Below are 48377 nucleotides of genomic sequence, written 5' to 3'. Positions count from 1 at the left end.
CCACCGGGCGGGCCCCCGAAGGACGCCCCGGGATCGCTCCCGGGCCGCCGCGGACAGGTGCGGTCAGGAAGCACAAAATAGGAACATTGTCAAGGTAATTCGAGCCGCGCGCCGCTGTCGACGCGCCTCTCCGTCATCGCGAGCGCAGCGAAGCGACCCAGGGCGGCGCGACGTCATTGAGCGGGGCGCGACCCTGGCCCGCTCCGCTCCGCTCGCAAGGACGTCGGTGCCGAGAAACCATCGGCCGCAATTCCAGGGCTGGGGCTGGAAGACGGCCCCGTCCGGCGACATGCTGGCGCGGCGCCTCCCCCGCACGGACAGGGGGCGCCCGGACACTCGGAACAGGGACACCCGCATGGCCGCGCGCCTCGCCCTCCTCGGCCTCGGCGCGATGGGGCACCCCATCGCCCGCAACCTCGCGGCCAAGCGGGGCTCCGACGCCGAGACGCTCGTCGCGATCGACACCGACCCGGCCCGCCTCGCCGGCCTCGCCGCGCCGGGCCTCGTCGCCACCACCGATCCCGGCCAGGCCGCCGGCGCCGACGTGCTGTTCCTGTGCCTGCCGAACGGCGACGCCGTCGAGGCGGCCCTCCTCGGGGACGGCGCCCTGGCGGAGCGCCTCGCCCCGGGGGCGGTCGTGGTCGACCTCAGCACCGTCGCGCACGCCAAGGCCCTCACGGTCGGCCGCGCCGTGGCGGCGACCGGACGCGCCTTCGTCGACGCGCCCGTCTCCGGCGCGCCGGCCGGCGCCGAGGCCGGGACGCTCACCGTGATGTGCGGCGGCGCGACCGGGGCGGTCGCCCGGGTGCACCCGCTCCTGGAGCGGATCGGCACGACAATCCTGCACATGGGCCCGGCCGGGTCCGGCCAGCTCACCAAGACGATCAACAACGTGCTCTACGACATCAACATCGCGGCGCTGGCCGAGGTGCTGCCGATGGCCGTCGCCATGGGGCTCGACCCGGATCAGGTCGCCCAGGTGGTCACGACGGGCACGAGCCGGAGCTACGCGGCGCAGTACTTCGTGCCGCGCATCCTCCGGGGCCAGTTCGACGAGGGCTACCCGATGGGGGCGGCCTACAAGGACCTCGTCGCCGCCGCGGCGGTCGCGGCGGAGAACGGCTTCCCGATGCCGGTCACCGCGGCCGCCACCGCCACCTACCAGACCGCCCTGCGCCAGGGTCACGGCGACCGGGACAAGGGCGCCATGGTGCTGCCGTTCGAGGACCTGCTCGGGGTCCGGGTGCGGTCGCGCCCGTAGGGGCCGGCCGTAGGGGCCATCGGGCGGTCGATCCCCACCGCCCCGCCCGCGCCCTGGATCTCACGGCAGCCCGAGCACGTCCTTCAGCGGCACCACCGCCAGGACCTGACCCGACGCGTCGGCGATCTCGAAGGACTGGCCGGCCAGCACCGCGCCGTCGACCCGCTGGATCTCCAAGAGCGCCCGGGCGGAGCGCTCGGCCTCGGTGCGGGCGGCGTCGAGGTCGGGCAGGTCGGCGCCGTCGAGATCCTCGACCAGCCACTGACCGTCCCGGATGTGCAGGTAGAAGTGCGGCATAACCGCAGAACCGCGCTTACCGCCTCCGGTTGCGTCCCGGCCGCGTTGCGCGGACCGCGTGTGGCCTTTCGGTCACTCCGCGGCCTCGGTCTCCGGCACGGCGGCGTGGCCCGTCCGGGGCGGGAGCACCGGCGCGTCGGCGCGCTGGAGCACCTCCAGGGCGGCGTCGGCCTCCCGCTGGCGGTCCCAGAGCGCCGCGTAGACGCCCCCGGCCTCCAGCAACGCGGCGTGGGTGCCGCGCTCGACGATGCGGCCGTGGTCGAGGACCAGGATCGCGTCGGCGTTGACCACCGTCGACAGCCGGTGGGCGATCACCAGGGTGGTCCGGCCGCGGCTGACCCGGTCGAGCGCCGCCTGGATCTCGGCCTCCGTGAAGGAGTCGAGCGCCGAGGTCGCCTCGTCGAGGACCAGGATCGGCGGCGCCTTGAGGATCGTGCGGGCGATGGCGACCCGTTGCTTCTCGCCGCCCGAGAGCTTCAGGCCGCGCTCGCCCACCGGGGTGTCGTAGCCCTCCGGCAGCCCCGAGACGAAGCGGTCGATCTGGGCGAGGCGGGCCGCCTCCCGCAGCTCCGCGTCGGTGGCGTCGGCCCGGCCGTAGCGGATGTTGTAGCCGATCGTGTCGTTGAACAGCACCGTGTCCTGCGGGACCATGCCGATCGCCGCCCGGAGCGACGCCTGCGTCACCGCGGCGATGTCCTGCCCGTCGACGCTGATCCGGCCCCCTTGCGGCTCGTAGAACCGGAACAGCAGGCGCGAGAGCGTCGACTTGCCGGCGCCCGAGGGCCCCACCACCGCCACCGTCTGGCCCGCCGGGATCTCGAAGGTGACGCCGCGCAGGATCGGCCGCTCGGGATTGTAGGCGAAGCGCACGTCCTCGAACCGCACCGTGCCGCCCGCGACCGCGAGCGGGGCGGCGCCCGGCCGGTCGGCGATCTCGGGGTTCTGCCCGAGGATGCGGAACATGTCGTCGATGTCGATCAGCGCCTGTTTGATCTCGCGGTAGATCATGCCCATGAAGTTGAGCGGCATCGCGAGCTGCACCAGCATGGTGTTGGCGAGCACGAAGCCGCCGATCGTGGTGCGCCCGGCCAGGATGTCGCGCGCCGCGAGCCACATCACCACGGTCATGCCGAGCGTGAAGATCACCGCCTGCCCGGCATTGAGCACCGCCAGCGACACGTAGGTCTGCGTCGAGGCCTTCTCGTACTTGGCCATCGACTCGTCGTAGCGGCCGGCCTCCCGGGCTTCCGCGCCGAAATACTTCACCGTCTCGTAGTTGAGCAGCGAGTCGACCGCCTTGGTGTTGGCGTCGGTGTCGGAGGCGTTCATCCGGCGGCGGATCGCGATCCGCCACTCGGTCGCCTTGTAGGTGAAGGCCAGGTAGGCCGCGACCGTCAGGAACGCGGTCAGCGCGTAGGTCCAGTTGAACTCGTAGGCCAGCACGCCGAGTACCAGCACGAACTCGACGATGGTCGGCACCAGGGTCAGCACCATCAGGCGCGACAGCTCCTCGATGCCGGCGCGGCCGCGCTCCAGAACCCGGGTCAGGCCGCCGGTCTTGCGCTCCAGGTGGAAGCGCAGGGACAGGCGGTGCATGTGCTCGAAGGTCTGGAGCGCCAGCCGCCGCACCGCGTGCATCGCCACCTTGGCGAACAGCCCGTCGCGCACCTGCGTCAGCGCCGACATGGCGATCCGCGAGAGGCCGTAGAGGGCGATCAGCAGCATCGGCGCGGCGAGGAGGCCGGTGGGCACGGCCTCGTCCTTGCCGCCGACCGCGGCGACCAGCGCGTCGGTGATCCACTTGAAGGTGAACGGCGTCACCATGGTCACCAGCTTGGCGGCGAGCAGCAGGCCGAAGGCCAGGAAGACCCGGCGCTGCAGGTCGGGCCGGCCGTGGGGCCAGAGATGCGGCCAGAGCCGCCGGTAGGTGGCGATCAGGCCGGGGCGCTCGGCCGGGATCGGCGTCCCGGCCGCGGGCGCGGAGTTGTCGGTCATGAAGGGTTCTGCGGGGCGGGATGTCCTGGCCCCGCATATAGGCCCGCTGCCGCGCCGGAGCACCCGCGCTGCGTGCAGGCCCCCGCCTCACGCCCGCCAGAACGGCTTCGCGACCTCGGCGCGCAGGTCCCAGGGCTCGAGGCCGGCGTCCCGGGCCTGGTCGGGGTGGAGCGCCGCCAGGGCGCGGCGGGTGCGGATCCGCTGCAGCCACGTGCGGAGCAGGGACGGGCGCGCGGTCGGACGGGTGACGGCGGGCGAGGAGGACAGGGTGACGGCTTGCATCGCAGACGATCCGGTGGCGGGAAGGCAGTCCGGCCGGGATTGCTGGCGGAGCATTGATCCGATACAAATCTCGGATCAATCGAAACATTGACCTCGGAGCAATTATGCGCCCCGCGGATTACCGCACCGTCGCCGACGCGATCGCGGCCGACATCGCGGCGGGCCGGCTGCGCCCCGGCGCGCGGCTGCCGCCGCAGCGCGACTTCGCCTACGCGCGGGGCATCGCGGTCTCGACGGCGAGCCGGGTCTACGCCGAGCTGGCCCGCCGGGGGCTGGTGACCGGCGAGGTCGGGCGCGGGACCTACGTCCGCAGCGAGCCGGGGCGCGCCGGGTTGCTCCGCCCGGAGCCGCCCCCGGCCGCCCTCGACCTGCAGCGGACCCACTCGCGCCTGCCCGAGCAGGAGGCGGTCCTGGCCGAGACCCTGGCGGCGCTCGCCCGCGACGACGGCCAGATCGGCTTCACCCAGTACGGGCCCGCGGGCACGCCTCCGGCGCAGGCGATCGCCGCCGGGTTCCTGGAGCGGGCGGGCTACGCCCCCGATCCCGCCGACATCCTGTTCACCGGCAACGGCCGGCAGGCGCTGGCCGCCGCCCTGGCGGCCCTGGCGGCGCCCGGCGAGCGGATCGGCTGCGAGCCCCTGACCTATCCCGGGGTGAAGGGCATCGCGGCGCGGCTCGGGATCACGCTGATCCCGCTCGCCATGGACGCGGAGGGCGTCTGCCCCGAGGCGCTGCTCCAGGCCCACCGCGCGACCCCGCTGAGCGGCGTCTATCTCCAGCCGACCCTGCACAACCCCCTCGGCGCCACGATGGGGCCGGCGCGCCGGGCCGCCCTGGCGGAGGTGCTGGAGCGGACCGGGCTCACCGCCGTCGAGGACGCGGTCTACAGCTTCCTCGCCGAGGCACCGCCGCTCGCCGGCCTCGCGCCGGACCGGGTGATCTTCGTGGACAGCCTGTCGAAGCGGGTGATGCCGGCGCTGACCGTCGGCCTGATCGCCGCGCCGCCTGCCCTCACCGACCGGCTCGCCGCCTCCGTCCGCCAGGGCGCCTGGACGGTGCTCGGCCTGTCGCTCGCGGCCGGCATGCACTGGATGGCGGGGGGCTCGGCGGCGGCGCTGGCCGAGGCCAAGCGCCGGGACGCCGCGGCCCGGCAGGCCCTCGCCCGGGCGGCGCTCGCCGACCTGCGGGTCGTGGGCGATCCGCAGGCCTACCACCTCTGGCTGGAACTGCCCGAGACGTGGCGGGCCGAGGCCTACGCGGCCGCGGCCCTGCGCCAGGGCATCGCCCTCCTGCCGGCCTCGTCCTTCGCGGTCCATCCCGGCCACGCGCCGAACGCGGTGCGCCTCGCCCTGGCCTCGCCGTCGCGGGAGGAGCTCGACCGGGCGCTGCGCGGCCTGCGCCGGCTGGCTTTCGCGGGCGACGACCAAGTGGTGGAGTAGGCGGCGCCGCTCAGCCGCGCTTGTCTGTGGGCAGCACGAAGATCTGGCCCGGGTAGATCAGGTCCGGATCGCGGATCTGGTTCTGGTTGGCGTCGTAGATCACCGTGTAGCGCTCGCCGCGGCCGTAGGTGCGCTGGCTGATCCGCCAGAGGTTGTCGCCGCGGGTGATCCGGGCGGTGCTGATCTCCGGCACGAACACCGCGCCGACCCGGTCCGGCTCCGCCATGTCGGCCGCCTGGGGGTTCGAGACGGCGGCCGGCGGCGAGGCCGCGGCCGGCCGGTCCCGGTCGGCACCGTCGCGCGCGGCCTGATCGGGGCCGGCGCGATCCCGCGCGCCGCTCTGGGCGGGCGACGGTCCGGACTCGGCGGTCTCCCGGGCGGCGACCTGCGTCGGCTCCGGCACCGACAGGGGGACCGCGGCGCGGCTGGCGACCTTGCCGGTGGCCGGATCGACCTGGTCGATCCGCACCTGGTACTGCCCGGGCTTGATCCCGCGCCCGATCGTGAAGGTCGCCCGGCCGTCCGGCCCGATGCTGCCCGGGGCGATCATCGTGTCGTTGAGGTAGAGCTGGATCCGCGCCCCCGGCGTGCCGGTGGCCGTCACGAACAGGCGGCCGTTCCCCTGCACGTCCACGCTGGCGATCCGGGTCGGCCCCGCCCCGGACGCCGCGGCCTCGCGGGTCTCCCCGCTCCCGGCCGGCCGGCCGGCCCGCGCCGCGTCGGCGTCCCGGGTACCCGGCTCGGAAGCCGGACCGGAGGATCTGGCGCCGCCCTTCGCGTCGGCCGTCGCGCCCGGCGCGCCGGGCTGCGACAGCACGACGGTCGCGGCGTCCGGGGCGGTCAGGGCCACGAGGGGCTGGCGGTCCCGGCCGGGGGCCACGTCCACCGCGACGCTCTGCTGCGACTCGGACGCGCGCCCGTCCGCGCCGGTCATGCGCAGGCGGAGCGTGCTGGCGCCCGTCGGCAGGGCCGGCGGCACGATCGCGAACTGACCGTTGGAATCGGCCTTCGCCCGGGCCACGGGCTTGCCGTCGACCAGCATCTCGATCGCGGCGTCCGGCGCGCCGCGGCCGGCCACCACGGCGTCGCCGTTCGGCTCGACGCGGACGATGTCGAAGCGCGGCGCCTCAGCCGCATCCGGCAGGCGCGCGTCCTGGCCCGGACCGGCCTGCTGCGCCCCGGCGGTGCCGGCCTGCGGCGCCCCGGGGGTGCCGGCGCGGGGGGCCTGCGGGAGCGCCGCCACGGGGCCCTCCCCCGGCGCCGGGCTCGCCCGGCCCGGCTTGTCGTCGCGGAAGTCGATCGTCGGGTCGGCGCGGCCGGCCAGGGCGCCCGGATCGGCGAGGCTGCGCAGGCTGCCGCTCGGCGCCGACGACGCGGACGGTTCGGGACCACCGCGGCCGGTGAGCCGCCGCAAGGAGTCGCCGCCGAACAGCGCCAGCACGAGTCCCAGTCCGCCGAGAAGGCCGGCCAGCGCCAGGGCGAGACTGCGCCGCACCTGTCTCGACATCGCCACGAAGGCCTCCCCTCATCCTGCCGCCGCCCGGCGGGCGGCCGTCCGCCCGCGCGAAAAGCCGTCGACGGCGCCGCCCATAATACCGTACATGGTCCCCACACCAAGCCGTCCTGCCGCCCAGGCGGGTGAATCCCACGCGAATTCAGCAGTTTGGCACGTGGAGTGCTGGGCGCGGGGCGCGATCTGGACGGCTCGCAACGGACGCGCGAGGAGGACGCCGGATGGCTCCGGTGAGGACAGTCTGTGTCTATTGCGGCTCCGGCTTCGGCCGCGACCCGGCCTTCCGCGAGGCCGCCGAGACCCTCGGGACCGCGGTCGCGCAGGCCGGGATGGGCCTCGTCTACGGCGGCGGCGACGTCGGGCTGATGGGCACGGTCGCGCGGGCGGCGCTCGCCGCCGGCGGCCACGTCACCGGCATCATCCCGGACTTCCTCCAGGCGCGCGAGCACATGCTGGCGGACATCCAGGAGACCGTGGTGGTCTCCGACATGCACACCCGCAAGCGCCTGATGTTCGAGCGCTCGGACGCGTTCGTGACCCTGCCGGGCGGCATCGGCACCCTGGAGGAGCTGGTCGAGCAGCTGACCTGGGCGCAGCTCGGGCGCCACCGGAAGCCGGTGGTGCTGGTCTCGGTGGCGGAGTTCTGGGCGCCGCTGCTGGCCCTGTTCGAGCACATGCGCGGCCACGGCTTCATCCGCGAGGGGCTCGACCTGAGCTACCTCGTCGCGCGCGAGGCGGCCGAGGTGGTGCCGATGCTCCGCGCGGCCGGCCACGAGCCGGACCCCCAGGCCGAGAGCATCGTCCAGCAGCGCATGTAGGTGCGCGCGCCGCGCGGCGATGAGGATCACGAGGATGCGTGCGTCGATGCGTGCTTCACTGCTCGCGGCCCTGCCGCTCGCCGGCCTCGCCTCCGCGGCGGCGGCCGGCCCGTCGCCGGTCCTGCAGACCCTGGACTACGCCAACACCCGCTACTCGGCCCTCGACCAGATCGACGCCGGCAATGTCGGGCGCCTGAAGGTCGCCTGGACCTTCTCCACCGGCGTCCTGCGCGGCCACGAGGGTGCGCCGATCGTGGTCGGACACCTGATGTTCGTGCACACGCCGTTCCCCAACGTGGTCTACGCCCTCGACCTCGACCGGGGCGGGAGGATCCTGTGGCGCTACGCGCCGCGGCAGGACGCGAGCGTGATCGCGGTGATGTGCTGCGACACGGTCTCCCGTGGGCTCGCCTACGCGGACGGGCGGTTGTTCCTCCAGCAGGCCGACACCACCGTGGTGGCGCTCGACCCCGAGACCGGCCGGGTGCTGTGGTCGGTGAGGAACGGCGACCCGGGCCGGGGCGAGACCAACACCGCCACGGTCCTGCCGGTGCGCGGCAAGCTCATCGTCGGGCTCGCGGGCGGCGAGTACGGGGCGCGCTGCCACGTCACGGCCTACGACCAGGCGACGGGCCGGCGGCTCTGGCGCGCCTACGCCACCGGGCCGGACGCCGACATGCTGGTCGATCCGGAGACGACGACCGAGCTCGGGCGCCCGGTCGGCCGCGATTCCTCGCTCAAGAGCTGGGAGGGCGACCAGTGGCGGACCGGCGGCGCCTGCAGCTGGGGCTGGTTCTCCTACGATCCGGACCTGAACCTCGTCTATTACGGCACCGGCAATCCCTCGACCTGGAACCCGAACCAGCGCCCGGGCGACAACCGATGGGCGCAGGCGATCATCGCCCGCGACGCCGATACGGGCATCGCCCGCTGGGTCTACCAGATGACCCCCCACGACCAGTGGGACTACGACGGCGTCAACGAGATGATCCTCACCGAGCAGGTGATCGACGGCCGCGCCCGGAAGGTGCTGACTCATTTCGACCGCAACGGCTTCGGCTACACGCTGGACCGGGCCACCGGCGCGCTGCTGGTGGCGGAGAAGTTCGACCCCACGGTGAACTGGGCCAGCCGGATCAGCGTGGATCCCGCCGCGCCCGATTACGGAAAGCCGGTGGTCGACAAGCGCTACGCCCCCGGCGAGGCCGACGAGGACGAAGCAACCAAAAATATCTGTCCCGGGGCGCTCGGTGCCAAGAACCAGCAGCCGGCCGCCTACTCGGCCAAGACGCGGCTGTTCTACGTGCCGACCAACCACATGTGCATGGATTACGAGGCGTTCCGGGTCACCTACACGCCCGGCCAGCCCTATGTCGGCGCGACGCTCACCCTGCACCCGCCCGAGGGCTCGGACCGGACCGGGGCGTTCATCGCCTGGGACGGCGCGAAGGGCCGGATCGCCTGGACGATCCCGGAGCCGTTCTCGGTCTGGTCGGGGGCGCTCGCCACGGCGGGCAACGTGGTCTTCTACGGCACGCTGGAGGGCTACCTGAAGGCGGTCGACGCCCGGGACGGGCACGAGCTGTACCGGTTCAAGACCCCGTCCGGGATCGTCGGCAACGTCACCACCTACCTGCACGGCGGCAAGCAGTACGTCGCGGTGCTGTCCGGGGTCGGCGGCTGGGCCGGGATCGGCCTCGCGGCCGGGCTGACCGACCCCGCGGACGGTTCGGGGGCGGTGGGGGGCTACGCGGCCCTGTCGCAGTACACGGCGCCGGGCGGGCAGCTCACGGTGTTCGAACTGCCGCAGTGAGTCGCCCCCGGCGGCGTCCGCACGCGCCGCCGGGCGATTCGCACGGCATCTCCCTGACCTTCCGAGGCGCTCCCGCGCCGGGTCTGGCTGGACGCATCCCGCGCCGCCTCTCCTGTCCCGCATGACCCCGTCACCGGCGCCGGTGGCCGGCCTCGGGCGGGCCTATCCAGATGCGGCCGCGCCGCTCACGGCGATCGATGACCGGTCAGAAGTGCTGGCCGGGCAAATTCAGAAGTAAAAATTCCAATTATTCAAATATAGCTATAAGAAATAAGCCGCCTTACAGAGTGTTGCTCAGAGGATACGAATCGAAAATGCGTCCGATTTTGAACGAACTATGACGATCTGCCGTCGATGATCTTGGATATGGGGCGCGCGACCGGCCGGACGGGGCGGTGTCGGGGAGCGCGTCATGACACGAGGATATGGGGTCTCACTCGCCGCGCTGGCGGTCGTGCTGCTCGGTCCGGGCGCCCAGGCGCAGACGGCCGGCAACGGCGTCGACATCCTGTCGGGTTTCCGGCGGATCTGGATCCCCGGACGGACCTACGACACCGGATCGCCCACGGCCCTCGGGGCGCCCCTCCTGCTGCGCAACATCCAGATCGTCGCCGAGCGGGCGCGGGAGCGGACCGGCGCGCAGGAGATCGCCGCCTATTACGACGACCGCCGCAACCAGAGCTACAGCGTCATCGACGGCCTCGGACCGCTGACGCTGGCCTATCTGGCGGGATCGGGGGCGACCACCACGATCCCGGCCTTCGACGCGACCACGTCGCGCGTGCAGTACGTCGACCAGGGGACCGGTGCCGGCGTGACGACGTCGCCCCTCGGGAAGGTCGTGCAGCTGGTCAACGCGTTCCGGACCAACGCCTCCACCGGCCCGGCCAAGGACGCCTACAGCTATCCGCGCCCCTGGCGGCAGAGCCTGGACGGCCAGGGCCTCGGCCTCGTCGTGCCGCCCTCCCTTGGGCCGGAGAAGAGCCCGACCCCCGCGACGGATGGCGGCTTCCCGAGCGGCCACACCAACGCCGCCTACCTGTCGGCGCTGGCCCTGGCCTACGCGGTCCCGCAGCGGTTCCAGGAACTGCTCACCCGCGCGAGCGAGCTCGGCGACAACCGGATCGAGGCGGGCATGCACTCGCCCACCGACGTGATCGGCGGCCGCGTGCTGGCGACCTACTTCGCCATCCGGGCACTCAACGATCCCGCGAACGCGGCCCTGCTGGGCGAGGCCTTCGCGCAGGTGCAGAGCTACCTGAGCCAGGCCTGCGGCGGCCCGCTGGAGCGGTGCGCCCACGCGCCCGTGGATCCGGCCACCGACCGGTTCTCCGACTACGCGCGCAACAAGGCCGCCTACACGGCGCGCCTGACCTACGGCCTGCCACCGGTCGGGCCCACGGACCGTCCGCCGGTGGTCCCCGTGGGTGCCGAGGCGCTGCTCGCGACCCGCTTTCCCTACCTCACGGCGGCGCAGCGCCGCGACGTGATCGCGACCACGGAGCTGCCCTCCGGCGGCTTCCTCGACAACGGGCTGGGCTACGACCGCATCAACCTGTTCGCCGCCGCCGACGGCTACGGCGCCTTCAGCGGCACGGTCACCGTCACGATGGACGCGGCCAGGGGCGGGTTCTCGGCCTACGACGTCTGGCGCAACGACATCGGCGGCGCGGGCGGCCTCGTGAAGCTCGGCAGCGGGACGCTGGTCCTGACCGGCGCCAACACCTACGCGGGCGGCACGACGATCGGCGGCGGGACGCTCGTCGGCCATGCCGGCGCCTTCGGCACGGGCGCCATCGTCGACGACGCGGCGCTCGTCGTGGATCAATCGACCGACGGGACGCTGGCCAACGCCGTCTCGGGCTCCGGGACCCTGACCAAGACCGGGGCGGGCACCCTCACGCTCACGGGGCTCAGCACGCTGACGGGCGCCACCGCGGTGCAGGCCGGTCGGCTCGTCGTGAACGGCGGCCTCGCCCACTCGGTCGTGTCGGTGCTGCCGGGGGCCGAGCTCGGCGGCTCGGGCACGCTGGGCGGGATCGTCGCGCTCGCGGGCGCCACGGTGGCGCCGGGCAATTCCATCGGCACGCTCACGGTCGCCGGCAACGTCGGCTTGGCGCCGGGGTCGACCTACCGGGTCGAGGCCGACGCCGCCGGCCGGGCCGACCGGATCGCCGCCACCGGCACCGCCACCCTGTCGGGCGGCACCGTCCAGGTGCGCGCCGCCTCCGGCGCCTACAACCCGCGCACCACCTACACGATCCTCTCCGCCGCCGGCGGCGTCTCCGGCCGGTTCGCCGGCGTGACCGCGAACCTCGCCTTCCTCACCCCGGGCCTGCGCTACCGGACCGACGCGGTCGACCTGACGCTCACCCGCAACGACGTGCCCTTCGCCGCCAGCGCTACCTCGCGCAACGGCGCGGCCGCCGCCAACGCGATCCAGGCGATCGGCGCCGGCCGGCTCTACGACGCGGCGGTCGCCTTCACGGCCAACGAGGCCGGCAGCGGCTTCCGGGCGCTGGCCGGCGACATCCACGCCGGCACCGTGTCCACCGCCTACGAGACCGCCTTCTTCGTGCGCGAGGCGGTGCTCGACCGCCTGCGCTGGGGCGATCCCGGTGCCGGGCTCGACGCCGGCGCCCTGCCGGCCGCCGACGCGGCCGACCGACCCGGCTGGGCCCCGGTGGTGGCGACCGTGCCGGTGCGCACCCTCGACCCGCAGGTGTTTGGGCTCTGGGGCCAGGGCTTCGGCGCCCTCGGCACGGCCGATGGCGGCGGCAACGCGTTCGACCTCGCCCGGCAGATCGCCGGCTTCGCGGCCGGCGCGGACGTGCGGCTCCCCAGCGGGCTGCGCTTCGGCGCGGTCGGTGGCTACACGGAGGCCTTCCTCGACAGCGCCGGCCGGGCGGGCGGCGCGAGCCGGGCGGAGAGCGCGACGCTCAGGAGCGGGTTCGGCGGCCTGTACGGCGGCTACGAGCTCGGCCCGCTGTCGCTGCGGCTCGGCGCGCTCTACGCCGACACGGACGCGCGCACCCGCCGCGCGGTGCAGTACGGCCTGTCCGACACGCTGAGCGGCTACGGCGGCGGCTCCACGGTGCAGGGCTTCGGCGAGATCGGCTGGAGGATCGCGCTGGGCACGCCGGCGGCGCGCTTCGTCGAGCCGTTCGCGGGCGGGGCCTATGTCGGCATCCGGCGCGGCGCCTTCGCGGAGGCCGGGGGCGCGGCGGCGCTGGCGAGCTTCGCGCGGGACTACGACCTCGGCGCGGCGACGGTGGGCGTGCGGGCGCAGGCGCGCCTGGACCTGGGTCTCGGCCTGCCGGTGACGCTGCGGGGTCTCGTCGGCTACCGGCGCGCGTTCGGCGACGTCGTGCCGACGGCTCTGCTGGCCTTCGGGGCGGGCGGCCCCGCCTTCCTGAGCGCGGGCGTGCCGATCGCCCGGGACGCGCTGGTGGCGCAGGTGGGCCTGGACCTGGCGGTGGCGCCGGACGCGAGCCTGGGCGTGGCCTACACGGGCCAGACCGGAGCCCGCGCCCAGGACCAGGCCGTGACGGGCCGCTTCACCCTCCGGTTCTAGCGCGCGACGCCTGCGCGCCGACGAAGTCCACGAAGGCGCGCAGCGGCGCCGGCAGGTGCCGCCGGCCGGGATAGTAGAGGAACGGGCCGGAGAAGACCTGCCACCAGGGCTCCAGCACCGGCTCCAGGGCCCCGCTGTCGAGATGCGGCCGCAGCCAGTCCTCGAACAGGTGGACGATCCCGGTGCCGGCGATCGCGGCCTCCACCGCGAGGTCGCTGGCGGCGACCCGCACGATCAGCGGGCCGGACGGGTCCACCCGGACGATGTCGCCGTCGCGCTCGAACTCCCAGGGCGCCGTCAGGGCGCCGCTGGGGAAGCGCCCGAGCAGGCAGGCATGGCCCAGGAGATCCCGCGGGTGCTCCGGCCGGCCGCGCTTCTCGAGATAGGCGGGCGCCGCCGCGGTGGCGAAGCGCTGCCGCCGCGGGCCGATCGGCACGGCGATCATGTCCTGCTCCAGCCGCTCGTCGTAGCGGATGCCGGCGTCGCAGCCCGCCGCCAGCACGTCCACGAACCCGTCCTCGACCATCACTTCCAGGCGGATCTCCGGGTAGGCCGCCAGGAACGGCGGCACGAGGGCTGGCAGCACCAGCCGGGCAGCGCTCAGCGGCACGTTGAGCCGGAGCGTGCCCGCGGGACGGTCGCGGAACCCGTTCACCACGTCGAGGGCGGATTCCACCTCGGCGAGGGCCGGCCCGAGCCGCTCCAGCAGGCGGGCCCCCGCCTCGGTCGGCGCGACGCTGCGGGTGGTGCGGTTCAGAAGGCGCACCCCCAGGCCCGCCTCCAGCCGGCGCACCGCCTCGCTGAGGCTCGACGCGCTCCCGCCGCCGGCGCGGGCGCCCTCGCGGAAGCCGCCGGCCCGCGCCACGGTCACGAAGGCGGCGAGGTCCGTGATATCCTGGGTCATCGTTCGAGAATCCGCACGACCCGTGCCGATTGTCACGACTTATCGGCGCAAAGCGTGGCGTCTACATCCGGAGCGCCAACAGGAGATCCGTCATGACCGCCATCACCGCCGACATCGCGCAGGCCGGGACCTTCCCCCTCGGCGGCCGGAAAGTGAAGCGGCTCGGCTACGGGGCCATGCAGCTCGCCGGGCCCGGCGTGTTCGGACCGCCGAAGGACCGCGCCGCCGCGGTCGCGGTGCTGCGCGCGGCCGTGTCGGCGGGGGTCGACCACGTCGACACGAGCGACTTCTACGGGCCGCACGTCACCAACCAGATCATCCGCGAGGCGCTGCACCCCTACCCGGACGGGCTCGTGATCGTCACCAAGGTCGGCGCCGAGCGCGGGGCCGACGCCTCGTGGAACCCGGCCTTCTCGGCTGAGGACCTCACCCGGGCGGTCCACGACAACCTGCGCAACCTCGGCGTCGACGCCCTCGACGTGGTCAACCTGCGCCTGATGTTCGACGTCCACGGCCCCGCGGAAGGCTCGATCGAGGCGCCACTGACGGTGCTGGCGGATCTCCAACGCCAGGGGCTGATCCGCCGGATCGGCCTGAGCAACGCGACGCCCCGGCAGGTCGCGGACGGGCGGCGGATCACCGACATCGTCTGCGTGCAGAACCAGTACAATCTCGCCCATCGGGGCGACGACGCCTTCGTCGACGATCTGGCGGCGGCCGGGATCGCCTACGTGCCGTTCTTCCCCCTGGGCGGGTTCAGCCCGCTGCAGTCGGACACCCTGTCGGCGGTGGCGGCCGGGCTGGGCGCGACGCCCATGCAGGTGGCGCTGGCGTGGCTGCTGCGCCGGTCGCCCAACATCCTGCTGATCCCGGGGACGTCGTCCCTCGGCCACCTCCGCGAGAACCTCGCGGCGGCCACGCTCGCGCTCCCGGATGAGGCGATGGCGGCGCTGGATCGGATCGGGGCGGCGTGAACGGTTCCCGTCCGGACGCTTCGGTTGCGGTCTCCCTCACCGTCATCACGAGCGCAGCGACGTGACCCAGGGCAGCGCGACGACGGCGGGCGTCGCGCCGTCTGGTTCGCTTCGCTCCGCTCGCAAGGACGGCGGTGCGGAAAGGAGCGACCCGAGGCCTACTTCGCCGTCATGCCGGCCACCATCGGGCAGCCGCCCTCGCTCATCGGGCGGAAGGCCTGCTCGGCCGGGATCGTCTCCAGCACCTTGTAGAGATCCCACGCGCCCTTCGACTCGGAGGGCGCCTTGGCCTCGAACAGGTACATCGGGTGGATCTTGCGCCCGTCCGGCCGGATCGTGCCCTTGCCGAACAGCGGGTCGTCGGTCGGCATCTCCTTCATCTTGGCGACCACGGCGGCGCCGTCCTTGGCCGAGTGCAGGGCCGCCACCGCCTTCAGGTAGTGCAGCGTGCTGGCGTAGACGCCCGCCTGGTACGAGGTCGGCTTCTTGCCGGGCATGCGCTTCTCGAACCGCTCCGCGAAGGCCCGGGTGCCGTCGTTGAGGTCCCAGTAGAACGAGGCGGTGAAGGCGAGGCCCTGCGCCACGTCCAGGCCCAGCGAGTGGATGTCGGTGATGGCGATCAGCAGAGCGGCGAGCGTCTGGCCGCCCTGGCGGATGCCGAACTCGTGCGCCTGCTTGATGGCGTTGGCGGCGTCGAGCCCGGCATCGGCGAGCCCGATCACCTGCGCGCCCGAGGCCTGGGCCTGGAGCAGGAACGAGGAGAAGTCCGGGTTCGGGAACGGCGTGCGCACGCCGCCGACGACCTTGCCGCCGTTCTTCTCCACCACCGCCTTGGTGTCGCGCTCCAGAGCGAGGCCGAAGGCGTAGTCGGCGGTGATGAAGTACCAGGACTTGCCGCCGCGCTTGAGGATGGCCTTGCCGGTGCCGTTGGCCAGCGCCGCGGTGTCGTAGGTCCAGTGCACGGTGTTGGGCGTGCAGGCCGGGCCGGTGAGGTCGGCGGTGCCGCCGCCCGAGTTGATGAACGCCTTGTTCTTCTCCTTGGTGATCTGCGCGATGGCGAGCGCCACCGAGGAGGTCGGCACGTCGAACACCGCGTCGACGCCGTCGCGGTCGTACCATTGCCGGGTGATCGAGGCGCCGACATCGGGCTTGTTCTGGTGGTCGGCGGCGACGACCTCGACCTTCAGCCCGTGTTCCTCCGGCTTGAAGTCCTCGACCGCCATGCGGGCGGCCACCACCGAGCCCTCGCCGGTGGAGTCGAAGTAGACGCCGGAGCGGTCGTTCAGCACGCCGATCTTCACCGGCACGAGGTCGGCCGCGAGCGCCGCGCCGGCGCCGAGCGCGCACAAGCTCCCGAGCAGCGCCGCGGCGCGGTGGCGGAGCGTCATGTCTCTCTCCCTGTCGTGTCCACCCGGCGGCGTTGATCGCCGCTCGGGCTGTTTCCGAAGGCAGAGTATCCGTGGCGGTCCGCGGCTGAAACGGGTGCGCGTGAGGATGCCGGCGATCCGTCAGGGGCAGCCCTCCCCGCCCGAGACGGCACCGCCGTCTTTGCGAGCGGAGCGAAGCAATCCAGCAGCACCACGCTCGCCGAGGTCGCGCTGCCCTGGGTCACTTCGCTGCGCGCGCGATGACGGGGAGCGGCGGCGATCGGCCTCTCAACCGCCCCGCGACGTCAATCCAAAAATCGCCCGCGCCTGATCGGGCGTGGCCGGCTCCCGGTCGATGTGGGCCAGCAGGCTCACGGCCTTCTCCACCAGGGCGGCGTTGCTCGGCGCGAGCGTGCCCCGGGACAGGTACAGGTTGTCCTCCAGCCCGACGCGGACGTTGCCGCCCATGCCGGCGGCGACCGCGAGGATCGGGAACTCCTCCCGGCCGATGCCGAAGGCCGACCAGACCGCGTCCTCCGGCAGTCGGGCGCGCATCGCCACGAGGGCTTCCGGCGTCGCGGGCGCCCCCCAGGGGATGCCGAGGCAGATCTGGAACAGCGGCGGGCGCGCCAGATGCCCCTCGGCGATCAGGTGCCGGGCCAGCTCGATCTGGCCGAGGTCGAACACCTCGATCTCGGGCTTCACGCCCGCGTCGCGGATGTGGCCCGCCATCGCCCGCAGGTGGCCGGGGGTGTTGAGGAACAGGTGCTCGCCGAAATTCATCGTGGCGATGTCGAGGGTGCAGATCTCCGGCCGCAGCGCGCCGACATGCCGGGTGCGGGCCTCCGGTCCCACGAAGGTCGTGCCCGGGCCGGCGACCGACGGGTCGGGGTCGCCCGGCACGAACCGGCCGCCCGCCCCCGTGGTCAGGTTGAGGATCACGGCGTCGTTCTTCTCGCGGATCCGCTCCACCACCTCGCGGTAATGGGCGAGCTCCATGCTCGGCGCGGCCGTCTCGGGGTCGCGGACGTGGATGTGGACCACCGCGGCCCCGGCGGCGGCGGCCTCGAGGGCCGACCGGGCGATCGCCTCCGGGCTCACCGGCACGGCCGGGTTCTTCCGCGGCGTGTCGAAGGAGCCCGTGAGGGCGCAGGTGATGACGGTGGTGCTCGCCATGTGTGTGCTCCCCGCGCGTCAGATCGCTCCGCCGTCGACCGTGATGGTCTCGCCCGTGATGTAGGCCGCGCCCGCGCCCAGGAAGAAGATCGTCTCGGCGATGTCCTCCGGGCGGGCCATGCGGCCGAGCATGGTGCGCCCCACGGTCGAGGCCTTGCGCTCCTCCGACCAGGGCTCGGTCCAGGGCGTGGCGACGAGGCCGGGCGCCACCGCGTTGACGCGCACGTCCGGCGCCAGCGCCCGGGCGAGGCTGCGGGTCAGGTTGATCAGTCCGGCCTTGCTCGCCGAGTAGGCGACCGACGAGCCGCGCCGCCCGAGGCCGGCCACCGACGCGGTGTTGACGATGGCGCCGCGGCTCGCCTTGAGGGTCGCGGCCGCGGCCTTCGCGCAGCGGAACGGCCCGAGCAGGTTGGTCGCCAGGATCGTGGCCCAGAAATCCTCGGTCATCGCGTCGAGATCCTCGAAGGCGATGGGCGTGGTCGTGCCCGACGTGCCGGCATTGTTGACGAGCACGTCGAGGCCACCGAGCCGGTCGATGCCGGCCGCAACCATCGCCTCGGCCTCGCCCGCCCGCGACACGTCGCCGGGCAGCGCGATCACCGAGAATCCGGCTCCGGCGAGCCGGGCGGCCTCTTCGGGGCCGCGGGGATCGTCCGGCAGGTGGTTCAGCGCCACGGTGGCGCCGTTGCGGGCGAAGATCGCGACGGTCGCGAGCCCGATCCCCGACGAGGCTCCGGTGACGAGGACGCGCCGCCCGGACAGGTCCGCTCCGATCATGATCCCTCCATCCGGCCGATCCCGGCCATCGCCGCCTTGAGCGCCAGGAGCTTGCGGTCGCGCTCGCGGAACAGCTCTTCCGGCGGCCGCCCGCCCCAGTCGAAGTAGCCCTTGCCGGCCATCACCCCGGTCCGGCCGGCGACGCACAGGGCATCGAGGGTCTCGGAGCGGGTGCGCGGGGGCGGCGGCGCGTAGCTGCCGTTGGCCAGCGCCCGCTGCGTCAGCTCCAGCCCGGTGAAGTCGGCCTTGGCGAGGTGGCCGAGGATCGGGATGCGCAGGGCGAGCCCGTGGACGATCGCGTCGTCGATGTCCTTCGGCGCGGCGACGTCCTCGTCGAGGAGCCGGAACACCTCGGCGCTGATCGCCTGCTGGATGCGGTTGGCAATGTAGCCGGGGATGAACCGCTTCAGCACGATCGGGACCTGGCCCAGGCCGCGCACGAACTCGGCCATGGCGGCGACGACCGCCGGGTCCGTGCCGGGCCCCGGCACCACGTCGACGAGGTCGACGATGTAGGGCGGCGTGTACCAGTGCAGGATCAGCGCCCGCGCCTGCCGGCGCTCCGGGATCAGCGGGAAGACGTCGAGGTAGCTGGTGTTGCTGGCCAGGACCGCGTCGGCCGCGCAGAGCCGGTCGAGCTCGGAGAAGAGCGCGCGCTTGGCCTCCGGGTTCTCGGTGATCGCCTCGATCACGAGGCCCGCGCCCGAGACCGCCGCGTCGAGCGCCGCCTCGACCCGGACGGCCCGGGCCAGCCGCGCGGCATCCCAGCCCTCCGGGGCGGCGCCGGCCTCCCGCAGGGTCGCGAGGGCGGATTCCATCAGGCCGGGGATCCGCGCCCGGGTCTCGGGCCGCGTGTCGGTGATCCGCACGCCGTGGCCGGCGAGCGCCAGCACCAGGGCGATGCCGTGCCCCATCACGCCGCCGCCGACGATCGCGATCTCGCCCATGCCGCACGCTCCTGTCCCTGCCCCGGGCTCCTCTCGCGGGAATCCTCGGGTCGTCCGTCCGGCCTCAGCCGCCGCGCTGGTCCCGGCGCATCATGAAGGCCAGCTTCTCGAACAGGCTGACATCCTGCTCGTTCTTCAGCAGCGCCCCGTGCAGCGGCGGGATCAGCTTGCGGCCGTCCTGCTCGCGCAGGGTCTCGGGGGCGATGTCCTCGGAGACGAGGAGCTTCAGCCAGTCGAGCAGCTCCGAGGTCGAGGGCTTCTTCTTGAGGCCCGGGACCTCGCGCATCGCCAGGAAGGTCCGCAGGGCCTCCTCGACGAGGCGGTGCTTGATGCCCGGATAGTGGACGTCGACGATGCGCTGCAGCGTCTCGGCGTCGGGGAACTTGATGTAGTGGAAGAAGCAGCGGCGCAGGAACGCGTCCGGCAGCTCCTTCTCATTGTTCGACGTGATGATCACGATCGGCCGGCGCACGGCCTTCACGGTCTCGCCGGTCTCGTAGACGTGGAACTCCATCCGGTCGAGTTCGGTCAGCAGGTCGTTGGGGAACTCGATATCGGCCTTGTCGATCTCGTCGATGAGCAGGACCGGGCGCTCGGGCGCGGTGAACGCCTCCCAGAGCTTGCCGCGCCGGATGTAGTTGGAGATGTCCGAGACCCGAGGGTCGCCGAGCTGGGAGTCGCGCAGGCGCGAGACCGCGTCGTACTCGTAGAGCCCCTGCTGCGCCTTGGTGGTCGACTTGATGTTCCAGACGATCAGCGGCGCGCCCAAGCCCTTGGCGATCTCCTCGGCCAGCACGGTCTTGCCGGTCCCGGGCTCGCCCTTCACGAGGAGCGGCCGCTCCAGGACCACGGCGGCGTTGACCGCCGCGGTGAGGTCGGGGGTCGCGACGTAGGTCTCGGTTCCGGAAAAGCGCATCGCGGTCTCGGAGAGAGGGGCTCGGGCCAAGGGGTAGCGCGCCGCGCCGCCGGGCCGCAAGCGCCGTCCCCGTCCGGCCGTCCCAGTCGGTGCCGGCTGATGCGCCCGCCCGATGGTCCACGCCGTCATCACGAGCGAAGCGAAGTGACCCAGAGCAGCGGGACGTCCGAAGGCGTGGCGCTACCCTGGATTGCTTCGCTTCGCTCGCAAGGACGGTGGCGCCGCGAGCGATCTCAGCCCTTCTCGTGCCAGACGCAGTTCCGGGCGAGGATCTCGAGGTTGACGTCCGACTTCTGCGGCTGCGGCAGGGTCTTGCCGTCCATGGCGAGGTCGATCTTGATCTCGACCTGGCCCTTCGCCTCGTTGGAGCGGCGGGAGAAGTAGCAGTACTGCTGGTAGGGCTGCTCGGCGCTGTCCTTGAAGTTCCAGCCGGTCACGATCTGCCCGTCGAGGTAGGGCACCTGCTTGAACACCGTGAAGGTCGTGTTCACCGCGGCCTTGGAGGCCGGGGCGGCGTCGTTGCCGAGCTGCGCCTTGGTGGGCGTCGGCGTCGCCGGCGCCTTGGGCAGGCCCTCGAGCTTGAGGGTGTTGTCGGTGAGCGTGACCTCGCCCTTGGTCTTCAGGGTCACGTCCGAGAGCGCCGCCTGCATGGCGGCGGCGATCTTCTCGGCGGCGGTGTCGAACTGGTTCAGGGTCGCCCAGCCGTAGGCCGCCGCGCCGACGCCGATGCCCGCGAGGCACGCGAAGGCGCCGAAGCCCAGCGCCCGGAACAGGAAGGCCCGGGCCGCGACGTAGCTCGAATCCGCCCGCAGGCGGGAATTCACCTGCTGGGCGAGGGCGATGTTCTCGGGGGTCCCGCTCGCGACGTAGTTCATGCGCCGGCTCCAGCGGCAGGGAGGGTCGGGCCCGGATGGGTCTGGTTCGGCAGCGCCTGCTGGCCCTGGGCCGGCCGGTTCATCGGGATCACCGCGCCCGACGCGTTGGCGGCGCGCGGCAGGATCGGCTCGGGGTGCGAGCGCAGGGCGTCGGCGATCGCGTCGAGCATGTAGGGGGCCGCCTCCGGGTTCACGGCGGCGCCGAGATCGTCCTCGTCCATGAAGGTCCGGCGGGTCGAGACCGCGCAGAGCGCCAGGATCGTCGACGCGAAGGCGGCGCAGACCGCGGGCAGGAACACGAAGATCCGCAGGAAGGCGTGGACCTGGCTCTCGGTCACGTCGATCGGGTCGACGCCGTAGACCATGGCGGTGAAGGAGTGGAGCTGCGAGCGGTTGACCGCGTTGCGGTAGCCCTGCTCGGCATCGGCCACGCGCCGGTCGGCGGCGCCCGGATCGAGGGCGGCGCGCGCCTTGCGGGCCTCCTCCAGGTCCTTGATCATCCCGGCGCGGTCGGCGGACGCCTTGGCGACGCCCTGCGACAGGGCGGCGACGCGGGGATCGGCCACGCATTTCAGGTTCTGGTACTTCCGGCCCTTGCTGTTGGTGCCGAAGACCCGCTCGCAGCGCTGGGCCGGGAGGCCGGCGAGCTGCTGGGCGTTGTCGGCGGAGCGCTTCTCGATCTGGTCGAGCTCGGCCGTGTACTGCGCCACGCGCTCGTCGGCCGCCTTGATCCGGTCGCCGATCGTGGCGCGGTCGGCCTGGGTGTCCTTCAGGGCGGTCTTGGTCCGGGCCGCCTCCATCAGGCGGGGATGGAACATCATCTCGCCGAGCTGCGACACCGACTTGGTGGTCACGCCCGCCGCGAAGATGATGCCCAGCACGGCGAGGCCGCGCACGAAGTAGGAGCGCTGGGTCCGGGCCAGGATGCCGAGCGGCACGCGGCACAGCTCGACCGCGGCGTAGACCAGCGGCGCCAGCAGCATGAAGTAGAAGGCGTGCCAGTCGCCGTCGCTGTAGACGCCCGCGAACAGCCACGCGCCCCAGAGCGAGGCGCCGATCACCATGAACTCGACGAGGTACGCGATCGCCACGTAGCCCCACTTGATGCGGTAGCCCTTCTCGACGTGGCGCTGGTGCCGCCAGCGGTCCGACTCGAGCTTCCACTCGCGCTTCTCGCGCTCGAGGTCGCGGCTGGGGGGCGCTGCCGGACCGGCAAATATCGATTTGATGGAGATCATCGGCCTCGTCGCATCCATCCGGTCCAGTTCCGGGCCGAGCCCGGCCGAGCTTAACCCCCGGTTAACTCAGGCGTGTATGCGCGCATTGTGCCGATTTTGGGCCGCGTTGCACGCCTTCACCGCATGCCTCCTTTGGATGCCGTCCGCATCCCGCGTGCCGGTGACCGAAATGTCTCACCCGCGCCTGTATCCGGCTTGTGTCGGAACGCACGTCCGCGGGACCGGTCGCGGGCCGAATCCGGTTGCTCCGAGGGCGCCGCCGACCCATGATCGCGCGGCCGTGAGCGGCGCTCCCCACCCCCGAGAGACGAGGTTCGATCCGCCGCCGATGCCAGAGGTCCACGCCGGCTCCTACAAGGAAGCGATCCTGTTTCTCGTCACAGCGGGCATCGTGGTGCCGCTGTTCCACCGCCTGCGGATCTCGCCGGTGCTCGGCTTCATCGGCGCCGGGGCCCTGCTCGGCCCCTTCGGCCTCGGCCGGCTGGCCGACACCTATCCCTCCGTGCACCTCTTCACCATCGGCAACCGGGCCGAGATCTCGCACCTCGCCGAGTTCGGCGTGATCTTCCTGATGTTCATGATCGGGATCGAGCTGTCGTGGGAGCGCCTGCGGGTGCTGCGCCGGCTGGTCTTCGGCCTCGGCTCCCTGCAAGTGGGCTGCTCCGCGCTGATCCTCGGCGCGATCCTCTACGGGCTCAACGTGCCGCTCACCGGCGCGGTGATCGTCGGCATCGGCCTCGCGCTGTCGTCGACCGCGGTGGTCCTGCCGGTCCTCGCCGAGCAGAAGCGGCTGAACGCGCCGACCGGGCGCACGAGCTTCGCGGTGCTGCTGTTCCAGGACCTGGCGGTGGCCCCGGCCCTGTTCGCGATCGCGGTGCTCGGCCGCGACGACGGCGGCGACAAGGGCTGGGCCCTCGCCCTGGCGCTGGGTCAGGCGGCGATCGCGCTGGCCCTGATCGTGGTGGCGGGCCGCCTCGCCCTGCGCCCGCTGTTCCAGCTCGTGGCGCGCACGCGCTCCACCGAGCTGTTCATGGCCGCCTGCCTGCTGGTCATCGTCGGCACGGCGCTGACCGCGGCGGCGAGCGGCCTGTCGATGACGCTCGGCGCCTTCGTGGCCGGCCTGCTGCTGGCCGAGACCGAGTACCGCCGGGCCATCGAGGCGACGATCGACCCGTTCAAGGGCCTGCTGCTCGGCGTGTTCTTCGTCTCGGTGGGCATGAACCTCGACCCGGCGCAGCTGATGGCGACGCCGGGGGCGATCATCGGCCTGTCGCTGGCGCTGGTCCTGATCAAGGCCGCCGTGGTGATGATGGCGGCCCCCGTGCTGAAGATCCCCCGGCCGGTGGCGCTGGAGACGGCGCTCCTCCTCGGCCCGGGCGGCGAGTTCGCCTACGTGCTGATCGGCGGCGCCATGGCCACCGGCCTGGTGCCGGAGGAGGTCGGCGCGGCGGCCCTCGTGGTGACCACGGTCACGATGATCATGATCCCGGCGCTCGCCGCCGTCGGCCGCCGGCTCAAGCTGCGGGCGACCGCCAGCGCCCAGGCCACCGCCAAGGCGGAGCCGGTGCCGGAGCGCGTGGGGAACCGGGTGATCGTCGCGGGGTTCGGCCGCGTCGGCCGGCAGGTCGGCGAGATGCTGGAGCGGCACAAGATCCCGTACATCGCCCTCGATTCCGACGCGGCGCGGGTGGCCGAGCAGCGCCGCGCCGGGGCGCCGGTCTATTTCGGCGACAGCGGCAACACCGAGATGCTGCGCCGCTGCGACATCGCCACGGCCCGGGCGCTGGTCGTCACCCTCGACAATCCCCGCGCCGTCGAGGCGGCGGTGGCGGCGGCCCGCGCCGAGCGGCCGGACCTGACCATCGTGGCCCGGGCCCGCGACGCCCGCCACGCCTCCTCGCTCTACGAGCTCGGCGTCGACGACGCGGTGCCGGAGACGATCGAGGCCTCGCTGCAGCTGTCGGAGGCCGTTCTGGTCGATGTCGGCGTGCCGATGGGGCTGGTGATCGCGTCGATCCACGAGCGGCGGGACGAGTACCGCGCCCTGCTGAAGAAGCGCGAGGGCGAGTCGAAGCCGATCTTCCGGGCCCGCCGGACCGTCGGGAAGGCGCTGGGCAAGGCCCCGGTCAAGCGGGAGCCCGAGCGCCAGGAGGCGGCCGGCCAGGAGGCCTGAGGGGGCGGCCTGAGGCGGGAGATCCGAGCGGAGGTCCCGGGGGCCCCGCTCAGATCAGGACCGGGTGCGCGTCCTCGTGCTTGGCCCGCCGCGCCGCGCGGCTGCGCGGCGCCGGCTCGAACCCGTCGGCGAAGCTGCACCGGTAGACCAGCTCGTCCGCCGGCCCGAGGCCGGTGACCAGGGGCACCGTCACGGTGTCGCCGGAGAAGCGCCAGCCGCGGGCGCCCTTGTCCCAGTAGAGCCAGACCGTCCAGGGATAGCCCCGCAGGGTGAAGACCGCGGCCTTGCGCGACAGGGCCTGCACCGCCCGCGGGGCGTACATGCCCTTGTCGCGGTAGGCGTCCCGGGTCGCCTCCGGCTGACGGTCCATGAAGGTGTTGCGCACCAGCTGAATCGTCGCCCCCGGCTTCCCGAGAAACCGCTTGAATTCCGTCAGATTCCGCAGGATGACCGCCATCGCAGGTCTCCTCGCTAGCTCCGTGTCGGCCGCGCTGCCGCGTCCGCACACACTCGATGTCCCGAGTTGAGCGATTCCCATGACCGATTGAGTGACTGGGCGAGGCTTGTCCGGTCACATATCAACAGATTCGACGACTTATGCCCAGGTTATGAGTCCCATCGGGTCGGAGAGACTCGTTTGGGCGCCGGAATCGGCGCTGCCGACGGGGCTGAATCTTGTCGACCATCGGCGAAGACTCGGAAGTCCTTCGGAAAAGTCCTGCCACGCTCGGCGGCGCGCCGACCGATTCGCGCGGGCTTGACCCGGACGCCCGGCTGGCGCGTTCTCCCGGCATGCTGCTGCAGTTCTTCACGGCCCTCCGGGACGCCAAGGTCCCCGTCTCCCTGAAGGAGTACCTGACCCTGCTCGGCGCCCTGGACCGGGGCCTCGCGGAGCATGACGTCGAGGCGTTCTACTTCCTGTCGCGCACCGCGCTGGTGAAGGACGAGGCGCATCTCGACCGGTTCGACCGGGTGTTCGGCACGGTGTTCAAGGGGCTGGAGACCCTGGGCGAGGCGGTCGAGCCCGCCGCGATCCCGGAGGAATGGCTCAGGAAGCTCGCCGAGAAGTACCTGACCGAGGCCGAGAGGGCGGAGCTGAAGGCGCTCGGCTGGGACAAGCTGTTCGAGACCCTGAAGCAGCGCCTCGCCGAGCAGAAGGGGCGCCACCAGGGCGGCTCGAAATGGATCGGGACCGGCGGCACCTCGCCCTTCGGCGCCTACGGCTACAATCCCGAGGGCATCCGCATCGGCCAGGACGGGAACCGCAACTTCCGGGCGGTGAAGGTCTGGGACAAGCGCGAGTTCAAGGACCTCGACGACGACCGGGAGATCGGCGCGCGCAACATGCGCCTGGCGCTGCGGCGCCTGCGCCGCTTCGCCCGGACCGGCGCGGCGGAGGAGCTCGACCTCGACGGCACGATCCGCGCGAGCGCCCGCCAGGGCTACATCGACGTGAAGCTGCGGCCGGAGCGGCGCAACGCCGTGAAGGTGCTGCTGTTCCTGGACGTCGGCGGCTCGATGGACTGGCACATCGAGCAGGCGGAGGCGCTGTTCTCGGCGGCGCGCTCGGAGTTCAAGCACCTCGCGCACTACTACTTCCACAACTGCCCCTACGAGGCGGTCTGGACCGAGAACCGGCGGCGCCACGAGGCCAAGACGCCGCTCCTCGACGTGATCCGCACCTACGGCAGCGACTACCGGCTCGTCTTCGTGGGCGACGCCTCGATGAGCCCCTACGAGATCGCGACGCCCGGCGGCTCCGTGGAGCACTGGAACGAGGAGGCGGGCGCCACCTGGATGCAGCGGCTCCTCGACCATTTCCCGAAGGCGGCGTGGCTGAACCCGGTGCCCGAGACGCACTGGGGCTACACGCAGTCGATCGGCATGATGCAGCGGCTGGTCGCCGGCCGGATGTTCCCCCTCACCCTGGAGGGGCTCGACGCGGCGGCGCGGGCCCTGGTGCGATGACGGCCTCACAGCGCGACGCGACCGGAGGTGATGCCGTCCTCGCGAGCGCAGCGAAGCGATCCAGCAGCGCCGCATACATGGATGTCGTGCCACCCTGGGTCGCTTCGCTGCGCTCGCGAGGACGGGCGGGGATCGCGCGACCGAGACGGTTTCCGTCTCAGCCCTGCTGGGACGGCGTCGTCACCACGAGGCCGTCCATCGCCGACGTGATCTTGATCTGGCAGGAGAGGCGGGAATTCTCGCGGACGTCGCTGGCGAAATCCAGCATGTCCTGCTCCATGTCCTGCGCCTTGCCGACCGTGTCGATCCAGGCGTCGGCCACGTAGACGTGGCAGGTGGCGCAGGCGCAGGCGCCCCCGCACTCCGCGTCGATGCCCGGGACGTTGTTGCGCATAGCCGTCTCCATCACGGTCGCGCCGACGCTGCCTTCGACGGTCCGTTCCGTCCCGGCGTGGTCGACGTAGGTGATCTTGGGCATGCTGGGGGCTCCGGGCTCGCGTCGAGCGCAATCTGTCCGACGGGCGGCGTGCCTGCTTGGCGGCTGGAAACGCGGAATGCAAGCGCGGCATTAGACACCGGTCCCGGATCGATCGCCGCATTGGGCGACACCGTCAGGCGCGCGCCTCCGCGATCTCCGCCAGCGCCCGCGCGACCGCGGCCGCGAGGTCGTCGACCGGCACCGCCCCGGCGCCGGCGCGCAGGCGCGTCTCCGCGGCGTCCGCGAGCGCCCGCACGTGGATCGCCCCGACGCCCGCGGCCGAGCCCTTCAGGGTGTGGGCGAGGTCGGCGCGCTGCGCCCGCGGCAGGGCCGGGTCGGCGAGGCGCGGCAGGATCGAGCGGCACTGGCCGGCGAACAGCTCCAGGACCTCACGGGCCAGGTCGGCGTCGCCGCCGGTCTGGGCCTCGAGTTCCGCGGGGTCGATGGCCTGCATGTTCGGGCTCCCGGCATCCGGATTCGTCGGGGATTGCGGATCTGATCCACACAATTCACCCCCTGATTCGCCGGGTGGGGATCGCGCCGGACCCCTCCCCTGCGGCAGGATGGTGGAGGCGGCGAGCGACGGGCCCGGTAACCATTCGGTTAACCTTTTCTGGGGCCGGTCGAGGGCTCGGGTATCGGCAGTCGCTGCCCGAGTTTAGTCTTGTAATGGTAAACGGGGCGTTGCGTCTCCGGCTCAAGCCTCTCCAGGCGCCGGTGAACCCGTGTAACGAGGCGTTGTATGGCGACCGAGAAGAAGCTGAAGGACCCGGCCGAGGCCGCGCTCTCTGCGATCGAGCAGGCGCTGAACCTCGACGCCCTGACGCCGAACGGCACCGACGGCCGCGCCGAGCCGCGCCTGCCCGATGTCGGTGACGCCGACCCGCTGCGCGACGGCGGTCTCGACGCCGGCCGGACCATGCCGCCGCGCCTCGACCTCGACCCGCCGCTCGCCTCCGACCTGCCGCCGCCGGGCCTGGACCGCCCCCGCCGCGAGGGCGGCCTCCTGCCCCCCGACCGCTCGCTCGTGGCCAACGACGACCGGCGCAACATCGGCATCCTGCAGCAGACCCTGCGGGTGCGCTCCTCGCCCAAGCCCTACCTGCTCGCCCTCGCGGCCGGCGCGGTCTGGATCGGCGCCCTGGTGCTGATCGCGTGGTCGAAGTCCGACGGCGACCTGCGCGCCGTCCTGTCGGGCCTCTCGGCCCTCCAGGCGAGCGTCGGCGCCGCGGCCCTGTTCGGCCCGGTGGTGCTGTTCGTGATCGCCGCCATGCTGGCGGTGCGCGCCCAGGAGATGCGCCTCGTCGCCCGCGCGGTCGGCGAGGTCGCGGTGCGCCTGGCCGAGCCCGAGAGCTTCTCCACCGACGCGGTCCTGACCATGTCGCAGACCGTGCGCCGCGAGGTGGCGGCGGTGGGCGACGGCGTCGAGCGGGCGCTCGCCCGGGCCGGCGAGCTGGAGACCCTGGTGCGCGGCGAGATCGCCACCCTGGAGCGGGCCTATTCCGACAACGAGATCCGGATCCGCTCCCTCGTGGACGAGCTGGTGGCCCAGCGCGAGGCGATCGTCACCAACGCCGAGCGGGTGCGCAGCGCCATCACCGGGTCGCACCAGAGCCTGAGCCAGGACCTGGAGGGCGCCTCCGACCGGATCGTCTCCGCGGTGACCGGCGCGGGCGAGCGCGTGACCGGCGCGCTGGAGACCCGCGGCGCCGCGATCACCGCCTCCCTGGGCGAGGCCGGCGACCGGGTGGTCAACCTGATGACCGCCCGCGGCAGCGACCTGATCGACACGCTGGCGGCCACCAGCCAGGAGGTGCGCGGCAGCTTCCAGGAGGTCGGCGAGACCCTGACCCGCACCTTCGAGGACCGCGCCGGCACGGCGACCGGCGCCTTCCAGGCCGCCGGGACCGCCCTGGCCGAGCGCCTGTCGGAGAATGCCGGTGCCCTCACCCGGACCCTGGAGGAGACTGGCAGCCGCGTGAGCGACGCGCTGGAGCGCCAGGCCGGCACGGTGCGCGAGACCTTCGAGCGCTCCGTGACGGGGCTCGAATCCGCCTTCCTGTCGCGCGGCTCGGAGCTGACCGAGCGCTTCGGCGCCATGGGCGCCGAGATCACCGCCCGCTTCGCCGAGACCGGTTCGGCCCTGACCCAGGACATCGCCGGCCGCGGCCTCGCGCTGCGCGCCGAGATCGAGAGCGCCGGCCTGTCGGTCGCCGAGACGATCGAGGGCCGCGGGCGCGACGCCCAGGCCGCCCTGGCGCTCGCCGCCAGCGGCGCCGGCGAGACCCTGGCGGCCCGCGCGGGCGCCGTGCGCGACGACCTCGTCGGCACCGCCGAGCGGATCGCCGAGGCCCTGTCGGAGCGCGGCGGCGCCCTCGCCGAGCGGATGGACGGCATCGCGGCGCGCCTCGACGAGACCGTGACGGTCCGGGCCGCGGACCTGGAGCACCGGGTCGCGGCGGCGGCCGAGCAGGCCGGCGGCAGCATCGCGCACCGGACCGAGACGGTCGCGGCCAACCTCGAGGCCGCCTTCGCGGCCCTGGGCCGGGGCTTCGAGACGGGGGCCTCCTCCGCGGTCCAGTCGCTGCGGGGCACCGTCGAGGGCCTGTCGGGCGAGATCGACGGCCGCACCGCCGAGGCGGTCGCGGCGCTCCGGCGCGGGGCCGAGGCGGCCACCGATGCCCTGCGCGGCACGGCCGAGGACGCCACCGGCGCGGTCGAGGCCCGGACCCTCGAGGCCGTGCGGGTGTTCGAGCGCCGGGTCGCGGATTCCGCCGCCGCCCTGTCGGCGCGGACCGAGGAGGCGGCCGCCGCACTGCGGGCCGCCGCCGATCAGGCGAGCCAGGCCGCCGAGACGCAGACGCGGGACGCCGCCGCCCGGCTCGCCGCGGCCCTGGACACCCTGCGCAACGCCTCCGGCGAGGTCACCGGCGCGGTCGAGGCCGAGACCGCGATCCTCACCGCCCGGTTCCGCGACGCCGCCGACCGGGCCGGCACCGAGCTCGGCGCCCGCGGCACGGACGCCGTCGCGGCGGTCCGCGCCGCCCTGGACGATCTCAACCGCGAGCTCGCCGCCCGGACCGGCGACGCCACCGGCAGCCTCGCCGAGGCCGCCCGCGCGATCTCGGCCGACCTCGCCGCCCGGATCGGCGAGATGGAGGCGGCCTTCGGCGAGCACGGCCGGAGCGTCGCCGAGCTGCTCGCCGGCCACGCCGACGAGACCCAGGCCCGGATCAGCGGCACCGGCCGCGACATCGTGCTCGCCGTGGCGAGCCAGGGCGCCCGCATCGCCGACACCCTCAGCCAGACCGGCGCGAGCTTCGCCGAGACCGCCGACGGCCGGGTCCGGGCGATCGACGAGACGCTGGGCAACCGCCTCGCCGCCCTGCAGGAGACCATCGCCCGCGGCGACATCCTGGCCGACCGGATCAACCGCGACACCGCCGCGCTGGGCGAGACCGTCGGCGCCCGGCTGGAGGAGATGGACCGGCTCCTCACCGGCAAGGGCGAGGCCGTCGCCGAGACGATCGCCACCCGGGCCCGCGAGGCCGGCAGCCTGATCGAGACCCATCTCGGCGGCCTGGAGACGCGCTCGGCCGAGCGGGCCGCCGCCATCGCGGCCGCCGTGGCGGCGCTGGTCGGCCAGATCGACGACCATCTCGGCAGCCGCGCGAACGCCGTGGACGACGCGCTGCGCGCCCGGACCGACGAGATGGCCCGCGTCATGGCCGAGGGCCATCGCGGCCTGATGGAGATGCTGGAGGGCCGCACCTCCGGGCTCGGCCAGGACATCGCCCGCCACACGGGCGAGATCGCCCGGCGGATCGAGGAGAGCGCCGGCCATTTCGACACCGGCGTCATCGGCCGCCTGCAGGCGATCGCCGAGACCCTGGACCAGCGCGCCCGCCTCGTGGACGAGAGCTTCGGCGTCCAGGCCTTCGAGGCGATCCGCCTGATCGAGGCGCGCACCCGGGCGGTGGACGAGGAGCTGGCCGGCCGGACCCGCGACCTCGTGGCGATGATCGCCGACCGGACCGGCGGCCTCGACGGCGCCATGGCCGAGCGCGTCCGCGCCCTCACCGGCACCATCGAGGAGGCCACCCGCGGCCTCGAGGCCGCGCTGGCGAACCGCGCGGATTCGATGATCCGCCTGGTGGACGAGCGCACCGAGAACGCCGACGCGGCGCTGGCGGCCCGCACCGAGGCCGTGCACGCGGCCTTCGCGGAGCGCGCCGACCTCATCGGCCGCCTGATCGACGAGCGCATCGCCGCCATGTCGGGCGAGCTCGACGAGAAGGGCCGCGCCGTGTTCGGGGCGATCGGCGGCCGGATCACCGAGCTCGCCCGCCTGCTCGACCGCGGCGGCACCTCGCTGGCCGAGCTCATCGACCAGCGCGGCGAGAGCGTGCTCGCCAAACTCCAGCAGACCATCGCGGACGCCGAGCGGATGCTCGATGCCGGCGAGGGCCGCCTGGGCCACACCCTGTCGAGCCGCACGGCCGACATCAGCGGCCTCCTCGACGAGGGCGTCCGCTCGGTCCACACCCTGCTGGACGACCGCACCAACCAGATCCGCGTCCTGCTGGACGACCATGCCGGCACCCTGGCCGCCACCCTGGACGGCCGGATGGGCCCGATCCACGAGGCGCTGGACGGCCGCGGGCAGGCGATGGTCGCCGCCCTGGAGGGCGCGTTCGGCTCCGCCACCGGCGCCCTGGACGACCGCACCCGCCAGCTCGGCAGCCTGTTCGACGAGCGGCTGGGCCACCTCGAGAGCCTGGTCGACGGCCGCGGCACCCGCCTCGCCGACACCCTCACCGCCCGAGCCCAGGCCCTGCGCACCCTGTTCGAGGAGGCCCAGTCGGCCCTCGACGGCGTGGTCGAGGGCGGCGGCGGCCGCTTCGCCGCCGCGGTCGACGCCCGCATTCAGTCCCTCCGCGCGGTGCTGGAGGAGGCGCCCGCCGCCGTCTCGGCGCTGGTGGAGACCCGCGAGCGCCAGCTCGCCGCCACCCTCGACGCCCGCACGCAGCGCCTCCACACCCTGTTCGAGGAGGCCCAGGCCGGCCTGCGCGACCTCGTGGACGGGCGCGGCCAGGAGGTCGCCGACGCCATCGCGGCCCGGACCGAGGGCCTGCGCACGACCCTCGACGCGGCGCCCGCCCAGATGGCGGACCTGCTGGACACCCGCCTGTCCGACCTCCAGGGCCTGTTCGAGCGGGCGCAGGGCGAGATCGACCGCCTCGTGGACACCCGCGGCCGCCAGATCGCCGGCACCATCGAGCACCGCACCCAGGCGCTCCAGACCACGATCGAGGGCGTGAACCCGGCGATCGCCGGCCTGCTCGAGGAGCGCGAGAACCGCCTCGCCGAGACCCTCAAGGAGCGGACGGGCGAGCTGCAGACCCTGTTCGACCGGGTGCAGAACCGCCTCGGCGCCCTGGTCGAGGGCACCGGCCGCGACGTGTCCGAGCGGGTCGACGCGCGCGTCGAGACCCTGCGGGCGACCTTCGAGCAGGCGCGCGCCGCGATCGAGGGCCTGCTGGAGGACCGCGGCCAAGCCCTGGTGGCGGCCGCCGAGGGCCGGACCGGCGCCCTGGTGGAGGTGTTCGACGCCCGCCTGCGCGCCCTCGACGGTGCCGTCGAGGGCCGGACCGGCGCCCTGGTCGAGACCTTCGACGCCCGCCTGCGCGCCTTGGACGGCGCCGTCGAGGGCCGCACCGGCGCCCTGGTCGAGACCTTCGACGCCCGGCTGCGGGAGCTGGACGGCGTGGTCGAGGGCCGCACCGCGGCCCTGGCGCAGGCCGTCGAGGCGCAGAGCGAGGCCCTGGCCCGCGGCGTCGACGCCCGCGCCGACGCTTTCACGCAGCGCATCGACAGCCGCATGCGGCTGTTCGCGACCCTGGTGGCGCAGCGCGCCGACACCCTGGCCACCGCCTTCGACGACCGCCACGAGGCCTTCGCGGGCCTCATGGACGAGCGCACGGCGTCCCTGGTCGCCGCCCTCGACGAGCGGGCCCGCGCCCATGCCGAGCAGGTCGAGGCCCACAACGCGGCCCTGGCCGAGACGCTCAGCCGCCGCGAGGCCGCGCTCGCCGGCCTGATCGACGCCCGCACCGAGGCCCTCGGGGCCGGGTTCGAGCGCCGCGCCACGGCGCTCGGTGCCCTGGTCGACGCCCGCGGCGAGGCTCTGTCCCGCCGCCTCGCCGAGAGCGCCGAGACCCTGGTGCGCGCCATCGAGGAGCGCGGCGGCGCGCTGCTCGCCAGCGTCGAGGGCAGCGGCCGCGCCGTCGGCGACAGCCTGGAGGGCCATGTCGAGCGCCTGCGCGGCGCCATCGACGGGCCGATGATGGACCTGTCGCGGGCCCTGTCGGACCGGGCCGAGGCGATCGAGCGGACGCTCGCCGAGACCGGAATGCCGCTCGCCGAGAGCCTGCGGGAGCGGACCGAGGAGCTGGCCGTGCAGTCGCGGGCCTCGGCCGAGCTGCTGCGCGCCGCCGTCGAGGACGGCGCGGGCCGCACCCTCTCGGAGCTGTTCGAGACCAACGACCGGATGGGCCGCGAGCTCGGCGCGCTGCTGCAGCGGATCGAGGCCGCCAACACGGCGCTGACCGACCTCGTGGCCGGCGCCGACACCAATCTCGGCGCGATCGAGCAGGGTCTCGCCGGCCGGATCGAGCAGGTCCAGGGGGCGCTGGAGCGCATCGCCGCCGAGACCGGCCGGGCCAGCGCCGGCGTCTCGGCCCAGGTCGAGGCCCTGCGCGGCGCCGCCGACGGGGCGCTCAGCGAGGCCTCGCGCCTCGCCGAGACCCTCGACGGCCGCGGCCGCTCCCTCGGCGAGCAGACCGCCGCGCACGTGGCGGCCCTCGACCGGGCCGCGGCCTCCCTGGCGGCCATCGAGGAGCGCCTCGACTCGGCCCTGTCGGGCCGCGAGACCAAGCTGACCGAGGCGCTGGCCGCGTTCGAGGCCCGGGCCGCCGCCCTGGAGCAGAACGGCACCGCCCTGGCCCAGACCATCGAGCAGACCCTGCGCGCCGCCGAGGAGCGCGCCCGCAGCGTCGGCGAGTCCCTGGCCCAGTCGGCCCAGGGCGCCGGGGCCTCGGTGACGAGCGCCTTCGCCGACCTGAAGGACAGCGCCAGCGCCGAGGGCGAGAAGGCCGCCCAGGGCGTCCGGCAGGTCATCGAGGAGGCGGCCCGCGAGATGCGCAGCGGCTTCCAGGAGGCCCAGGCCAGCTTCGGCGACTCCTTCTCGGCCCTGCGCGAGATGGCGGGCTCGATCCGCGGCGAACTCGACGCGACCCGCGCCGAGCTCGCCAAGGGCGTCCTCGAGCTGCCGCGCGAGACGCAGGACGCCACCGGCGAGATGCGCCGGGTGGTGGCGGACCAGATCAAGGCCCTCAACGAGCTGTCGTCCCTGGTCTCCCGCTCCGGCCGCGCGGTCGACGTCGCCCAGCCGCAGGCGCAGCCCCAGCGTCGGGTCGCGGAGAGCGGCGGCCGCGCCGTCGCGGCGGCGGCGCCCGCCGCGGCCCCGGTTGCACCGGCGATGCCGACGGCGGCCCCCGCGGCTCCGGCCCTGCCGGCGCCCGCGGCGACGCCGCGGCCCGCCACGGCCAAGATCGAGGCGCCGCGCCCGTCCGCGACCGCCCGCCCGGCGCAGGCCGGCGACAAGCGCGGCTGGCTGTCCGACCTGCTGACCCGCGCCTCGCTGGACGACGACGAGGAGCCGGCGGCCGACGCGCCGGCCGCCGCCCCGGCGCCCGCGCCGGCGGCCCGCCGCCCCGCGGTGGCGGCCGCCGAGACCGGGCGGATCGCCCTCGACACGATCTCGACCGACATCGCCAAGATGATCGAGCACCGGACCGCGGTCGACCTGTGGGAGCGGTACCGCCGGGGCGAGCCGAACCTGTTCGACCCGCGGATCTACACGCCGCAGGGCCGGGCCACCTTCGCGGAGATCCAGCGCCGCTACAGGACCGACGCGGAGTTCCGCCGCAGCGTCGACCGCTACGTCAGCGAGTTCGAGCGCCTGCTCGGCGACGTGGTCAAGAACGACAGCGACGCCAAGCGCACCGACGCCTACCTGACCTCGGAGACCGGCAAGGTCTACACCATGCTGGCCCATGCCAGCGGGCGCTTCGACGGGGCGTAGGACCGATCCCGCCGGGGCCGCTCGCGGCGCCGGCGGGTCGTACCGGGGACGACGAGACCCGCCCCGCCCTCACAGCAGGCCGAGGCCGACCAGCTCGCGCCGCAGGGCCTCGGGCATCTCGGCGAGGTCCCCCGAGGCCTCGGCCCCGAGATCGGCCGGCGCGTCGCTGGCCGTCAGGTAGCGCCACCCCTGGAACGGCCGGTAGGGCCGGGGCGCCACCGGGACGAGCCGGGGATCGAAGACCAGCCGGCAGCGCGGGATGCCGTCCTCCCCGGTGAGCGGCTCGATCGCGGTGATCGCCTGCCGGCAGGACAGCGTCCCGCGGATCACCCAGTAGATCGAGCCCTGACCGGTGATCTCCCGGTGGCGCTTGGGCAGGGTGCGGGTGACGTGGAACGGCGCCGCTTGCCGTCCGTCCCGGAGCGCCTCCGCGCGGAAGCGGGCCTGCCGGGCCTCGAGGTCGGCGATGGTGGCGGGGCCGACGCAGAGCTTGATCAGGTGCAGGGCCACGGATGCGCTTGCTCGGGGGTGCCGGGGGCGCTCCTGATAGCAGGGTCCGCGCCGGCGCGCGCCTGTCGAACCGCGCCGGAGCGCCGGCGCCGGGCCGGACCCGTCAGGCGAAGAGCGCGAGCCGCTGCTCCGGCGTCAGCGCGTCGATCTCGGCGAAGCTCAGGGCCGGCTCCTCCGGCGGCATCGCCGGCTCGGGCGCCGCCGCGACGGTCTCGCCCCAGGTGAGGTCGGCCACGTCCCGCGCGATGTCCCGCGCGACGTCCTCCTCGACGTCCGCCTCGAACGCCTCCTCGATCGCGGTGGCGGGCTCCGGCGCGTCCGCGGCGGACGGATCGGCGACGGGAAGGGAGGCGACCTCCGGAGCCGGCTCCGGCTCCGGGGCGGTCTCGAGATCGACCGCCCAGTCCGCTTCCAGATCGGCTTCCAAGCCGGCCTCCAAGCCGGCCTCTAAGTCGCCCGCGGGTGCGGCCTCCGACCCGTCCCCCGGCGCGGCGAGGTCCGGCTCCGGGGCGAATGCCAGCGCGGCCACTCCCGCCGGCTCGGACACGGCGTCCGGCTCGGCCTCCGCCACCGGCTCCGGCGCGGCCGGCGCTTCGGCCGCGACCTCTGTCTCCCGCTCGGCCTCCGGCGCCCGGGCCTCCGCCTGGACCGGCAGGAACACCAGATCCTCGTGCAGCGCCGGGCTGCCGGGGCGGGCCACGAGGGCCGCCACCGTGACGGCCGGCACGTCCATGGCGATGTAGCGGTCGATGTCGCTCTGGTTCAGATCGGCCGGCTCGCCGGCCGGCCGCGCGCCCCGGTGGGGCGGCACCCGCACCGCGTCCTCGCCCCAGATGGCGATCATCGCGGAGACCCGGTCCTCCAGGTAGCGCAGGGTGTAGACGATCCGGGCAGTGCGCTGCGCGGTCAGGTCCTGGAAGGAGCAGGCCGTGTAGATCGCGGTCGCGTGGCGGTCGAGGGCGTCGCAGGCCTGCGCTTCGGCCCCGTGCTCGCGCAGGGTCCAGGCTGCCTCCTGGATCGACTCGGCGGCGCTGAGGATGTCGGAGGTGGCCTGCTCGGTCTCGCGCACGATGGCGTCGAGGGCGAGGGACGCCTGCGTCAGCCGGGTCTCGTCGCCGTTCGGGGTGTTGAGCGCCGCGATCTCGCCCTTGGTCCGGCTGATCGCGTCGGCCATGTCGAGGAGATTGCCGCGCAGGTGCCCGAAGGCCTCCTGCCCGCGGTCGGCGGTGACGCTCCGCTCCAGCCGCGCGATCGCCCCGAGCAGCACCTCGGTCTCGGCGCCCCGGTTGCGCCGGGCGTACTCGGCGAGGAACCAGCGGCCGCGCTCGCTGGCGCTGATCGTCGCCTCGATCGCCTCGTACTCGGCCGAAGCGTGCGCGCTCGGGTTGACGGAACCGAACATGGGCCTCTCTGGACGCTGAATGCGGGCGCGGCGGCGGCCCCGATGCGCGCCAATCGCGGCGAATTTGACAGAGGGCCTTTAACGGGCGCTTACGGACGCCTTCCCGGTCCCACCTCCCTGCTCACCCCGCTCGTCGAGACCCGCCTTGCCCCGCCCGTCCGGCCCGGCGCGCCTGTCGCTGCTCTACGCCGTGGTGTTCACCGAGATCGGCATCGCGATGCCGTTCATGCCCCTGTGGCTCGACGCCCTGGGGCTCGATGCCCGGGTGATCGGTCTCCTCCTCGCCCTGCCGATCGCCACGCGGATCGCCGCCACGGCGCCGCTGATGAGCCTCCTCGACCGCGGCCTCGGGCCCCGGCGGCTGATCCTGCTCGGCAGCCTCGCCCTGAGCCTGTCCTACGCGCTGATGCCCGCCGCGGCCGGGATCGGGTGGCCGCTGCTGGCCGGGCTGATCGTGCTCAACGCGGTCGCCGGCGCGCCGCTCGTGCCCTGCATCGACTACCTGACGCTCGCGGCCGTGCGCCAAGACGCCCGCCTGACCTACGCGCGGATCCGGATGGCGGGCTCCATCGCGTTCCTGCTGGCGAACCTCGCGGGCGGGCTGCTGCTGACGGCGCTCGGCGGCCGGCTCGCCGTGCCGCTGCTCCTGACCGGCCTCGCCCTTGGCGCGGGTCTGGTGGCGTGGCGCAGCCGCGCGGTGGCGGCCCTGCCGCCGTCGGCGGCGGGCGACGGCCGGACGCGGCTGCCGCGGCGGCTCTGGCTTTGCATCGGCGCGGCGGCCGCGATCCAGGCGAGCCACGGGGCGATCTACGGGTTCGGCAGCATCTACTGGACCGGCCAGGGCATCCCGCCGACCTGGGTCGGCGCGCTCTGGGCGATCGGCGTCCTGGCCGAGATCGCCCTGTTCGCCGGCCTCCCCGCCCTGCCCGCCGCCTGGCGCGGCCCGGTGCGGCTCCTCGGTGCCGGGGCCGTCGCGGCGATCCTGCGGGCGATCGGCATGTACCTCCTCGGCGACCACCTCGCGGCGCTGGTGCCGCTCCAGTGCCTCCACGGCCTGACCTTCGGGGCGACCCAGCTCGGCGCCATGGCGGCCGTTTCAGCCTACGCCCCCGACGGCGCGCGGGGCCGGGCGCAGGGCACGCTCAGCGCGGTCAATGCCGGGATCTCGGTGGTCGCGACCCTGGGGAGCGGCGTCGCCTACCGGTCCGGCGGCCCCCTCGCCTTCCTGCTGATGGCGCCGCTCGCCGCCGCCGGCCTGGGCCTCGCCCTGGCGTCCCGCCGCGCGCGGGGGGTGAGGTTGGAGACGGATCGTCAACCGTAATGTCGTCATAACCGCCGGGCAGGGTGGTGCCTCGATCGAGGAGTATGGGTGTTGCTGAGCGAGGGCACTGTTCCCGGCGCCTTGGCCGGCGCCGCGCTGCGGGACCGGTCGGCCGACGGCCGCCTGGCGCTCGACGGCCGCTGGACCGCCGACCAGGCCCCGACCGTCGAGGCCGCGGCCGCGCGCATCGCGGCGGCCGGCCGCGCCGGGCCGGTGGCGGTCGACCTGTCGGGGATCGAGCGCCTCGACACGCTCGGCGCCTGGGTCCTGGAGCGGACCCGCGCCGAGATCGAGCAAGCGGGCAGCGCCCTCACCTATCTCGGCGCCCGCCCGGAGCACCGCACCCTGCTGGGCGAGGTCCGGCTGCGCGAGCCGGACGCGCCGCCGCCGCGGCGGCACGGCCCGGTCGTCGGCCTGCTCGACTCCACCGGGCGCCGGACCGTGCAGGGCGGCCGCGAGTTCGTCACCGCCCTCGCGTTCCTGGGCGAGCTGATCGCCGCCTGCGGGCGCGTCGCCCTGCGACCCGGCACGTTCCGCGGCAACGCCCTGATCAACCAGATCCAGCAGGTGGCGCTCAACGGCACGCCGATCATCGTGCTGATCTCGTTCCTCGTGGGCGGCATCGTCGCCCAGCAGGGCATCTTCCAGCTCCAGCGCTTCGGCGCCCAGACCTTCGTGGTCAACCTGATCGGCCTCCTGATCCTGCGCGAGATGGGCGTGCTGCTCACCTCGATCATGGTCGCCGGCCGCTCCGGCTCGGCGATCACCGCCGAGATCGGCTCCATGCGCATGCGCGAGGAGGTCGACGCGCTTCGGGTCATGGGCCTCGACCCCGTCGAGATCCTGATCGTGCCCCGGGTGCTCGCGCTGATGATCGGCCTGCCGATGCTGACGCTGATCGGCGACCTCGCGGCGCTCGCCGGCGGCGGCCTCACCGCGATGCTCTACGGCGGCCTGACCCTCGACCAGTTCCTAGTCCGGCTCCAGGCGGCGGTGGGCGTCCACCACGTCATGGTCGGCCTGATCAAGGCGCCGTTCATGGCGCTGACGATCGGGGTGATCGCCACGATCGAGGGCTTCGCGGTCGAGGGCTCCGCGGAATCGCTCGGCCGTCACGTCACCGCGTCGGTGGTGAAGTCCATCTTCATGGTCATCGTCCTCGACGGCCTGTTCGCGGTGTTCTTCGCCGCGATCGATTTCTGAGGCCGCCGCGATGAATGCCCCGATGACCGCCTCGCCGAATGGCCCCGCCCCGATCATCCGCGTGCGCGACCTCGTGGTCGGCTTCCGCGACCGCAACATCCTGAAGGGCCTGAGCCTCGACATCCGCGCCGGCGAGATCCTGGGCTTCGTCGGGCCCTCGGGCCAGGGCAAGTCGGTGCTCACCCGGACGATCCTCGGCCTCAACCCGAAGCGGGCCGGGACGATCGAGGTGTTCGGCCGCGACGTCGACGAACTCACCTACGCGGAGCGGCGCCGGATGGAGCAGCGCTGGGGCGTGCTGTTCCAGCAGGGCGCCCTGTTCTCGGCGCTCACCGTCAAGCAGAACATCCAGGTGCCGATGCGCGAGCACCTGAACCTGTCCGAGCGCCTGCTCGACGAGTTCGCCCGGCTCAAGATCGAGATGGTCGGCCTGAAGCCCGACGCCGCCGACAAGCTGCCCTCGGAATTGTCGGGCGGCATGATTAAGCGCGCGGCGCTCGCCCGCTCCCTGGCGCTCGATCCCGAGATCCTGTTCCTCGACGAGCCGACCTCGGGCCTCGACCCGATCGGCGCGGGCGAGTTCGACGACCTCGTCTCGACCCTCAAGGAGACGCTGGGGCTGACCGTGTTCATGGTCACCCACGACCTCGACAGCCTCTACACCGCCTGCGACCGCATCGCGGCGCTCGGCGACGGCCAGATCATCGCCGCCGGCACGATCGACGAGATGCTGGCGAGCGACCATCCCTGGCTGCGCTCCTACTTCCACGGCAAGCGCGCCCGGACCATCGCGACGGGGGGCGCCTCGGCCCATGCCTGATCCCGTGCCTGACCCGATGCCCGATCGCCGCCGTCCCACCCAGATCCCGCCCTGCTCCCCTCCGGGAGCCGGGGCTCCAGGCCCGGCCGGATCTCCGCCGGCCAGAACCGCAGGTTGAGCGCATGGAAACCCGCGCGAACTACGCCCTGATCGGGGCCTTCACGATCGCCGTCATCCTGGCGGGCTTCGGCACCGTGCTGTGGCTCTCCGGCGGCTCCTCGCGGCAGGTCAGCCAGCTCGTCCGCATCGTCTTCTCCGGCTCGGTCGGGGGCTTGTCGCGCGGCTCGAGCGTGAATTTCAACGGCATCAAGGTCGGCGAGGTCACCGACATCCGCCTCGCCCCGCAGGATCCCCGCCGGGTGCTCGCCACGATCAAGGTCGATCCCGCGACCCCGCTCCGGGCCGACACCCGCGCCCGCCTCGACTCGGCGATGCTCACCGGCGTCTCGGTGATCTCCCTGTCGGGCGGCAACGCCGACGCGCCGGTGCTGACCCCGATGGCCAACGGCGAGCCGCCGACGATCTTCGCCGATTCCTCCGACATGCAGGACATGATGGCGCTGGCGCGCCAGGTGGCGCAGCGGGCCGACGACATGCTGGCCCGCCTCGACCGGCTGGTCTCCGCCAACGAGGGGGCGATCAACCGGTCGCTGACCAACGTCGAGACCTTCTCGAAGACGCTGGCCGATGCCGGCCCGAACATCTCGGCGCTGGTCAAGGCCGTGGACGGGGCCAAGCTCGGCCGGGTGATCGACAACGCCGACCGCTTCTCGGCCGCCCTGTCCAAGGCCAGCCCCGACATCGAGGCCGGCCTGCACGACGCCCGGCTGCTCGCCGGCAAGCTCAGCGCCTCGGCCGACAAGATCGACGCGGTGCTGAACGGCGCCCAGAGCTTCCTGGGCTCGGCCTCCGGCCAGGAGGGCTCCAGCACCTTCACGGAGATCCGCGCGGCGGCGATCTCGGTGCGCGACGCCGGCAAGGCGTTCCGGACCATGTCGGAGAACCTCGACAAGCGCACCGCCAGCATCTCGGCCAATTTCGGCCGGCTGAGCGGCACCGGCCGCCGGGAGGTCGAGGCCCTGTCGGGCGACGGGCAGCGGACGCTGAGCACCCTCAACCGCACGGTGCGCAGCCTGGAGCGCGACCCGAGCCAGGTGATCTTCGGCGGCAAGCCTTCGTTGCCTGAATACAACGGTGGCCGGTGAAATGCCGCGTCGCCGGGCGGATGTGTCCCGGCGCACGGCACGGATGCCGCAGCGGATTAGTTTTAACCGCATAGCTTATACAGCTCCGCCGTTCGCCGGCGGGGTCCTTCAGGTCATGCGTATGGTCCGCTCGTCCCACATCGCCGCCGCCGCGCTGCTCGCCGCCCTCCTGGGCGGCTGCGGCGGCGCGGCGCCCCTCACCTTCGACCTCGCGGCGCTGCCGGCCGCGGGGCGGCCGATCGCGGCCGGCCGCTCGATCGCGGTCTCGGAGCCGGTGAGCATCCAGCCCTTCGAGGCCGACCGGATCATCGTTCGCGAGAACGGCGGCGCCCTGTCGTTCCTGGGCGGCGGCCAGTGGGCCGACCGGCTGCCGCGCCTGATCCAGACGCGGCTCATCCAGAGCCTGGAGAATTCCGGGCGGCTCCGCTCGGTGAGCCGGCCCGGCGACAAGGTCGTGGCCGACTACCAGCTGATCAGCGAGATCCGCGCCTTCGACGTGCAGTCCGGGACCGGCGAGGCGGTGGTCGACCTGTCGCTGAAGCTCGTGGCCGACGGCACCGGCAGGGTTGCGGCGGCGCGGATCTTCACGGCCCGCGTGCCGGTGTCCAAGATCGATGCCGGCAGCGGCGCCCGCGCCCTCGATCAGGCGCTGAGCATCGTGCTGGCCGACGTGGTGCGCTGGGTGAACAGCGGGCGCTGACGGCCCCGCGGCCGGGCCGCGCCGACGCCCCCGCCGGGGCGGGGCGCTCGCGACGGAACGTCCTCCGAATGCCAGCCGTGCGGATCCGCTCCACGGCCCGACAGGCGCCACGGGTGATGGGACGGGCCCGACGGTCCATCGTGGGCGCGCGGGATTTCCGCCGATCGATCCGTGTCCCGCGGCGGCGTGCGTGGACGGGGCGCGGTTGCGGTTCGCAGCAATCGCGGTCATACGGCTGCCGCGATGCAGACTCTGTTCTCAACTGAAGGTGTATTGGAGAAGGACAGGTTTCGCCTTTGGCGATATGTCTGCGAAGATCGCCTGGTTCCGATGGCGCAGACTTGTCTCAATGACGAGCCCTTTCACGCGACGATCGAGGGGGCCAGTATCGGCGGTCTGGTCTTCACGAAATTCGCGCTGCGCAACCTGCGGGCGGCCACGACGCCGCGCACGCTTCGCCATGAAAACCACAAGACCGACCACCTGTTCATGAGCATCGTGCTCTCGGGACAGGTCCGCGCGGATCAGTACGATCGGTCGAGCACGGATCGGGTCGGCGACTTCTCGATCCGGGATACGAATACACCCTGGACGATCGAGCACAGCGGCTACAGCGAGGTGCTGGCCATCGGGATCCCGCGGGAGCGGCTGGAGGGGGCTCTGGGCTCCGCGCGCCTGTTCGCCGGCGTGACTGTCGGCGGCGATCTGCCGACCGCGACCCTGACCCGGTCGTTCCTGGGCAACCTGCTCAGCCTGGGCGACCGGCTGACGCCCCAGGTGGCCGAGAGCATGGTCTCCACGGGGCTCGACCTCATCGTCGCCAGCCTCGCGGAGCGGCTCGCGCGGGAGGCGCAGCGGCCCGTCCAGGACAGCGTCGTGGTGCAGCGCGCCCGGGCCTATCTCGAGGCCCATCTCCACGATCCGACCCTGGACCCGCCCCGGCTCGCGGCCGCGGCCGGCGTGTCCCTGCGCCGGCTGCAGGCGCTGTTCCGCGCGCAGGACCGGCACATCTCCGACTGGATCTGGCACCGCAGGCTCGAGGCGGCCGCCAAGCGCTTGGCCGATCCGGGCTGCCTCCACATGCCGCTGGGGACCTTGGCATATGGCTGCGGCTTCCTCAGCCAGTCCCACTTCTCCCGCCGCTTCAAGGAGCGCTACGGCCTGAGCCCCCGCGACTACCGCGTGCGCGCCCTCGCGCGGGGCGCCGAGGGTGGGCCGGAGGGCCGACCGGGCCGCCTCACTCCATCACGGCGGCCTTCATGATCACCACCATGGTGGCCCGGGCCGGACCGTCCGTGCAGCGCACGAGGTGGGGCCGGTCGCAGCGGTAGCGCAGGGTCTCGCCGGCCCGCGCCCGCTGCACGACGCCGCCGATCTCGACCTCGAACGCCCCCTCGGTGACCGAGAGCGACTCCACCGAGCCGCGCTGGTGCGGGTCCGAGTCGAGGACGCCGCCCGGGTCGGCCGTGACCTCGTACCATTGCAGCCACTCGATCGTCTTGAGCCAGCCGATGATCGCCAGCCGCACCTTCCCGTCCTCGGAGACGAGGATCGGCGTGTCGGCCCGGGAGGTCTTCTCGATGAACGGCTCCTCGTCGCCGGCCGCCAACACCCGCTCGATCGACACGTCGAGGGCCTGGGACAGGCGCCAGATCGTCGCCAGCGTCGGGTTGGTCTCGTTGCGCTCGATCTGGCTGATGATCGACTTGGCCACGCCGGACTGCTCGGCGAGTTCCGAGAGCGACAGGTTGTAGGCCTTGCGCAGCCGCTGGATGGTCTTGCCGAGCTGGCCGGAGAGCACCTGCGCGCCGGTCAGCAGGTCGCGCCCGCGCGCCCGGTCGGGCCGTTCCGCCTGATCCTGCATCGTCCCCGATCCGCCTGCACCGTTCCATTATCCGAACGATCGTACGCTTCTTCAAACGCAATCGACGCCCGGTTGCAAGGCGGCGGGCGGCGTGCGCGGCGGCGTGCGCACCGGAAAGCGGCGGCCGGATCGGCCTCTAAGTCCAGACGGCCTGGAAGTGGTGGACTGGCCCGTGCCCCGTCCCGACCGCGAGGCTGTCCGCCGCCGCGAGGGCGGCCGTGAGGTAGGCCTTGGCCTCCGCCACCGCCTCCGGCAGGGCCAGGCCCTGGGCGAGGCCCGCCGCCACCGCCGCCGAGAGGGTGCAGCCGGTGCCGTGTGTGTTGCGCGTCGCGATCCGCGGCGCCGACAGGGTCCGCAGGGTGCCGTCCGCCGTGACGAGGTGGTCGATGCTCTCGCGCCCCGCGCCGTGGCCGCCCTTGATCAGCACCGCCCGGGCGCCGAGGGCGACCAGCCGCCGCGCCTGGGCCACGATCGCTGCCGCGTCCGCGGCGACGGGCTCGCCGAGGAGCACCGCCGCCTCCGGCAGGTTGGGGGTGATCAGGTCGGCCCGCGGGAGCAGCCGCTCGCGGAGCGTCGCCACGGCGTCGTCGGTGATCAGCCGGTCGCCGCTGGTGGCGACCATCACCGGGTCGAGGACGACCGGGATCGACCCGGCGTGCCGGGCGAGGCCCTCGGCGACCGCCGCGATCACCGCGGTCTGCGACAGCATGCCGATCTTCACCGCCCTCACGGCGAGGTCGGAGAACACGCTGTCGATCTGCCGGGCGACGAACTCCGCCGGCACGTCGTGGATGCCCTGGACCCCCGTCGTGTTCTGCGCGGTCAGCGCCGTGATCACGCTGGCGCCGTAGACGCCCAGCGCCGAGAAGGTCTTGAGGTCCGCCTGGATGCCGGCGCCGCCGCCGGAATCCGAGCCCGCGATCGTGACCGCGATGGGCGCGGGGCCGCTCATCGGGCGCCGGCCCGCTCCGCCAGGGCGCCGTCGATCCGCGCGCGCAGGTCGCGGGCGCGCTGGCGCACCGACTCCGCGCCGAACAGCGCGGTGATCACCGCGACCCCGTCCGCCCCCGCGGCGACCACCGCGGCGGCGTTGTCGAGCCCGATCCCCGCGATGGCGCCGAGCGGCAGGCCGGCCCCGCGGGCGAGGCGGGCGCGGAAGGCGATGCTGGCGAAGCCGTCGAGGCCCACCGGCGGGTCGGGATTGTCCTTGCTGGTGGTGGCGAACACGCCGCCGATGCAGGCGTAGTCGACGGGCAGCCGGTACAATTCGTCGGCCTGGGCGGGCTTCTTCAGGGTGAGGCCGATGATCGCGCCCTCCCCCAGCAGCCGGCGGGCGTCGGCCGGGTGGAGGTCGCCCTGGCCGAGATGCACCCCGTCGGCTCCGGCCGCGAGGGCGAGGTCGACGCGGTCGTTGACGAGGACCGGGACGCGGCCGCCCACCGCCGCCAGGATCGCCCGGATCCGCGCCAGGGCGGCGCGGGCATCGGCGATGTCCTTCTCGCGGTACTGGAGCAGGGTGCAGCCCCCCGCCACCGCCTCGGCGCCGAGCTCCGCCAGCCGCGCCCCGTCGGCGCCGCAGACGCCGACATCGAGGAGCCCGTAGAGCCGCAGGTCGACGGCCCGGCTGCCGGTCGGGGTCGAGGGGGAATCTGCGGGGGAAGTCGCGCTCGCTGGCATCGCTGTCGTCGCTCGGTCCGCCTCGGCCGGTCCCGTGCCGGCCTACCCGGACCCCTGTTTGGGCAGGGCTCGCGGCGTTGGCAAGCGGCGGGTGGACAGCGGTGCGTCGACGGGCCCCCCCGCTCCGTCATACGGCGGCGTTGACGCGCGGCGATCCTGTCCCCCTATAGGTGGGATCCGCTACGGCGCATCCCGGGGGACGGACGGTCGAGGAACGATGACGGGTGCCGCGGCGCAGACGGACGCGCGCGGGGGGCAGGCCCCGCCGGAGCGCTCCTCCGTAGGCCTCGTCGCGGTGATCGTCGCCGCGACCAAGGGGGAGCCGCGCGCCCTGACCATCCGGGTCCCCGACCAGGCGCCCGGCCGCGGCGACGGCCTGCCGGCCGGCCCCCTCGTCCCCGAGCACGCCACGCTGGAGCGGGGCCTGCGCGCCTGGGTGGAGCGGCAGACGCACCAGCGCCTCGGCTACGTGGAGCAGCTCTACACCTTCGGCGACCGCGACCGCTCCGGCACGGCGACCCTGTCGGGGGTGCACTCCCTCTCGGTGGCTTATCTGGCGCTCGTCCGCGAGGAGCGGCCGGCGGGGCTCGCCGAGGCCGCGTGGCAGAACTGGTACCGCTACCTGCCCTACGAGGATTTCCGGCAGGGGCGCCCGCGCCAGCTCGACGCCATTGAGGCGCGGCTCGCCGAATGGGCGTCCGAGCCCGCGGACTGCGCCACCCGGACCCGCCGCCTCGACCGCCTCGGCCTGACCTTCGGCATGAACGGCGGCACGTGGAACGAGGAGCGCGTCCTGGAGCGCTACGAGCTGCTGTTCGAGGCCGGGCTGATCCCGGAGGCGCGGGGCAATCCCGGCCCGGCCCTGCCGAACGACCCGACCGGCGTCCCCATGGCGTTCGACCACCGGCGGGTGCTCGCGACCGCGATCGGCCGGCTCCGGGGCAAGATCAAGTACCGCCCGGTGGTGTTCGAGCTGATGCCGCCGGAATTCACCCTGCTGCAGCTGCAGAAGACCGTGGAGGCCCTGTCGGGGACGCAGCTGCACAAGCAGAACTTCCGGCGCCTCGTGGCCCAGCAGGGGCTGGTGGAGGAGACCGAGAGCGTGACCAGCGGCGCCGCCGGCCGGCCGGCGCGGCTGGTGCGCTTCCGCCGGGAGGTGCTGCTGGAGCGCCCGGCCCCGGGCCTGCGGCTGCCGTCGCGGCGGGCGGGGTGACGGCGGCGGTCAGTCTCGCCGCGCCAGGGTGCCGAGCCCGCTCGCGTCGAGCGCGTCCACCGTCACGGCGGCGGCCCGGCCGTCGCTGCCGATGGCGAAGCGGATGGCGGAGGGGCGGTCGGGCGCCTCGGCGTCCGGGAAGCTGAGGAAGAGGTCGCGGTCGAAGTGCCGGAGGGGGTAGCGGCGCGCCCCCGCGGGGCCGACCGTCAGCGTCAGGGCGCCGTCCGCCTCCACCACGACGGCCTCGCCGACATAGGCGTTGGCGTAGCGCCCGGCATAGGCCGAGAGCGCCAGGGGCGCGGCGGGCGACGCCGGCGGCGTGCCGTAGGCCGCCTTGTCGGCGGCGATGCCGGGCGCGAACAGGTTCTCGTAGGCGGCGCCCCAGGCCGTCACCCAGTCCCGGTCGACGCGGCCGTCGAAGACGAGGTCGGCGAAGCTGTCGGCCAGCCCCTCCGGCACGCCGGACGGGAAGGCGTTGGTCAGGACGAGGATCCCGAGACCGGCCTCCGGATGGATCGAGACGAGCGTCTGCGCGCCGACGCTGAAGGCGCCGGCGTGGCCCCAGACGAGGCCGTGGCGGCCGTACTCGACGTTCCAGCCGAGGCCGTAGAAGGACGCGCCGCCGGTCACGGGGTTGCGGCCGCGGGCCATGAGCGGGACGTGCGTCTGCGCCAGGGCCGGGGCCGCGACGCGCTGCGCGCCCTCGAAACGGCCCTTGCCGATCACGAGCCGCAGCCATCGGGAGAGGTCGCGGACATCGCTGCTGACGCCGCCGGCCGGCGCCTGCGCGTCGGGATCCCGCTCGATCTTGGCGGTCCAGACGCCGCCGGCCCGGACGTGGAGCGCCGCGCGGTCGGGCCGGCTGAGGAAATCCGCGTGGGTCGTGCCGGTGGCGGCCATCCCGAGCGATCGGAACAGCCGGTCCCGGGCCACCGCCTCCCAGGGCTGGCCGGTCGGCTTCGCGGCGGCGACCGCGCCCTCGGTGAAGCCGAAATTGCTGTAGGCGTAGCCGGCGCGGAAGCTGGAGGCGGGCGGCGCGCGGCGCAGCCGGTGCAGGATCGCGTCGCGGCCGAAGCCGATCGCCTCCAGATCGTCGCCGGCGGTCCCCGGCAGGCCGCTGCGATGGTTGAGGAAGTCGCGCACCGTGACCTGCGCGGTCGGGTAGGGCTCGTGCAGCTGGAAGGCGGGATCGAGATCCGCGACGCGCGAATCCCAGTCGACCACCCCGTCGCCGACCAGGGCGGCCACGATCGTCGCGGTGACGGGCTTGGACAGGGAGGCGATCTGGAAGACCGTGTCGGGGCCGACCGGCTCGGGCTTCCCGGCCTGCCTGAGGCCGTATCCCTTCAGGAGGAGCGTCTCGTCGCCGAGGACGACCGCGACCGCGAGGCCCGGCACCGCTCCCGCGTCGATGGCCCGCCGCGCCAGCGCCTCCAGCGCCGGCAGCTGCGCCTCGACCTGCGCCCGCGTCAGCGTCCCGGCGGATCCGGCTCCGGGCCCGGCCGCGATCAGGCCGAGGGCGAGGCACGCG

Annotated in this window: 37 protein-coding genes (1 of these 37 cut by a window edge); 16 read left to right on the top strand and 21 right to left on the bottom strand. The window is 73.7% G+C overall.

Going from position 1 to position 48377, the window contains the following annotated elements; genetic code table 11:
* Positions 1–355: 355 nt before the first annotated feature.
* Positions 356–1261: an NAD(P)-dependent oxidoreductase gene (locus BM419_RS07320; RefSeq protein WP_091925940.1), complete on the top strand. Its 906-nt coding sequence runs from the start codon at positions 356–358 to the stop codon at positions 1259–1261.
* A 60-nt stretch (positions 1262–1321) separates the two neighbouring features.
* Here BM419_RS07320 and BM419_RS07315 read toward each other — a convergent pair whose 3' ends face one another.
* From BM419_RS07315 to BM419_RS07305, 3 genes are all read right to left on the bottom strand, one after another.
* Entirely contained in the window at positions 1322–1558 is a 237-nt protein-coding gene (locus BM419_RS07315; RefSeq protein WP_091925938.1) for a DUF6894 family protein, read from the bottom strand.
* 72 nt (positions 1559–1630) lie between these two features.
* Positions 1631–3553, bottom strand: a complete 1923-nt coding sequence (locus BM419_RS07310; protein ID WP_091925936.1) for an ABCB family ABC transporter ATP-binding protein/permease — start codon at positions 3551–3553, stop codon at positions 1631–1633.
* A gap of 87 nt (positions 3554–3640) precedes the next feature.
* Positions 3641–3835, bottom strand: coding sequence for a DUF1127 domain-containing protein (locus tag BM419_RS07305; RefSeq protein ID WP_020092364.1), 195 nt, complete (start codon positions 3833–3835; stop codon positions 3641–3643).
* A 104-nt stretch (positions 3836–3939) separates the two neighbouring features.
* Between BM419_RS07305 and BM419_RS07300 the strand changes: the two genes are divergently transcribed.
* Positions 3940–5274 carry an aminotransferase-like domain-containing protein gene (locus BM419_RS07300; RefSeq protein WP_091925934.1) on the top strand — a complete coding sequence of 445 codons (1335 nt, stop codon included), beginning with the start codon at positions 3940–3942 and terminating at the stop codon, positions 5272–5274.
* Between the two features lie 10 nt (positions 5275–5284).
* On the opposite strand, the gene BM419_RS07295 is transcribed toward BM419_RS07300, so the two are convergent.
* Positions 5285–6781 (bottom strand): Ig-like domain-containing protein, encoded by a 1497-nt coding sequence (locus BM419_RS07295; RefSeq protein WP_020092362.1) that lies wholly within the window; start codon positions 6779–6781, stop codon positions 5285–5287.
* A 227-nt stretch (positions 6782–7008) separates the two neighbouring features.
* Here BM419_RS07295 and BM419_RS07290 point away from each other — a divergent pair, with 227 nt between their 5' ends.
* The 3 genes from BM419_RS07290 (at position 7009) to BM419_RS07280 (ending at position 12992) form a co-directional block, all read left to right on the top strand.
* Positions 7009–7605, top strand: coding sequence for an LOG family protein (locus BM419_RS07290; RefSeq protein WP_091925932.1), 597 nt, complete (start codon positions 7009–7011; stop codon positions 7603–7605).
* A 34-nt stretch (positions 7606–7639) separates the two neighbouring features.
* Positions 7640–9418, top strand: coding sequence for a methanol/ethanol family PQQ-dependent dehydrogenase (locus tag BM419_RS07285; RefSeq protein ID WP_091680204.1), 1779 nt, complete (start codon positions 7640–7642; stop codon positions 9416–9418).
* Between the two features lie 412 nt (positions 9419–9830).
* Positions 9831–12992 (top strand): autotransporter domain-containing protein, encoded by a 3162-nt coding sequence (locus BM419_RS07280; RefSeq protein WP_091925930.1) that lies wholly within the window; start codon positions 9831–9833, stop codon positions 12990–12992.
* Here the strand turns inward: BM419_RS07280 and BM419_RS07275 are convergent.
* Positions 12976–13896: a LysR family transcriptional regulator gene (locus BM419_RS07275; protein WP_091925928.1), complete on the bottom strand. Its 921-nt coding sequence runs from the start codon at positions 13894–13896 to the stop codon at positions 12976–12978. The genes BM419_RS07280 and BM419_RS07275 overlap by 17 nt on opposite strands.
* 92 nt (positions 13897–13988) lie before the next feature.
* Between BM419_RS07275 and BM419_RS07270 the strand changes: the two genes are divergently transcribed.
* The gene (locus tag BM419_RS07270) at positions 13989–14870 is read left to right on the top strand and encodes an aldo/keto reductase family oxidoreductase (protein WP_091925927.1); all 882 of its coding nucleotides are present in this window, start codon (positions 13989–13991) and stop codon (positions 14868–14870) included.
* 158 nt (positions 14871–15028) lie between these two features.
* On the opposite strand, the gene BM419_RS07265 is transcribed toward BM419_RS07270, so the two are convergent.
* From BM419_RS07265 to BM419_RS07235, 7 genes are all read right to left on the bottom strand, one after another.
* Positions 15029–16258, bottom strand: coding sequence for an ABC transporter substrate-binding protein (locus tag BM419_RS07265; protein WP_020092356.1), 1230 nt, complete (start codon positions 16256–16258; stop codon positions 15029–15031).
* Between the two features lie 267 nt (positions 16259–16525).
* Complete coding sequence (locus BM419_RS07260) at positions 16526–17413, bottom strand: beta-keto acid cleavage family enzyme (RefSeq protein ID WP_091925925.1); 888 nt, start codon at positions 17411–17413, stop codon at positions 16526–16528.
* 18 nt (positions 17414–17431) lie between these two features.
* On the bottom strand, positions 17432–18190 hold the full coding sequence (locus tag BM419_RS07255) for an SDR family NAD(P)-dependent oxidoreductase (protein ID WP_020092354.1): 759 nt from the start codon (positions 18188–18190) through the stop codon (positions 17432–17434).
* Complete coding sequence (locus tag BM419_RS07250) at positions 18187–19137, bottom strand: 3-hydroxyacyl-CoA dehydrogenase family protein (RefSeq protein ID WP_091925923.1); 951 nt, start codon at positions 19135–19137, stop codon at positions 18187–18189. Before BM419_RS07250 ends, BM419_RS07255 begins: the two co-directional genes overlap by 4 nt.
* 64 nt (positions 19138–19201) lie before the next feature.
* A complete protein-coding gene (locus BM419_RS07245; protein ID WP_091925922.1) occupies positions 19202–20053 on the bottom strand; it encodes an AAA family ATPase in 852 nt (283 codons plus the stop codon).
* 233 nt (positions 20054–20286) lie between these two features.
* Positions 20287–20928, bottom strand: coding sequence for a hypothetical protein (locus tag BM419_RS07240; protein WP_020092351.1), 642 nt, complete (start codon positions 20926–20928; stop codon positions 20287–20289).
* Entirely contained in the window at positions 20925–22184 is a 1260-nt protein-coding gene (locus BM419_RS07235) for an ATPase (protein WP_091925920.1), read from the bottom strand. Before BM419_RS07235 ends, BM419_RS07240 begins: the two co-directional genes overlap by 4 nt.
* Positions 22185–22494: 310 nt before the next feature.
* On the opposite strand from BM419_RS07235, the gene BM419_RS07230 reads away from it, so the two are divergent.
* Positions 22495–24339, top strand: coding sequence for a cation:proton antiporter domain-containing protein (locus BM419_RS07230; protein ID WP_020092349.1), 1845 nt, complete (start codon positions 22495–22497; stop codon positions 24337–24339).
* 49 nt (positions 24340–24388) lie between these two features.
* On the opposite strand, the gene BM419_RS07225 is transcribed toward BM419_RS07230, so the two are convergent.
* A complete protein-coding gene (locus BM419_RS07225; protein WP_091925918.1) occupies positions 24389–24796 on the bottom strand; it encodes a hypothetical protein in 408 nt (135 codons plus the stop codon).
* A gap of 335 nt (positions 24797–25131) precedes the next feature.
* On the opposite strand from BM419_RS07225, the gene BM419_RS07220 reads away from it, so the two are divergent.
* Complete coding sequence (locus BM419_RS07220; protein ID WP_091925916.1) at positions 25132–26307, top strand: vWA domain-containing protein; 1176 nt, start codon at positions 25132–25134, stop codon at positions 26305–26307.
* 157 nt (positions 26308–26464) lie between these two features.
* Here BM419_RS07220 and BM419_RS07215 read toward each other — a convergent pair whose 3' ends face one another.
* Both BM419_RS07215 and BM419_RS07210 read right to left on the bottom strand, forming a co-directional pair.
* Complete coding sequence (locus tag BM419_RS07215) at positions 26465–26785, bottom strand: 2Fe-2S iron-sulfur cluster-binding protein (RefSeq protein ID WP_091925914.1); 321 nt, start codon at positions 26783–26785, stop codon at positions 26465–26467.
* 133 nt (positions 26786–26918) lie between these two features.
* Positions 26919–27239 (bottom strand): Hpt domain-containing protein, encoded by a 321-nt coding sequence (locus BM419_RS07210; RefSeq protein WP_091680223.1) that lies wholly within the window; start codon positions 27237–27239, stop codon positions 26919–26921.
* 288 nt (positions 27240–27527) lie between these two features.
* Here BM419_RS07210 and BM419_RS07205 point away from each other — a divergent pair, with 288 nt between their 5' ends.
* The gene (locus BM419_RS07205) at positions 27528–34931 is read left to right on the top strand and encodes an apolipoprotein A-IV repeat region-like domain-containing protein (RefSeq protein ID WP_091925912.1); all 7404 of its coding nucleotides are present in this window, start codon (positions 27528–27530) and stop codon (positions 34929–34931) included.
* A 69-nt stretch (positions 34932–35000) separates the two neighbouring features.
* On the opposite strand, the gene BM419_RS07200 is transcribed toward BM419_RS07205, so the two are convergent.
* Positions 35001–35441 carry a DUF1489 family protein gene (locus BM419_RS07200; protein ID WP_091925910.1) on the bottom strand — a complete coding sequence of 147 codons (441 nt, stop codon included), beginning with the start codon at positions 35439–35441 and terminating at the stop codon, positions 35001–35003.
* 103 nt (positions 35442–35544) lie between these two features.
* Positions 35545–36843, bottom strand: a complete 1299-nt coding sequence (locus BM419_RS07195) for a ribonuclease E domain-containing protein (RefSeq protein WP_091925909.1) — start codon at positions 36841–36843, stop codon at positions 35545–35547.
* A gap of 145 nt (positions 36844–36988) precedes the next feature.
* Here BM419_RS07195 and BM419_RS07190 point away from each other — a divergent pair, with 145 nt between their 5' ends.
* The 6 genes from BM419_RS07190 (at position 36989) to BM419_RS07165 (ending at position 43355) form a co-directional block, all read left to right on the top strand.
* Positions 36989–38164: an MFS transporter gene (locus BM419_RS07190; RefSeq protein WP_091925907.1), complete on the top strand. Its 1176-nt coding sequence runs from the start codon at positions 36989–36991 to the stop codon at positions 38162–38164.
* Positions 38165–38212: 48 nt separating this feature from the next.
* A complete protein-coding gene (locus BM419_RS07185) occupies positions 38213–39367 on the top strand; it encodes an ABC transporter permease (RefSeq protein ID WP_026604795.1) in 1155 nt (384 codons plus the stop codon).
* 10 nt (positions 39368–39377) lie between these two features.
* The gene (locus BM419_RS07180) at positions 39378–40187 is read left to right on the top strand and encodes an ABC transporter ATP-binding protein (RefSeq protein ID WP_056532693.1); all 810 of its coding nucleotides are present in this window, start codon (positions 39378–39380) and stop codon (positions 40185–40187) included.
* Positions 40188–40309: 122 nt separating this feature from the next.
* Complete coding sequence (locus BM419_RS07175) at positions 40310–41392, top strand: MlaD family protein (RefSeq protein WP_020092338.1); 1083 nt, start codon at positions 40310–40312, stop codon at positions 41390–41392.
* A gap of 121 nt (positions 41393–41513) precedes the next feature.
* Positions 41514–42092, top strand: a complete 579-nt coding sequence (locus BM419_RS07170) for an ABC-type transport auxiliary lipoprotein family protein (protein ID WP_020092337.1) — start codon at positions 41514–41516, stop codon at positions 42090–42092.
* Between the two features lie 243 nt (positions 42093–42335).
* Positions 42336–43355: a helix-turn-helix domain-containing protein gene (locus BM419_RS07165; protein ID WP_091925905.1), complete on the top strand. Its 1020-nt coding sequence runs from the start codon at positions 42336–42338 to the stop codon at positions 43353–43355.
* Here the strand turns inward: BM419_RS07165 and BM419_RS07160 are convergent.
* The 3 genes from BM419_RS07160 to thiE form a co-directional block, all read right to left on the bottom strand.
* Complete coding sequence (locus BM419_RS07160) at positions 43330–43956, bottom strand: helix-turn-helix domain-containing protein (RefSeq protein WP_020092335.1); 627 nt, start codon at positions 43954–43956, stop codon at positions 43330–43332. The genes BM419_RS07165 and BM419_RS07160 overlap by 26 nt on opposite strands.
* A gap of 136 nt (positions 43957–44092) precedes the next feature.
* Positions 44093–44908, bottom strand: a complete 816-nt coding sequence (gene thiD / locus BM419_RS07155; protein WP_091925904.1) for a bifunctional hydroxymethylpyrimidine kinase/phosphomethylpyrimidine kinase — start codon at positions 44906–44908, stop codon at positions 44093–44095.
* Positions 44905–45633 (bottom strand): thiamine phosphate synthase, encoded by a 729-nt coding sequence (thiE, locus tag BM419_RS07150; protein WP_091925902.1) that lies wholly within the window; start codon positions 45631–45633, stop codon positions 44905–44907. Before thiE ends, thiD begins: the two co-directional genes overlap by 4 nt.
* A gap of 217 nt (positions 45634–45850) precedes the next feature.
* Here thiE and BM419_RS07145 point away from each other — a divergent pair, with 217 nt between their 5' ends.
* A complete protein-coding gene (locus BM419_RS07145) occupies positions 45851–46846 on the top strand; it encodes an NUDIX hydrolase (protein ID WP_020092332.1) in 996 nt (331 codons plus the stop codon).
* 9 nt (positions 46847–46855) lie between these two features.
* Here BM419_RS07145 and BM419_RS07140 read toward each other — a convergent pair whose 3' ends face one another.
* A protein-coding gene (locus tag BM419_RS07140) for a serine hydrolase (RefSeq protein ID WP_091925900.1) crosses the window boundary here: on the bottom strand, positions 46856–48377 show its 3' portion. Its footprint extends 35 nt past the window's final position; only the last 1522 of its 1557 coding nucleotides appear in the window; its start codon lies beyond the right edge, outside the window; it ends in the stop codon at positions 46856–46858.

The organism is Methylobacterium sp. yr668 (assembly GCF_900116245.1).
Lineage (GTDB): Bacteria > Pseudomonadota > Alphaproteobacteria > Rhizobiales > Beijerinckiaceae > Methylobacterium.
Note: the sequence above shows the minus strand (reverse complement) of the source record. Positions and strands in the feature narration are given on the sequence as shown.

Bases quoted from the DNA above. Each gene is read 5' to 3' on its own strand.
- BM419_RS07320 (WP_091925940.1), top strand. From the start codon at position 356: ATGGCCGCGCGCCTCGCCCTCCTCGGCCTCGGCGCGATGGGGCACCCC.
- BM419_RS07315 (WP_091925938.1), bottom strand. From the start codon at position 1,558: ATGCCGCACTTCTACCTGCACATCCGGGACGGTCAGTGGCTGGTCGAG.
- BM419_RS07310 (WP_091925936.1), bottom strand. From the start codon at position 3,553: ATGACCGACAACTCCGCGCCCGCGGCCGGGACGCCGATCCCGGCCGAG.
- BM419_RS07305 (WP_020092364.1), bottom strand. From the start codon at position 3,835: ATGCAAGCCGTCACCCTGTCCTCCTCGCCCGCCGTCACCCGTCCGACC.
- BM419_RS07300 (WP_091925934.1), top strand. From the start codon at position 3,940: ATGCGCCCCGCGGATTACCGCACCGTCGCCGACGCGATCGCGGCCGAC.
- BM419_RS07295 (WP_020092362.1), bottom strand. From the start codon at position 6,781: ATGTCGAGACAGGTGCGGCGCAGTCTCGCCCTGGCGCTGGCCGGCCTT.
- BM419_RS07290 (WP_091925932.1), top strand. From the start codon at position 7,009: ATGGCTCCGGTGAGGACAGTCTGTGTCTATTGCGGCTCCGGCTTCGGC.
- BM419_RS07285 (WP_091680204.1), top strand. From the start codon at position 7,640: ATGCGTGCGTCGATGCGTGCTTCACTGCTCGCGGCCCTGCCGCTCGCC.
- BM419_RS07280 (WP_091925930.1), top strand. From the start codon at position 9,831: ATGACACGAGGATATGGGGTCTCACTCGCCGCGCTGGCGGTCGTGCTG.
- BM419_RS07275 (WP_091925928.1), bottom strand. From the start codon at position 13,896: ATGACCCAGGATATCACGGACCTCGCCGCCTTCGTGACCGTGGCGCGG.
- BM419_RS07270 (WP_091925927.1), top strand. From the start codon at position 13,989: ATGACCGCCATCACCGCCGACATCGCGCAGGCCGGGACCTTCCCCCTC.
- BM419_RS07265 (WP_020092356.1), bottom strand. From the start codon at position 16,258: ATGACGCTCCGCCACCGCGCCGCGGCGCTGCTCGGGAGCTTGTGCGCG.
- BM419_RS07260 (WP_091925925.1), bottom strand. From the start codon at position 17,413: ATGGCGAGCACCACCGTCATCACCTGCGCCCTCACGGGCTCCTTCGAC.
- BM419_RS07255 (WP_020092354.1), bottom strand. From the start codon at position 18,190: ATGATCGGAGCGGACCTGTCCGGGCGGCGCGTCCTCGTCACCGGAGCC.
- BM419_RS07250 (WP_091925923.1), bottom strand. From the start codon at position 19,137: ATGGGCGAGATCGCGATCGTCGGCGGCGGCGTGATGGGGCACGGCATC.
- BM419_RS07245 (WP_091925922.1), bottom strand. From the start codon at position 20,053: ATGCGCTTTTCCGGAACCGAGACCTACGTCGCGACCCCCGACCTCACC.
- BM419_RS07240 (WP_020092351.1), bottom strand. From the start codon at position 20,928: ATGAACTACGTCGCGAGCGGGACCCCCGAGAACATCGCCCTCGCCCAG.
- BM419_RS07235 (WP_091925920.1), bottom strand. From the start codon at position 22,184: ATGGATGCGACGAGGCCGATGATCTCCATCAAATCGATATTTGCCGGT.
- BM419_RS07230 (WP_020092349.1), top strand. From the start codon at position 22,495: ATGCCAGAGGTCCACGCCGGCTCCTACAAGGAAGCGATCCTGTTTCTC.
- BM419_RS07225 (WP_091925918.1), bottom strand. From the start codon at position 24,796: ATGGCGGTCATCCTGCGGAATCTGACGGAATTCAAGCGGTTTCTCGGG.
- BM419_RS07220 (WP_091925916.1), top strand. From the start codon at position 25,132: ATGCTGCTGCAGTTCTTCACGGCCCTCCGGGACGCCAAGGTCCCCGTC.
- BM419_RS07215 (WP_091925914.1), bottom strand. From the start codon at position 26,785: ATGCCCAAGATCACCTACGTCGACCACGCCGGGACGGAACGGACCGTC.
- BM419_RS07210 (WP_091680223.1), bottom strand. From the start codon at position 27,239: ATGCAGGCCATCGACCCCGCGGAACTCGAGGCCCAGACCGGCGGCGAC.
- BM419_RS07205 (WP_091925912.1), top strand. From the start codon at position 27,528: ATGGCGACCGAGAAGAAGCTGAAGGACCCGGCCGAGGCCGCGCTCTCT.
- BM419_RS07195 (WP_091925909.1), bottom strand. From the start codon at position 36,843: ATGTTCGGTTCCGTCAACCCGAGCGCGCACGCTTCGGCCGAGTACGAG.
- BM419_RS07180 (WP_056532693.1), top strand. From the start codon at position 39,378: ATGAATGCCCCGATGACCGCCTCGCCGAATGGCCCCGCCCCGATCATC.
- BM419_RS07175 (WP_020092338.1), top strand. From the start codon at position 40,310: ATGGAAACCCGCGCGAACTACGCCCTGATCGGGGCCTTCACGATCGCC.
- BM419_RS07170 (WP_020092337.1), top strand. From the start codon at position 41,514: ATGGTCCGCTCGTCCCACATCGCCGCCGCCGCGCTGCTCGCCGCCCTC.
- BM419_RS07165 (WP_091925905.1), top strand. From the start codon at position 42,336: ATGCAGACTCTGTTCTCAACTGAAGGTGTATTGGAGAAGGACAGGTTT.
- BM419_RS07160 (WP_020092335.1), bottom strand. From the start codon at position 43,956: ATGCAGGATCAGGCGGAACGGCCCGACCGGGCGCGCGGGCGCGACCTG.
- thiD (WP_091925904.1), bottom strand. From the start codon at position 44,908: ATGAGCGGCCCCGCGCCCATCGCGGTCACGATCGCGGGCTCGGATTCC.
- thiE (WP_091925902.1), bottom strand. From the start codon at position 45,633: ATGCCAGCGAGCGCGACTTCCCCCGCAGATTCCCCCTCGACCCCGACC.
- BM419_RS07145 (WP_020092332.1), top strand. From the start codon at position 45,851: ATGACGGGTGCCGCGGCGCAGACGGACGCGCGCGGGGGGCAGGCCCCG.